The following is a 57,671-nucleotide window of genomic DNA, read 5'->3' on the forward strand; positions in this document are numbered from 1 at the left end:
ACCATGGCCGACAATCACCACCTGATCGCGCAGGTAGTCCTGTGAGACCTCATCTGGAAGCATGGCTAATGGGTCACCGCTGCGTTCCAGCAAGCGGGCCAAATTCGAGCGCTCACGGATCCATTTCTGAATTGGTTCGACGGCTGAAAATACAAAAGAGTTCAGTGTGATTGAAATCAGCGCGCCAGCTAAAATCAAATTTTGCCCATCAATCGACAGTAAATTCAGCGAAACCCCGAGCGCCGCTAAAATGAAGGAGAACTCGCCAATTTGCGCCAGGCTTGCGCCGACGGTCAGCGCAGTATTGATCGGATAGCGGAAAAACAGCACCAATGCCATGGCCGCGATGGTTTTGCCTATCATAATGATGGCAACGACCGCCAGGACATGCAGCGGCTGCTCGATCAAAATGCGCGGATCAAACAGCATGCCGACAGAAACAAAGAACAAAATGGCAAAAATTTCACGCAAAGGCAGGGTTTCTTCTTCTGCGCGATGGCTGAAGTCAGACTCTTTCACCACCATGCCCGCAAAGAATGCGCCCAAAGCCATGGATACGCCGAAAATTTTGTATGCGCCAAAGGCAATCGACACTGCGGCGGCGACCACGGTCAGCGTAAACAGCTCGCGTGAACCTAAGCGCGCGACAATCTGCATAATCATCGGTACGAGGCGTTTGCCGATAATCAGCATAAAGGCAATAAAGCCGGCGACTTTCAGCAGCGTCGTGCCGAGTGTCAGCCAGATATTGTCATCGCTGCCGGCGCCTTCCAGCGCCTGTCCGCCTAAAAGCACAGCCGTTGCGGGCAGAAGCACTAAAGCTAAAACCATCACCAAGTCTTCAACCAGCAGCCAGCCGACAGCAATTTTGCCGTTGACGGAATTCAATAGCCCCCGGTCGCCTAAAGCTTTCAGTAAGACCACAGTGCTGGCGCAGGATAAGCTCAGGCCAAAAACCAGCGCGGAGCCGAAACTCCAGCCCCACATCATGGACACGCCCATTCCCAGCAGCGTGGCGACGGCAATTTGCAGGATTGCGCCCGGCAGGGCAATCCTGCGGACTTGCATCAAATCATTTAAAGAAAAATGCATGCCGACGCCAAACATCAAAAACATTACGCCGAGTTCAGCCAGCTGATTGGCAAGATGAATGTCTGCTTCAATCCCTGGGGTATTCGGGCTGATAATGATGCCGGCGATTAAATAGCCGATCAGGGGAGGAAGCCGCAAACGGGCGGCGCCATAGCCAAAAACTAAAGCCAAGCCAAAGCCGACGGCAAGCAATATTATGAGTTCTACATCATGAGGCACTAAAAACTCCTTAAGCCAAAGTTAAGGGCAATCAAAATAAGCACAAAAAATGCCAAAATATAAGAAAGTGTAGCAAGCGGAACAAAAAGAATGCAAAAAAAAACGGCCTGAATAGGCCGTTTTTTTCAAGAAGCTAAAATTATTTAATTTTAGCTTCTTTGAAGATTACGTGTTGACGGATTTTTGGATCAAATTTTTTGATTTCCATTTTTTCCGGCATAGTACGTTTGTTCTTAGTTGTGGTATAGAAATAACCTGTACCAGCAGTAGAAACTAGGCGAATTTTATCACGCATGGTTCAGACTCCTTAGATCTTTTGACCTTGAGCACGCAGGTCAGCAACAACCTTCTCAATGCCCAATTTGTCGATAATACGCATACCTTTTGTAGTTAGACGAAGACGTACGAAACGTTTTTCGCTTTCTAACCAGAAACGGTGGTGATGCAGGTTCGGCTCGAACCGGCGTTTGGTTTTGTTATTGGCGTGCGAGACGTTGTTGCCAACGACTGGACGCTTGCCGGTAACTTGGCAAACCTTAGACATGGTGAACTCCATTGCTAGACAGCACCGATTGTGCGGCTAGTTATTAAGTAAACGGATGAAATCATTCAAGGGGCGTTTTATACCAAAAATGCGCTTAAAAGACAAGCGATTTTCATTAAAACTAGGCATGAACCCGTGCGATAGGTCATGCCTTGATCATTTAGCGAAGAAGGGTCTTTGAAATCAACTTGTGAATTGGCTTGTTAAACGGCGGAAGAATGAATTTCAAGCTGTATAACTTGGGATTCGACATCACTGACCGTTCATGCGACAAACTGAAGAAACCTTCTGGACCATGATATTTCCCCATGCCAGATGCACCAACGCCACCAAATGGTAAATCGTCTTGCGTGACATGGGTCAAAACCGTGTTTTGTCCGAAATGCCCTGAATGAGTACGCTGTGCGACATAATCTGCACGCGCCTGATCAAAGTCGAAGTAGTATAAAGCAAGTGGACGCGGACGGCTATTAATAAACTCAATAACATCGTCTATTTGATCATATTCCATGATTGGAAGGATCGGCCCGAAGATTTCATGCTGCATGATCTGCATATCCGGACGGATGCCTGTCAGCAGCGTTGGCGCAATTTTGCGCACAGCGGCCATATCTTCATGCTGAGGATTAACTTCAATGATCTGCGCGCCCTGTTCGCGGGCATCATCTAAATAGCTTTGCAGGCGGTTATACTGCTTATCATTAATAATCGAGGTATAGTCCTGATTGTCAGCAAAGCGCGGGTACATGCTTTCAGCGCAAGCTTTAAAGCGGTCTATAAATTCTGCAGTTTTGCCGCGCGGCAAAAACAGGTAATCTGGCGCGACGCAGGTTTGGCCCGCATTCCACAGTTTCCCGACAGCCAAGCGTTCGGCAACATCCTGCAAGTCAATGGATGGATGCACCAGAACCGGCGATTTTCCGCCCAGTTCCAAAATCACCGGAACCAGATTTTCAGAAGCGGCCGCCATCACGGTTTTGCCGACATTGGTTGAACCGGTGAAAATCATTTTGTCAAACGCCAGATGGCTGAATGCATCTGAAATGGCGCCGCCGCCATTCACAACAGCAACCAGTTCGAGCGGGAATGCCTCAGCCAAGGCTTTTTCCAGCACTGCGCCAAAGGCGGCCGATGAGCTGGAAATTTTAATCATGGCGTGGTTGCCGGCAGCCAAAGCGCAAATCAATGGGCCGATAGACAGCAGCAAAGGATAGTTCCACGGTGTGATAATGCCGACAACGCCCAGAGGCTGATACTGCACCCATGCTTTTGCAGGCTGATGAATAATGCCGACATGGCGTTTGGATGGCTTCATCCAGCCAGTTAAATGCTTGCTGTAATATTTGATGTGTTCCAGGCAGGTCAGCAGTTCACCAATTTTAGTTTCACTGATGGAGCGGTTACCGTAATCTTGATTAATTGCTTCAGCAAATTGATCTTGGTACTTAACTAAGATACGCTTAAGCCTTGCTAAACGGTCAATGCGCTCTTTTGCTGTTGGCAGAGGGTAGCGCAAATAAGCGTGCTTTTGCTGTTCCAGCACTTCATTCAAGTGCTGAATTTCAAATGAATGTGGTGTCATGGAAGTTGTTTTTGTTTGACTGTTCATACCGCGCTGCCATTTTTAAATAAGCGATTAAATTATTTTTAGAGTAAATGCTCTAAATAGTCAAGTTACTTTATGTGTTCGTTATATAACACATTGAACTCATGGTTATTTTAGGATGTCCCAGACTAAGACGCTGAAAACAAAAGAACGTATTTTGCAGCTCAGCCTGCTGCTGTTTAATGAGCGCGGCGAGCGTTCTGTTACGACCAATCATATTGCAGCTGAATTGGGGATGAGCCCTGGGAATCTGTATTATCATTTTCGAAATAAAAGCGAAATTATCAAAGAGCTGATGGAGCAGTACCAAAAGGAAACTTTGGAAATGCTCGCGCTGCCGGATGACCGCCCGCTGGATGCCAATGACAAAATCCGTTATTTTCAAGTCCTGAGCAGCCAGCTGTGGGCTTACCGCTTTTTGCACCGCGACGTCTATCATTTGGTGGAAAATAATGTTGATTTCCGCAAGATGTATCCGCGCTTTGCCGGCCAGGTGATGCAGCAGGGCCAGAAAATTTACAGAGCTTTCGTTGAAGCCGGCCTCATGGAAATGACGGATTCTGAAATTGAAGCCTTGGTTATTAACTTGTGGATTGTGCTGACCAACTGGACCAACTTTCTGTATATGTCGGGCCATATTACCGATTCCAATCATTTGGAAGAAAAATGGGTCTGGCAGGCGCTGCGTCAGATGGTGTTTTTGGAAGGCGCCTATTTGCGCGGTGAAAGCCGTCAAACGTATGAGCATTTGCTGGAAACGATGGGGGAGTCAGAACTGTTTGCCAGCCTGTCTTCACATAAATCATCGGAGAGCGAATAAGCTTTTTTTCAGCAGGCTGAACTTCCTGCATTCGCAAAATACTGCTCCTAAAAAGGGGCGGTATTTTTTATGCCTTGGGCATTCGGACGCAGAAAGACAGGCTGTGCCGAATTTATGACTAAAGGCATTTAGGCCGGCAGCTGAAATGAATGTTTTGCAGCTCCTATTTAGTCTGGCTCTAAAACGGGTTAGAATACTCGGCTTATTTTTTATTAATTATATTTAGCGATACACATCAAAATGAATATGTCGACTGCAAATACTGCACGCTTGCTCATTACCTGCGAAGATAAGCCGGGTATTGTGCAAGCTGTATCGAGCTTTTTGTATCATCATGGAGCAAATATTACCGCACTTGATCAATACGCGACTGAAGCTCAGGGCGGGCGCTATTTCATGCGTGTTGAGTTCGAATTAGACAGTCTGCAAAGCCGCAAAGACAATTTGCTGCAGACCTTTGAAAATAATGTCGCTGCCCGTTACGCCATGCACTGGCGCTTAGCGCTGGTCAGTGATGTGAAAAAAGTCGGCATTTTAGTCTCTAAAGTGGACCATGCGCTGCTTGAGCTGTTATGGCGTCATTCGCGCGGCGGCCTGCCATGCGAAATTACCAAAGTGGTCTCTAACCATGAAACGCTGCGTGAAGCGGTAGAAAACTTCGGCATTCCCTTTGAAGTTGTGCCCGTGACCAAAGAAAATAAGCGCGAAGCCTATGCGCAAATTGATGACATGATGCAAGGCAATGACTTGCTGGTTTTAGCGCGCTACATGCAGATTCTGGATGAAGAGTTTGTGCGCAAATGGGAAATGAAAATCATCAATATTCACCATTCATTCCTGCCGGCTTTTGTGGGCGCGAACCCCTATAAGCAGGCGCATGAGAAAGGCGTGAAACTGATTGGCGCAACAGCGCATTATGTGACTGCAGAGCTGGACCAAGGTCCAATCATTGAACAGGATGTAGAGCGCGTCAGCCATGACTTTACGGTTGAGCAGCTGCGGGAACTGGGTCAGGACGTTGAACGCAATGTCTTGGCGCGCGCTGTGAAATGGCATTTGGAAGACCGCATCATTGTCGATGGCAATAAAACAGTCGTATTCCAATAAGGCATTGAATTTTGGATTGAAAAAGGCATACTCAAAGTATGCCTTTTTTTATGGCGCAATGTGCATTCGAAAAAGCCATAAAAATAGGCAAATTAATAGTTGCAAATGAAAACACTTCTCATTTATCATTGTGCCACTTTATTGCGCTATCCAATGAGCTGAATTGCAAATTGGAATGCACAGCGCACTGCTTCTTCAAGGTAACTGATTTTAATGAGTCAATCTTCTGCTCCCATGATGCCAGCTCCGAATCCAATGAAAAAGAAAGTGATTACTGCACTGGCAGCGGTCGTGATTGGACATGCCGGTGTACTGTGGGGGGTCAGCCATATGAAGACTCCTGAACTTAAGCCTGTCGAAAAAGACCCGATTCAAGTCCGTTTCGTCAAATTGGAAGAAGCGCCTAAGCCATTGCCTCCGAAGCCGAAGCCGCCGGAACCGAAGAAAGAGCCGCCGAAGCCGAAAGAGGTCAAAATCGTAGACAAGCCTTTGCCGCCGCCTAAAAAAGTGGAAAAAGTGCAGCAGGTGAAAAAAGCGGATGCGCCAAAACCGGCAGTTAAGCCAGTAGAAACGCCTAAGCCAAGTCCAGTGGTATCCGCAACAGTTTCAGAAACTAAACGCCCTGTGCCAGAGCCGGCGCCTGTAGTGAAATCTGCGCCGCCAGTTCCGCCGGCGCCTGCAGCCCCGCCAGCGTCTAAAAGCGTCTCACTGGGCGGCGGCGTATCTTGGCTGAAAGCGCCAAGCGTGCGGTTTTCCCCAGGCGAGCTGAAATCATCATGCTCAATGATGGTGGCGATCTCAGCCAATGAAGATGGTAAAGTGATTGCAGTAACGGCGAAGAATTCCAGCTGCGGCGCAGCAGTGGACCGTAAAGTAACGGCTGCTGTAAAACGCGCGCAGCTGACCAAATATATTGAAAATGGGGTGGCCTATCCAACAAAAGTGGAACAGCCATTTGATTTTCAGCTTAAATAACCGGCTAACCCTTTAGGAGTTCGAGTATGAACTTTTCAGTTTATTGGCAGCATGCCGATGCAGTCAGCAAAACACTGTATTTTGTCCTGCTGGCGATGTCGATTGTGACGTGGACTATTTTTGCCTTGCGCATTATGGGCACGCGCCAATTGAAGCAAGTGGCGTATAACCGCCTTTCAGATGCAGTGAATGCATTAAAAGCGAAATTGTCGCCATTGAGCTTTGAACAGCGTAAAGCTGTGGCTGAGCAGGCGCTGCTGCGTCAAATTGCAGCTGAAAAAGCCAATGCTGAAAAAGGCATATCTGTTCTCGGAACAATTGCGTCATTAGCGCCGTTTGTGGGCTTGTTCGGCACCGTATGGGGCATTTTCCATGCCTTGGTTGCCGTAGGCAAGAGCGGCCAGGCCGGCTTAGCGCAAGTAGCTACACCGGTCGGTGAAGCGCTGATTATGACTGGCTTGGGTTTGGCTGTAGCGATTCCAGCGGTATTGGCTTACAACATTGCAGTGCGCTTTAACCGCACGCTGACCAATGAATTGCAAGACCAAGCGCATGGCTTGCTGATTGATACCATGCTGCAGCAGGAATCTGCAAAAAAAGCTGAAGTGAAAGCAGTTCAGGAAGGTTTAGTTGGAGGTCAAGCTTAATGGCTTTTCAATTGGGTGAAGACAACGATGCAGGCATGAATGAGATGAACCTCATTCCGCTCATCGATATTATGCTGGTATTGATGATCATCTTTTTGGTGACAGCGACCGTTGCCAACCCATCAATTCCATTAACCTTGCCAAAAACCACTGCGGATATTGTGGATTTGCCGCCGCAAAAGGTGCAAGTCAGCATCAATGCGAACGGTGATGTCGCTTGGGATGATCAGGTGATTACACTGGCAGAGCTGGAACAGCGCTTTGCAGAAGCGGGTAAAGCGCCGCGTCAGCCGACAGTGATTTTAAAAGCAGACAAAGAAGCACGCTATGACACTGTAGCGCAAGTGATGTCCCGCGCGAGCGAAGCCGGCCTCAGCGATATTGCATTTGCAACAGATAATTGATTGATTCAGAAATAAAAAAAGTGGCCATTGAGCCACTTTTTTTTATTTCTTAATATGACAGGCCGCTTATTCCTCTTTCAGCAAGTCTTGGAACTTGCTGCGCAGCTTCATCAGTTTCGGCGGAATGGCAAAATTGCAGTAGCCTTGTGATGGATTGCGGGCAAAGAAATTCTGATGATAGTCTTCAGCAGGATAGAAAACCGGTGCAGGGCTCAGCTCTGTGACAATGTTCAAGCCGTCCGCTTTCAGGGCATCTATCCTCTGCCGCGCCTGCACGCGCTGCTCTTCATTCAAATAATAAATTACGGAGCGGTACTGCGTGCCGACATCATTGCCTTGGCGGTTGAGCGTGGTTGGATCATGGGTTGCAAAGAAGACATCCAGCAGCTGCGTGAAGCTGATCTGGGCTTCATCATAGTCAATCATAATCACTTCGGCATGCTGGGTATCGCCATTGCAGATCTGTTCATAGGTCGGCTGCTGAACGTGTCCGCCCGCATAGCCGCTGGTGACAGCGCTGACGCCTTTCAGCTGCAGGAACACAGCTTCCGTGCACCAGAAACAGCCGCCGCCAAATAATGCATGCTGCATAATCATTTCCTATCTTAATATTAATGAATATATAAGGGCATTTTGTTCAGCTGCAATGCTGGCTGCATGCCGGGCAAAGAAAAAGCCTGCATAAGCAGGCTTTGATTCGGATCAGCGGGGCTGCACTGCGCTTTCAAACTGAATCAGCAGGTTGCCGTGGCGGTCCAGCAGTTTCAATGTTTTGCCAAACACTTGGTAATGCGTCACTTTAGACAGCGCTTCATTGTATTTCTGGTCAATATTGCCGTTGTTGATGCATGCCATGCGGGTGCTTGCCAGCTGGCTGAGCAGCAGCGTGTCATTGCCAGCCGTGTACGCGCCCATAATGCGGTTGCAGCCGTCAGAGCCTGAAACACGCTTAGAGGCTTCATCAAACTGAATGCTTGGAATATTTCGGGCATTCGGCGCTGTTTTAATGGCAGTGCCGCCAATTTGTGTAGCGATCCATGTTTTATTTTGCAGAAGCTGCAGATTTTCGGTCATATGCGGAGAAGTCTGCATGCTTTCACATCCAGTAAAGGCGGCCGCTGAACCGAGCGCCGCCACTAAAAGAAGATTTTTTAACATTATGGGATTCTCTTGTTTTAAGTAGGCATAGTTGTATATAAACAAATATTTAGTTAAAGCTCCAGCCGTATTTGTATCTTTATTTTAATTTGGCATTCAGCGCTTATTCTGCTGGATGCGGTAAGCCTTTGCGGATCAAATATGAGTAATCTGCACTGCTGATGTGCTGATATCCGCTGACTCGAGGATTGATATGCGCGCGCTGATACCATGTATGCAGATCCCATTGCGGTGAAATGGCATGCAAATCGTAAAGATAATTGGGCAGATAGCCGGAAGCGAGTAAGCGGTAATCGGCAGGGAGCTCTTGCGGCGACACCGCCTGTACCATATCAAAGACCAGCGTTGTGCAGTTGCTGGTTAAGGTATTGTACCATTTCGGATGTTTGGCCAGCTCGTCTGCCTTATGCAGATACTCTTCAAAAAGCGCCATGCGTGCAGCTTTGGGCATATTCACTGGGAAAAAGTAGACCTGCTCACCGCGGATATTGCTGCGGGTATAAATCAGATCCTTTTCATCTGAGGCAACTAGGCTGAGTTCGTATTTACGGAAAAAACCGCCAATGGCAGAAAATTTCTCATCTTTTTCTTTGCGGATTTCGATCGAGAACGTCAGCGTCCGGCTATTGGCAAAATCAAAACTGACCAAGGTGTGGGCAATTTTGGGCCCCATCCAGTACGAGGTAATGATGTTGACCCCAGTAATCTGATTCAGGTCAAATTGGCGGGTTTCCCAGTGCTCTGTGTAGCTGCCGTCAGGATGCCAGTCGAAATTGCGGACATTATGCAGGGTAATGAGATCGCCCTGCTGTTCATAATGCAGCATTTTAGCCACTTCAGGCGCCCATTCCCGGTCTTGCTGAGCCTCCAGCCCAAAATACCAAAGCAGGCTGCACAGAAAGCCTAAAATATAAATGATAGCGTCTTTTTTGCGGCTGAAAAAAGGCTGGGCGGCGTAGAGGCCAAGGATGCTGAGCGCAAAGGCAATCCAAGCGCCAATCAGTATTCGGCTCCAAAGCCAGCTGAGGGGCTCTTGAATCCACAGCGCCATGCACAGCCAAATGGAAGACAGAATCACAAATAAGCTGAAGAGGGCGTGCAGTGCGCCGACTCCCAAAGCCCTGATGAATTCTGTTTTGCCAATGTTGTGCATATTCAGCTGTTTCTAATGAATTATTGTTTATTTTCGGTAGGTTGCAAACTCAAATGCAATCCCTGTTTTGTCGTCAATATGCTGCTCTGCCTGAACTTTTTTAAAGCTGTCCGGAATTTCAGGATAGTGCGCATCGCCCTGCACATCCAGTTCGACATGCGTTAATTCCAAACGGTCTGCAATATCAAGGGTTTGCTTGAAAATTTCACCGCCGCCGATAATAAAAATGCTTTTCGGTTTTTCCGAGGCTTTGACATCTTGCGCAGACAGGGCTAACGCTTCTTCAATGCTGTGCGCCACTTTTGCGCCTGCATAAGACCAGTCCGCATCGCGGGTAATCACCCAGTTCACACGCTTTGGCAGCGTGCGGCCCATCGACTCTAAAGTCTTGCGGCCCATAACCACTACACCGCCTTGGGTGATTTCTTTAAAATGCTTCAGGTCTGCTGAAATGTGCCAAGGCAGGTCATTGCCTTTGCCAATGCAATGCTGCTGATCCATAGCGACGACGTGTACAACTTCTAAATTTTGGAACGCCATAGCGCAGTACTCAAAAACGGTAAAAATTGCCTCTATTAAAATGCAAAATCCCGCTTTTCGCAAAGCGGGATTTTATTTTTTTGGCAATGCGGTGTAATTAAACAGCTACAGGCGCTTTAATGCCGGGATGTGATTCATAACCTGCAATTTCAATATCTTCAAATTTAAAATCGAACAGGTCGTGAATTTCAGGATTCAATTTCAATTGGCACAGCGCCATCGGTTCACGGCTGAGCTGCAGCTTGGCCTGTTCAAAATGGTTGGTGTATAAATGCGTATCGCCGCCTGTCCAGACAAAATCACCGACGCCCAGGCCGCAGACCTGCGCAATCATATGCGTCAGCAGGGCATAGCTGGCAATATTGAACGGTACGCCGAGGAACACATCTGCGCTGCGCTGATACAGCTGGCAAGACAATTTGCCATTCTGCACAAAAAATTGGAATAAGGTGTGGCAGGGCGGCAAGGCCACGTTCCCGGCTTCATTCGGGTTCCAGCCGGAAACAATTAAGCGGCGGGAATTGGGATTGGCTTTAATTTCATTGACCAGCCACTGAATCTGGTCAAAACCGTCTTGATTGAATGAGCCGTCTGCATTTTTGGTTGCGCCGAAATTACGCCATTGATGGCCGTAAACAGGCCCTAATTCGCCTTCGGGGCGGCCAAAGCGCGCGGTTTGCTCTGCTGTAGACCATTCATCCCAAATCGTAACTTTATTGTCCTGCAAATATTTAACATGGGTGTCTCCTTTTAGAAACCACAGCAGTTCAATCGCAATAGAGCGGAAGTGGACTTTTTTGGTGGTGAGCAAAGGAAAGCCTTTGGAAAGGTCAAAGCGCATTTGGTGACCAAATACAGAGCGGGTTCCCGTACCGGTACGGTCACCTTTGTCACCGCCGTTGTCAAGAATGTGCTGTAAAAGGTCTAAATATTGGCGCATATCACTCTCATGAAAATTGTTTTGCTGGCCGCACATATTAGCTGTTTTTGGCTGCAGATAAAACTGTTAAGCATTGTCAATCGAGCGTCAGCGGATTTGGCTGCATGCATAAAATAGGGCTTGCCTATACAGCGGGCTTACCGGATGCAGCAAATAACAGGTTGCAAAAAATTCGCCTTGCCAAGACGTTTCAAAGAATGGATTACATTTATATAAAGAAGTTTTAAGTTTGGTTTTTTAGTATCTAATCCGTCCAAAGCGCTGCTGCCGGAGCGCACGGCAGAACATTCTTTACAGGGAATTAGAGGAACACGCATGCTTGTAGATCTGCATCACACTGAAATTCATCAAACTATTCACTCTGCACCCGTGCAGATCGCACTGCGGAGTCAGAACAGCCATAAATATCCTCCAAGCCGTGTCCGTTTAGATCCCGATGTGATGCAACCCAGCCCAACAGCAAGCTTAAATACAGAGGATAAGGAGGAAAGCTTTACAGGGGATTTTAATTCAGATTCAGACCATGCTTCCGTCATTCACTTAGATAAATTTGTTCAAACGCTGGACAGCATTAAGGCGCATGTCAGCTCAAAACGCTGCGCGCGCAGCATCCGCATGGCGCTGCAAAGTGCTGGCGCCGTGTTTGGCAGCCATCCAGTGGCAGCCTCAGATTGGGGAGACACGCTGACGAAAATTGGCTATAAGCAAATTCAGCCTGAATTTGACAATCCGCAGGAAGGGGATATTTATATTATCCGGCGCACGAACAAGCATGTGTATGGCCATATCGCTGGATTTAGCGGTTCTGAATGGGTCTCTGACTTTAAGCAGAAAAGTTACGATGTGTATAAAGAGACCGGATTAAAGTATGAATATTACCGTTTAGGCTTATGATGCAGCATTTAATTTTCGCCGGCGCAGACGGTAAATTTTCCTGAAAATTGATATAAAAATAAGCATTTGAAGCATCAATGCTGAGTTTGATAAAATTTTATTACATTTTTTCTATGAAATTATTCTCATCTAGGCGTACCATCCCCTACGGTTAAAATATGTAAACGTAATCAATTTTGATTGCAGAGGAGGTTGTTGTAAGAATGGTTTATGATCAAAGCGTGGACATGCAGAACGCGCATAGCCCAGTGAAAGCAGAAATCGTGATCCGTTCACAGCACGGCAAAAATGTTAAGAAAGTGTCTGATCAAGCCTCTAGCCGCAATGCCAAGCCGAAAAGCGTGTTTGGCGCGAATAACGGCCAGCGTATTGATATTGATAAGTTTGCACAGCGGTTGCGTGGCGTTACTGCGCAAACCAGCAGTCAGAAATGCGCGAAGAGCGTGCGCCTGGCTTTGGAGTCAGCGGGCGCCAAATTTAACAGCCACCCAGTGGCGGCTGCGGATTGGGGCGGCACTTTAAGAAAAATCGGCTACCAAAAAATCAATCAGGCTTTTGACCGTCCGCAAAAAGGCGATATTTATATCATTGACCGTACGCATAATCATGTCTATGGGCATATTGCCGCGTATAACGGCTCAAATTGGGTATCCGATTTCCAGCAGCGCACACATGCCGTGTATAAGGACCCCAATGTGCATTATGAATACTACCGTTTAGGCCAGTAAGGCTCCGCGCTTGCAGCGCGCTGGCAAAATAAAAAGACTTAAAAACCGCGCCGCGCTATTCAAAGCGTTTGGCGCGGTTTTCGTAGATAGAGACTAAAAATAGGCCAATGGCGCAAAAGCCGATGCACTGCAGAATCTGCATCAGCATCTCTGTCCAGCTGCCGGTTCTTGGCAGGCAGGAAAACAAAAGGATCAGCAGCAGATAGGGAATTTTTTGCGCGAAATGCCGCCATTTCTGTATGCCCGTGCCGGCTTTCACTGGCATCGCGCTGTACAGCACATGCATCAGCAAGCCAATGCCGAGGCTGATGCCGGTAAATGCGGGGCTAAGCTTGAAAATCTGGCTGCTGAAGGTGATGATCAGGCAGGCGGCGATGACGGCAATCAATTTCATTTGCCGCGTGCAGCGTTCGGAATACCAGAAATCCAGCATTACTCTGCGTCATTCTTGGGCTGATGCTGATTCAGCAGCGCCAGCGGTGAAAATATGCAGATCGACAGCGCCATAAAGCCGATGCCTTGCGCCCCAGGTATTAAAATTTCGCCTTCTTGCATATGCATGAAAATCAGCGCCAGCAGCAAGGCAATGGGAATCCACGTCAGCAGGCGGTACAGCAGTCCTGTCGGTTTGCTATAGGCGAAATGGATTTTGCAGTAGCGGCAAATCAGGAAAATAATGCCCGTGCCCAGAAACATTAAAATGGCGTCCGGTTTCAGCGGCTCCATCCAATACAGCGCCGCTGTAGCCGCAGCAATCACGGCAAAGATCATTATTTTTTTCAGGACAGAAATTTTAGGATTGAACCAAAACTCAAGCATGCGCGTCGCGGTCTGTAATTTGAATGCTGAAACTGTAGCACAGAACAGCGGGAAAAATGCAGTGCAAAAAAAGCGGGGCATTTGCCCCGCGTCAATTTCGCATTCATCTTTATGCGGTTGTTGGCATCAGCTGTTTTTGAGCGGGCCCCAGTCGTAAATTTTTTTCTGATAGGCGTACCACATCATCCACAGGCCAATCAGAATCATCGGCACAGTGAGGAATTGGCCCTTGCTCATCCAGCCGATAAACAGCAGGCCATTGTCGGGTTCACGGAAGAATTCCACCACAAAGCGCGCAATGCCGTAGCCGATTAAGAACAGGGCAGACACTGCATAGCGCGGGCGCGGTTTCGAGCTGAACCACCACAGCACAATAAATAAAATCAAGCCTTCGCACAGCGCCTGATAGATTTGCGATGGATGGCGCACCAGCTGCAGCGGGTCGGTCGGGAAAATCATGCCGAATGCAAAGTTGGGGTCCGCCACAGGACGGCCATACAGTTCTCCGCCAATAAAGTTGCCGATCCGGCCAAACATTAAGCCCGTCGGTACGCAGGGCGCAATAAAGTCCAAGGTCTGGAACCAGGTCATCTTGTATTTTTTACACCACAGCAGCATGGCAATCATGACACCCAAGAAGCCGCCGTGGAAACTCATGCCGCCTGTCCAGACTTGGAACAGCCATAAAGGATTGGCCAGGAACTGGTCAAATCCGTAAAAGAACACATAGCCGACACGTCCGCCCACCACGACACCCAGCGCACCGTAGAAAATCAGGTCAGAGACCATCTCCGAGTTCCAGCCGTCGCGCTGCTTGGCGCGGTGAGTGGCGAGGCCCCAAGCAAATAAAAAGGCCAATAAGTACATCAGTCCGTACCAGTGGACTTGCAGCGGCCCCAGCGATACCGCGACGGGGTCAATATTCGGGTAGGTCAGCATTGCTGCTCCTTGTCATTATGTTTTGCACAGATTTTAGCTGAATGTGATGAAAAATGTTGTACATTCAATGTGTAAAGATATCGAGTGACATTTATGTGCATTGTGGCATTTGCTTGGCAAGTCTTGGAAGATACACCGTTATGCCTGATTTCCAACCGTGATGAGTTTTATCAGCGCCCGTCCGCAGCCTTGAAGCAATGGGATGCCAGTCCAATTTTGGCCGGGCAGGACTTGCAGTCTGGCGGCACATGGATGGGGGTGACGAAGGCCGGGCGCTGGGCGATTATCACCAATTTCCGCGACGGTGCTGATAAAAGCGAATATCCCACTTCGCGCGGGCATTTAATTCAAGCCTTTTTGGAATCAGATCAAACGCCTATCCGTTTTGCGCAAGCACTGGAGCAGCGTCAATGCGATTACGCAGGCTTTAATTTATTTATGGGCAATCAGCATCAGGCCGTATATATGAGCAACCGGGGAGAGGCGCCGCAGGTGCTGGCCAAAGGGGTTTATGTAGCATCAAATGGATTAATGACGGAGCATTGGGAAAAGACCAGACATCTGCGCAAGCGGTTTAGCCAAGAGTTTTTGCCGATGCTGCAGCAGGCGCATACGCCAGAAGGCGGTTTAGAGTCTGCAGTCTGGGATATTTTGGAAGATGAGCGCAAAGTCATTCCAGACTTGCTGCCCAATACAGGCATTCATGCAGAGATGGAAGAACTGCTGTCTTCCACATTTATTCAAAGTCCAGTTTACGGCACCCGCTGTTCCAATTTTCTTAGAATGAAAGGCCGGCAGTGGCTGTGGCAGGAAAAGTCACAGCAAGGCACAACACAGGGCGAAGTGGTTTCTGTCCAGCTGGATATCTCATCCTCATAAGCTGGGGATGCGCGGTTCAATGATTTGGATTGGATAAAAAATGCCAGCATGACGCTGGCATTTTTTCGCGGTTTTGGATTGTGTCCAAAAGGCTATTTTGAGAATGCCGGCTTTGTTGCTGACGGCATAATATCGGCCGTGATATAGCCGACAGATGCGGCATAGCCATTGTTGTAGTTGGCTAAAGTGGCCGCTTTAAGGTCTGCAGAAAGGCTGCTCATGTCGCCTGCATGCTGGAAGTTGCTCATGATATAGGTCCAGCCATTAATGGAATCGACGGCATGCAGGCCAGTGGATTCTGCACCGGCAGGCGTCGACAGCAAGCGCACAGGATCTGCTTTGGTATTGACGTTGTAGGCCCAAAGGAAATTGTTAGGATGGTTGCCGCTATCTTCACCAATGAACAGTGTGCGCAGCTGTTCCGAGAACTTTAAGTTGTCCGGGCTGGCAATCTTGTTCGGATTTGCCGTATTGCCCAGCGCGTCCACAGAGATATCTTCGCCTGAAAGCAGCAGTTTGGATTGGTGCGGCACCCAGTCACTGCTGATCGGCATGCCTGCTTGAGTCGATTGGCCGCCTGCCAAATCATGCGCCAAAATGCCGCCGGCTTGAATCTTTGTGAATTTCACATTGTGCGCGGCATTGTAGCTGGAGGTGCCTTCAACCATGGAATCAACAATATTGGCCAAAGCTGAATACGCCACTTTGTCTTTGATATTGACCGTCGTGCCTTCCATCTTGGTAAAGGCCATACTTGCGCCTTTGAGTGCTGCATAACGGTGGGTTTCTAAGAACGCCGCCGCTTTTTCCATGCCTGGCTTTACTTTGACCCACAGCTTTTTCTTCGCCAGCATAATTTCAGTAAATGACGCATCATTTGGATTCACGTTAACGCTTTCCATAATGTCGCTTGGCTGAATATTGCTGACATTCACTAAATCTTCAATTTCTTTGCTGGTTGCATGGCCCAGCTCAATCCACTGGATTTGGCCCGTCGTGTTATTGCTCAATAACGATGTATATTTTGCAACATACAGTGTTCCTGCAGATAAGTCTTTTGCCTGATCGGCAATAAACATGAAGAAGCCGCCATTGGTATAGTCATCGCCCATGATCACCGTGCGGTTATCTGGCATGACATGCACCAGTTCATGAGAAATACGGCCCATGCAGTAGTGTTTGACAATCTTGCCGCTGCCGTCTTTATTCACAATCACTTCCGGCAAGTGGCCATAGTTGTACGGTTTAGCCGCATTGGCATCGCCAAAGAAATTTTTACCCAGACCGCTCGGGCTTGGGCCGCCGATTCCCTGATTGAAGGCATCCGGCTCATATTCCTCACTCGACAAATGCGTATTCCACGGTGACAAGCTTGCGCCGCAGGTAATCCATAAGCCATGCACAGCAGAGGTGTCGACATTGAAGTATTTTTTCAACTCAAGATGGCCTGTGCTTTGGTTCTGATCCAGGGTCAAAATCGCAATCGGCGATGGCAGGTTGCCGTATTCACTGGCGCCCGCTTGGTTCATGCTGGCATATTCAAACTGCACCACATGGAAGACCGGGTTTGCGACGCCATCGACTTTGGCATTCTCCAGCTTGAGTAAAGAGGAGCCATCTGGACAGTCTGAGAAAAATTGACGCGCTGGAAGCGTTGCCGATGAGGTATCCATAATCGGCTGGCCTTTGGCATCAAAATAGCCGCCTGCCACAATTTCACCGCCGCCCCATTTAGGCACTTTAGTGCCCGTTTCAAAGAAGCTCTTATAGCCCAGCTGATATTCGGTACTGGTTGAATCATCCCATTCAATTTTCAGTTTTGAACTCACTGACGTTTTTGCGCGGTCTGCTGTCGCCGTCGGCGCATCCATTTTAATAAAGGTTGCAGACTTTAAGTTGGCTGGCTTTACTGCAGGTGGAATGACGGCATCATCACTGCTGTCGTTGCAGCCCGCCAGCGTTGCTGCTGTGCCCATTGCGCCTAAAGGTAAAAAAGGAATGCCTGCAAACCATTTAAGCAGGTCACGGCGGCTTGGCTGAGTAGAAGTGGCTGTCATAAGAAATCCGTACGTTAATTGTTTTTAAGTCGCTAATGATTCTATGAAGCAGAAATGACAGATTCTTTACACTTTTTAGACAGTTTGACGACAAAGGCTGTTTGCCGAGATCAATAAAAAAGCCCTGAAACTCAGGGCTTTTTGAAAGCGGATGTATTTTTAAGCAGCTCTGTCTTCCGTTTTAGATTTGCGCTTTTCCAGCAGCTTGCCAAGCAGCAGGCCGACTTCAAACAGCATCCACATCGGCACAGCCAGCATGATCATCGAAAGCGCATCGGGCGGCGTAGCAAACATGGCGACAAAGAAACATCCCACCACAATAAAGCGCCGTTTTTCCACCAGGCTTTGTGTGCTGACCGCGCCGATTAAAATCAGCACCAGCGTAATGATGGGGATTTCAAACGTTAAGCCAAACACCAAAAACAGCTTGAGGCAGAAACTGAGATAGCTGTTTATGTCGGTCATCGGCGCAACGGTTTCAGGCGAGACACTGATAAAGAAATGCAAAATTGCCGGCAGGGTAATAAAGTAGGCAAAGGCGATGCCGAGATAAAACAGCGCGATGCTGCCCGCCAATAACGGAATGGCTAAAAAACGCTCTTTTTCATACAGCGCAGGCCGTATAAAAGACCACAGCTGATAAATAATAAAGGGCATCGCCAGCATCAAGGCGACAAATAAATTCAGTTTAAATGGCGCCATAAAGGTGGCGGTGACATCCGTTGCAATCATGGATGATGTTGCAGGCAGCTGCTGCCTAAGCGGGTCTGACAGCAATTGATAGGTATAATTGCGGAACGGCAGCAGGCAGAAAAACAGCGCAATGGTCACGCCGACAATTTTAAAAAGGTATTGGCGCAGCACGATCAGATGCTGCATGACGGGCATTTGCTCCAGCTGTTCAGCTTCTGTTTTGACAGAAACGGCAGGCAGTTCATTCATACAGCAATCTTCAATTTAACAGGGGAAAGTTGAGACTCCTGCATATTCAGCAAATGGGGGAGGTTTTGCTGAATATGGCTGCAGGAATAGGGAAAAAGCGCAGGTGCGCCTAAAGGCTGATAATGACTGTGCGATGCAGCGCTGAATGTCTGCTGCGCTGGCTCGGAGGGCGGGCTGCGCAAGGCATCAATTTGCTGCTGCATGCGCCGTTCCAGTTCGGTCATGCGTTCAATTTCTTTTTGTACTTCTGCTCGAAACTCAGATAAGCGCAGTTCACGGTCCACTTCATTTTGAACACTGCTGATCAGGCGCTTAAATTTGCCATACCACTTGGCTGCAAACCGCGCGCCTTCGGGCAGTTTTTCTGGGCCAAGCACCAGCAGGGCGATAATGGCAAAGCACAGCAGTTCAGTCATTCCAATGTTCAGCATGAATCAGCACTCACATTTAGCTTTTAACGGAGCTTTCAGCGCTTTTGACTTGGGCATCAATGGTGCGCGGTTCTTTTAAGGCCGCTTGTTCAGCGTCTTCATCACGCACCGATTTCTTAAAGTCTTTGACTGCGCCGCCCACATCTTTGCCCAGGTTTTTTAATTTGGATGTGCCAAACAATAAAATCACCACAATTGCAAAAATCAGCACATGCCAAATCGATAGTCCTGCCATGAGATCTTCCTCTATTTATTTTTAGATGATTTCAACAGCTCTGAGTGACACGCATGTGACATCTATGTTGCAGTTTTAAGACAACTGCCTTTGTCCAAGGAAGTAAAGCGTTCTTGGCTTGCCCGCACTAAGGGGAGAGTGTGTTAGCATCTAGCTTTTCTGCCCAATGCAATTGCGATAGCCATGGCGCTGATACTCCCGCTTATTTCTTTTCTTATCGGTTTTTTTGGTGCCGAGGCGCTGAAGCCATGCAGATCCTTTTTGGCCTCTTTGCTGGCGCGGCTGCTGATTCCTGCCGTGATTGTTTACAACATGGTGTTTTATCAGCAGGGCAGTTTATGGCTGATCGGCTTCAGTTTCGCCGCCTCGCTGATTTTCTACAGCCTGTTCTACTGCTTCAGTAAAGACAAGCTCCGTGCATTGTGCTTCAGCTATTTAAATGGCGCTTGGCTGGGTTTTCCCTTTGCTTTGGCGGTGTTTGGCCCCAAAGCCAGCGCGACCATTGTTGCGCTGTATATCGGCGGCTCACTTTTTGGCAATATTTGCGCCGTAATGGCGGTCAGCACGGCGAAACAGGATGTCCGTTTCATTATCAAAAATGTGCTGCTGTCGCCGCCAGTGATTGCTTTGAGCCTAGCCGCTGTTTTATCAATGTGGGATTTCAGCGCTTTTGAACATCACCCTGCCGTACAGTGGGCCTATGCCTTGAATAAAGTGCTGGTGACTTTTTCAGGCATGTGCGTCTTGGGCATGTGGCTGAGCAAAGTGCGCATTGGCTGGCAGGATTTAAGGCGCAGCTTGATGCTGATTTGCAGCCGCATGCTGCTGGCGGCAGGATTATGTGTGGGGGCGTATGTGCTGCTGCCGATTCCGCATGTGCAGCTGACGTATGCAGTGATTTTTATGTTTTTCTGCCTGCCGCCTGCAGCCAATATTGTGGCGCTGGAAACGCATTATCAAGGTACGGGGCATTCGGCCAAATATATCGCTTCGGGGACCATTGCCAGCGCTATGATTATTTCAATCTATGGCTTGTTGCTGCATTTTTTTATGCAATTTTAACTGCCCAGCGCTATCAAAATCACGATTAGCAAAGCCAGTGTTGCGGCGCATTTAGTTGAAGCTGAGCTCTTTGCGGATCTGCCAATCGCGGAATAAGGCATAACAGATTGCGATACCAATGATGCCTGGGAAACCCATTTGACCTTGCAAAAGGCTGGCAAGCAGTATCAAGATCATTAATATGAATAAAACCCGATAGCTTGTGCGAAAGCCAGATGTTAAGGGGAAGGTCATTTTTTCTTGGCATGAAGGACAGCTGATTTTTTGAAATCCCAAGAAGGATCGAGTCGGTGTTTCTGTAAATGTATGCTGACATTCGGGGCAAGTGACTCTGAGCGGGGACAGCGCCATATCATTCTCTTTTTATTATTAAAGTAATTAGATTTAAGTAGTGAGGAGGTAATCACTAAAAATATATTACCTCCTGCAGCGCTTATTTCAAGCTGTCTTTAAACAGTTTCATCGCCTGGCCGCGGTGGCTGATTTTATTTTTTTCTTCTTTAGACAATTCCGCGCTGGAGACATTCAGTTCCGGCAGCCAGAACAGCGGGTCATAGCCAAAACCATTTTCACCTTTGGCTTGTTCTAAAATTTCGCCTTGCCAAATGCCTTGGAAAATTTGCGGCAGTGGGTCTTCTGCATGTTGCACTAAGGCCAGTACACATACAAACATGCCTTCAATGGCTTCACCGTTTTTACGCAGCGGTTTCAGCTTGTGCAGCAGTTTTTCATTGTTGGCCGCATCATTGCCATGTTCGCCTGCAAAGCGTGCAGAATAAATGCCTGGCGCACCGCCTAATACAGGCACGCAAATGCCTGAGTCATCAGCAATCGCAGGCTTGCCGGAAATTTTAGAAGCATGGCGGGCTTTAATAATGGCATTTTCGACAAAGCTGAGGCCGTCTTCGATAGCGTCTTCAATATTCAGTTTGCCTTGAGGAATCACTTCAACAGGAAGCTTCAGTTCTGCAAACATTTTTTCAAATTCGGCAATTTTGCCTTTGTTGTTGCTGGCAAGAACGAGGGTGCCTTGGGATAGCCAATCTGTTGAAGACATTGTATTGTGCCTATGCTTGGTAAAAGAATGCTGTATTTTAACTTATTTTTGATTGGGCGGATGCGCTTAATCTGCAAGGCCGCTGCGCGTAATCTGGAAAATAATCCGGGAACTTGAAAAGAAGAATGCCTAAAATGATCCGTCATGCCAAGATTGAAGATGCCGCTGCCATAGCGTTGCTGATAGAACCCTATATTGATGACTTTGCGGTTAATCAATCGGGGCGGGAGAAATTGAATCAGGAGGCAATAGAAAAGCTGCTGCACACTGAATTCATCCATTATTATGTCTATACGCAGCATCAGCAAATCTGTGCGGTGATCGCTTATAAAGAATCAGGCCATCTCATTCACTTTTTTACTGCGCGCCCTATGCAGAAACAGGGCATCGGCAGAAAATTGTGGAATTTTATTGAAGCGGAGCTTCATCAGAGTGGAACATCCTGCATCACTGTCAATTCCAGCTGCTCTGCCCAGCCCGTGTATGAAAAATTAGGCTTTCACAGCGTTTCAGCAGTCATTGAGGCGAACGGTTTGCGTTTCATTCAAATGCGGAAAGCTCTCACTGCGTAGATAAGCATGCAAAAGGCGCAATCACAGACAATAAAAAAGCGCCCGAAGGCGCTTTTTAGAATCAGGCAGAATTACTGCGCTTGAATCCATTTGTCAGCACGGTCACGCGCCTGACGGATCTGGTCCTGCGTTAAGTTGGCGGCCAAAGCGGTTTTCTTGCCTTCAGACAAGCTAATCACTTTATTGTCCAGCATGCCGTCACGGGTAGACAGCTCATACCATTGGTAAGCGCCAACAAAGTTTTTCTTCTGCTCTTCCATCATCGCCAAATTGAAGCTGGCGCGGTTGTCGCCGCGGCTGGCCGCTTTTTCAAAGTATTGGCGGGCAAGCGTTTCGTCTTTTTTCGTACCCATGCCGTCTGCCAGCATGCGGCCAACGTTCAGCTGAGCGGCGGAAAGGCCTTGATCAGCTGCCGCTTTAAACCAAGCGAAGGCTTGACGTTCATCTTTAGCAACGTCTTTGCCGTATTGATATTTTGTGCCTAAATAGAATTGCGCGCCTGCTTGGCCTGCCTTAGCCGCTTTGGTCAGGCTGTTAATGTCCATCACAGAATACTGCGCAGCTTGGCTCGCAACAGATGGCGCTGGAGCAACATAGTCTGCATGGGCCTGAACACAAAACAGTCCAGCCAGCAATGTTGAACCTAATAATAATTTTTTCATAAAGCGCTCACTCGATAAATTGCGACTTCACCAAACAGATTCGGGATATGTTTACTGAGTAAACTGCCTTGCTGATCCCCATTCACGGCAAGTCGGTTAATAATCCGGATATTATTCTCTGCGCACAGCGCTTCAAAATCACGGAATGTACATAAATGAATATTCGGGGTGTTATACCACATATAGGGCAAAGCTTCTGAAACAGGCATTTTTCCTTTTAACGCCAAGAAAGAGCGGGTCTTCCAATACGCGAAGTTCGGAAAAGTAATAATCGCCTGTTTCCCCACACGCACCATGTCTCTTAATAAGACGTCAGGCGCATCTACAGCTTGCAAAGCTTGCGCCATCACTACATAGTCAAAAGACTGGTCGGCAAAACGGCTTAAACCTAAATTTAAGTCCTGCTGAATAATATTTAACCCGCGACTGATGGCAATTGCAATCTTTTCTTGATCAAGCTCTAAGCCGTAAGCGCGGATGTTATGCTTTTGGCTCATATGCGCCAGCAGTTCGCCGTCGCCGCAGCCCAAGTCTAAAACCTTAGAATCGGGCTTGATCCATTTCTCAGCCAGTTGATGATCGATACGCATTAAACAGCCTCCTTCGGTGTCGCTTTGAGGTGTTCTTCACCGCCTAAAAATGCACGTAAGGATTTGACATATAAAGGAATAGGGAACAAGAATGAATCGTGGCCCTGTTCTGCGTTAATGTCTAAATAACTGACAGGCTTATGGCTGCTGATCAGGGCATCCACAATCTCCTGAGAGCGTTGCGGCGTGAAGCGCCAATCCGTCGTAAATGAAACGACTAAGAACTTGCATTTGGTATTGTCCATCGCTTTTTTCAATGACTGCTGATACTCGCGGGAGGGATCAAAATAGTCCAAAGCTTTGGTCATAATTAAATAAGTGTTGGCGTCAAAGTTGCGGCTGAACTGCTCGCCTTGATAGCGCAAATAGCTTTCGACCTGAAATTCGACATCAAAACCATACATGAATTTGCCCGATTTTAGGTCGCGGCCAAATTTCTGCTTCATGGCTTCTTCAGATAAGTACGTAATATGGCCGACCATGCGCGCCAAAATCAGCCCGCGTTTGGGGTAGCTGTCATTTTCTAAATAGCGGCCGTTGTGAAAGTCCGGATCAGACAAAATGGACTGGCGCGCCACTTCGTTAAAGGCAATATTCTGCGCAGACAATTTTGGCGCGCTGGCGATAATCACGCATTTTTTTAAACGGTCAGGATAATCCACTGACCACTGCAGCGCCTGCATGCCGCCCAAAGAGCCGCCAATCACGGCATACCATTGCGCAATGCCCATCCGGTCGGACAGCATGGCTTGAGTTTTAACCCAATCCCGCACTGTGACCAATGGGAAATCTGGGCCATAAGGCCGGTTGTCATTTTCAGGGTTGGGAGAGGTTGGCCCCGTAGAACCGCTGCAGCCGCCAATATTATTCAGCGCAACGACAAAGAATTTTGAGGTATCAATGGCTTTGCCTGGGCCAATGCAGGCATCCCACCAGCCCGGTTTTTTATCATCTTCTTGATGATAGCCCGCTGCGTGATGATGGCCAGACAGCGCATGGCAAATCAAAATAGCATTCGACTTATCGGCATTCAGCTCGCCGTAAGTTTCCACCATCAGTTCAAAGCGCGGAAGAATCCGATCGCATTCGAGCTCTAACGGCTCTTCAAAAGAAAACTTTTGCGGGGTAACTAAGCCCACTGAGTCAGCTGGAAAAGACACAGGAAATATTCGCCTTAAATCTTTGGGATTAATAAACAAAAGGATACCACTTGGGGTACCCTTTCTAAAGTTTTTTATCAGATAAGATTTGATCTGATTAAATTAAACTGCCGCGGCCATCACTTGTTCAGTGCTTAACACGCCTTGTTCAATTAAGCGGTTGGTGCTGGCAATAATCGCTTCAATCGATGAGGTGACAATGTTGTCATGCACGCCGGCGCCGAATGCCGATTTGCCTGTGCCTTTCACTTGAAGCTCAATCAAGGCCAAGGCTTTGGCATGCGCGCCAGAGCTGATGCTGCGCTCTTCATAATTCAAGACATCAATCGGCAATTGCAAGGCGTTCAAGATGGCAGAAATCGGGCCATTGCCTTCACCGCGCAAGCGCTGAGTTTCACCGTTGATTTCCACATCAAGCTCAATTACCTGATTGCCGTTGTCATCTGACAATCTGTAGTTTTTCGCTGAGTAATGAGTATCTTTAGCCGCCACATAGGTATCTTTGAACAAGGTCCAAATTTGCTGCGCGGAAACTTCAACGCCTTCTTCATCCGCCACTTGCTGCACAATTTGCGAGAACTCAATTTGGATGCGGCGCGGCAACACCACGTTGTAGTTTGATTCCAATAAGTAGGCGATGCCGCCTTTGCCAGACTGCGAGTTCACGCGAATCACTGCATCATAGTCGCGGCCCAAATCTTTCGGGTCGATCGGCAAGTAAGGCATATCCCAAATTTCTTGATCTTTTTGGAATTCAAAGCCTTTTTTAATGGCGTCCTGATGCGAACCGGAGAAAGCGGTGAAGACCAAGTCGCCTGCATAAGGATGGCGCGGGTGTATCGGCAAGCCTGTGCATTCTTCAACAGTGGCAATGATTTCATTGATGTTGGAGAAGTCCAAGTTAGGCGCCACGCCTTGGGTGTACATGTTCAAGGCAATGGCTGCCACGTCCACGTTGCCGGTGCGTTCGCCGTTGCCGAAGACACAGCCTTCTACACGGTCTGCGCCAGCCATAATGGCCAATTCAGAGGCTGCAATGCCGCAGCCGCGGTCGTTATGGCAGTGCACTGAAATGATGACGCCATCACGGCGCTGAATGTTGCGGTGCATCCATTCAATCTGGTCGGCATAGATGTGCGGGCCAGAGACTTCAACGGTTGCAGGCAAGTTCAAAATGACTTTGTTGTCTGGCGAAGCTTCCCAAATTTCAGTCACTGCATCGCAGACATCTTTAGCCACTTCCAATTCAGTGGCCGAGAAGCACTCCGGGCTGTACTGAAAAATGAATTCAGTTTCAGGCTGCTTGGCCGCATATTCTTTCACTTTTTGCGCGGCGTTGATGGCCAGCTGTTTCGCGCCGGCCACATCGACATTCAAGACTTTTTGGCGGAATGTCGGAGAATTCGAGTTATAGATATGCACAATGGCGCGCTTAGCGCCCTGCAAAGATTCAAAAGTGCGCTGAATCAAATGATCGCGCGCCTGCACCAAGACTTCGATGTAGACGTCATCTGGAATGTGGCCGCCTTCAATCAATAAGCGGGTGAAATCAAAGTCGATTTGCGATGCGGAAGGGAAGCCGATTTCAATATGCTTAAAGCCGATTTTCACCAGCATTTGGAACATTTTGAATTTTTGCTCAATGTTCATCGGTTCAAAAATAGCTTGGTTGCCGTCACGAAGGTCGGTGCTCATCCAAATTGGCGCTTGATTGATTTCGTTATTTGGCCATTGGCGGTCAGGTAAGTCGACGCGCTGGTACATACGGCGGTATTTTTTGCTTGGATCAGCCAACATCATGAGGGAACTCCTTGTGCAGCATCGATTGTGTCAGGTCGTGAAAACAGCAACGGCTACTAGTATAGATTGTGTCTATTGTATCCATTTACAAGTCTGAATTCGGAGGGCTTAGCCTAAAGCATTAAAAAAACCTTTTGGGATTCTAGAGGCTTAGCTGTGCCGCAGCTCTTGCAAATCTATAACTAAATCTTAAGGCACTTATTCCGGAAATAATTTCCTATTTTTGCGCTATAAGGATAAATGAAGAAAAAATTTTCCTGTGATTTGGTTATTTTTGAAAAATATATTCTTCATTAATTTGATTTACGGCTGCTGTTCCCATCAGCGCCATCGTAATTTCAAATTCTTCTTTCAATATTTTAATGACATGCGCGACGCCCAATGCGCCGGCGCTGGCCAAGCCGTAAATGGCTGGACGGCCAATCAGCACCGCAGAAGCGCCCAAAGCAATGGCTTTAAACACATCTGAGCCGCGGCGGATGCCGCCGTCATACAGCAGCGGGAAATCGGCCGGCACGGCTTTTTTGATCAGCTGCAAAGCGGTCAGCGGGGGGATGCCGGTATCTAAAACCCGCCCGCCGTGATTGGAGACAATGATGCCCTGCGCCCCGTGCTGAATCGCCAGTTTTGCGTCCTGCGGATGCAGAATGCCTTTTAAAATGACGGGCAATGAGGTCTGCTGCGCCAGCCAAGCAATGTCATCCCAGGTCGGCGCGATTTTCATCAGGCCCTTAAAAACAGGATGATCGCCTTGCTTGAGTGCGGGCAGGGGAATGTGCGCAGGCGTATGCGGATGCTGCATGCCTTCAGGCAGATGGAAAAAGACGCTGCGTTCACGGTCGCGGATGCCGGTGTGCGGTGAATCTACTGTTACCACAATGGCTTTAAAATTCTGCGCTTCCGCCAGCTGGACCAAGGCCCGTGATTTTTCCCGGTCACCTTGCCAATACAGCTGAAACCATTTGTAAGGGTTTTCAGCTTTCAGCGCGCGCATATCGGTATTGCTGAAATTGCTCAGCACCATATTGCTGCCCAGCACTTCAGCGGCCAGCGCGCAAGCTGCTTCTGCATCGGGATGGAACTGCTGCTGATGGCCAATCGGCGCTAAAAAAATTGGATGCGGGAAGGTTTGCCCTAGAATTTTGCATTCCGTGCCGCCTTGCGTTAAGTCTCGCAGCATGCGCGGCCATAAATGGATATGCGCAAATTGATCTAAGTTATTGCGCACACTGGCTTCATTCATTGCACCGCCTTGCAGATACTGCCAGACCATCTCCGGCAAATGTTTCTGCGCTTCCTGTTCATAGTCGGCAATGGTTTGCAGGTAGGGCGGAATTTGAGTCAGCGGCGGGAGAATGGCAGTCTGGTTCATAGCTCAGCCCATTGGCGCAATAAGTTATGATAATGGCTGGTCAAATTGACGGTTTCTTCGCAGTCGCCCAATTTTTGACGCAGCTGGATAATGGTCATATCTAAATTAAACAGCATGGAGCGCTGCCAGTCATCTTTCACCATGCTTTGAATCCAAGTAAATGATGCGATGCGCGCGCCTTGCGTGACCGGTTCAACGCGGTGCAGGCTGGTGGCTGGGTAAACAATGGCATCGCCGGCATCCAGCTTGACTTCATGCGCGCCGTAAGTGTCTTCAATCACCAGTTCTCCGCCTTCGTATTCATCGGGTTCCGACAGGAAGATGGTCATGGAGACATCGGTCCGAACGGCTTTATTTTTTTCTGCATAGAAGTGAACGGCATTGTCGACATGATTGCCGTAATGCCCTGTGTCCTGATAGCAGTTGAAAAGCGGCGGCAGGATGTCCTTGGGCAAGGCAAAGGATTGAATCAGGGCGCTGTGCTTAATCTGCTGCAGGACAAACTGATTCAGTTCCTGATACAGCGGGCTGTCTAAATTGATCTGCAGGTTATTCTTAATCTGCTGCGCCTGGCCGCCGGCGGTCTTTTTGCCGGATACCCACTGGTTATCCTGTTCCATGGCTTGGCGGATAGATTGGACTTGTTCTTTGCTGAGGACATTCGGAACATGGAGCAGCATGGCAGTGGCCTGATCGGTAAATTGCGGGTAGATACAAGCATAAATAAAAAAAGCCCTAATACAAGATTAAGGCCTTTTTTATTCTTCTTGACTTAGAATTTAAAGTTGAACGTTAAGCGGTAATTGCGTTCAGCGCCAGCAATATAGCGCAAGCCGCCGCGGTTAATGCTGGAAATGTAGTCTTCATCAAACAGGTTGTTGATGTTCAGCTGGATGCCGACATTTGGGGTGGCTTGATAACCGATCATTGAATCAAAAACCCAGTAGTCTGGAATCACTGAAGGCCCAACCGCATTGCCGTCTTTACTTTTGGTCATTTCGCCGTTATAGCGCGCGCCGCTGCCAATGCTCCATTTGTCCATGCTGTAGGTTGTCCACATTGTGAATGCATCAGATGGGGTAAATGGCATATTGCTTGAACCATCTGCAGAAACCAATTGGCTGCTGGCCGCTTGAGTGACGTTTTTGATGTCTGTTTTTTGATGGGTATAGCCGGCAGTGACTTGCCAATGGTCATTTAAGCTGCCGATCACGCCGAGTTCAACGCCTTTAACGGTCTTTTCACCGGTCTGGTAATAGAGTTCGCCGTCTTTTTCCAGTTCATTCGTCAGCTCAGTTTGGAAAAGCGCACCCGTTAACAGCAAGCGGCTATCCAAGAACTCCCATTTTGCGCCCACTTCGACAGTATTGATTTCTTGCGGATCGAGTTCTAAGTTGTTATTGCTGCTGGCCGATCCTGACGGCGCAAAAACGTTTGCATTGCCAATACCGTCACCGCCGGTAATTGTGCCAGGGGCTTGCTGCTGGACTGCATAGTTGGCATACAGGCTGCCATTCGGCGTTGGCTTGTAAAGCGCGCCGACTTTCCAGTTGAATAGATTGCCGTCATCTTTTAGGTTAACCGCTTCATATTTTGCCGGCTGGCCTGATGCCGCTGTATTCACAAAAGAATCAGAATCAAGCTTATAGCGGTCTAAGCGGATGCCGCCATTTACTGAAAATTTCGGTGAAAGTGCAATGGTGTCGAAGGCAAAAATAGAATAAGTATCCATCTGGCCTTCAGAATCACCATTGCCGTTGGTGTTGCGCACTAGCGCCGTATGTACGGTGCCTTGCGGGTTATACAGTGAGTTTGTTCCAGTGACAGTCGCCGTCCAGCCTCGGGTTTTCATTTCTTCACGAGTAAATTCAACCCCTGTGCTGACATCATGTTTGAGCCGCCCCGTATTGAAGCTTGTGACTAAGCTGGTTTGGTTCGTGATGATTTCATTTTCAGTATCGCCGTTGTTTGCGCTGCCTGAAACACGCATGGCGGATGCATCATTCGGATTGGCTGGATTGGTCGTGGTGTACGCATTGCCTGAGAAGGTGCTTAGGTACTGGTGCTCAGTTTTACCCCAGCGCGCGGTATTGGCCAGCTTGGTTTTTTCAGAGATATCGTATTCAATACGGGCGGTTGCCATATCTGCGGAAACATCATCAAAGTCTTCCGGAGCGCCATAGTAATTGGACGTATCCACTTTATGGCTGTTCAGATAATTGGCTAAACTTTTAATCGCCGCATTGGTGCTTTTATTGGCATCAAAACCGGGCAGGCCCACAGTCGGGATGCCGCCATCCAGTTTGTTATCCTGTTCCGTATGTAAATAATCTAAAAATACCCGCAAGTCTGTGCCTAAGCCAAAGCCCAAAGAAGACGCGATGGCCCATTTTTTATTTTCCACGCCGTCACGGCCAATGCCGTCTGCGTTTTCCCCCATCGCATTCAAGCGGATGGCCGTGGTTTCATTAATTTTTTTATTCAGGTCTGCCGTTGCACGGTAGTAATCATCTGAACCGAAGCCTAGAGTTGCACTGTTTGAATCTTCAAGATTTGCATGCTTGGTGGAAAGGTTGATTGAACCGGATGCAGCCGTACGGCCATTATCGGTGCCGGCCGGGCCTTTAAATACTTCGATTTGCTCATAGTTGAACATATCCCGCGTCACGTTGCCCAGATCACGCACGCCGTCAATAAAAATACTGTTGGCTGTGTCAAAACCGCGCATAGTGACGGCATCACCCGTATTCATTCGGCCATTTTCTCCCAAAGAAAAAGTGCCTACACCGGGAACGTTGCGCAATGCTTCGGTCAGGGTGGTGGCATTTTGTTCTTTTAAGACTTTTTCAGGAATAATGGCAACAGTTTGCGTCGTATTCAGAACAGGCTGAGTGAACTTAGCCGAGCTTAACGTATCTTTTTTATAAGCGTTCTCAGCGGCAGCTTCCACCTGAATGGTCGGAAGGCGCGTTGACTGCTGTTCTGAGTCAGCGGCATGCGCAGTCAGCGGCAATGTTGCTGCCAGAGCAACGAGAGATACTGTTTTACTGTGTTTGCGGCTTTTAATCTGTGCCATGGTGAAGTCCTGAAATCGTAAGGAAAGAACCATTGCTGCATCGATGTTCACAACTCCATGAAGCAACAATGGATGAATTGTTATGGCCTGTAACAATTGTGAGTGAATTCTATTGATAATAGTTATCATTAACAATATTAAAATCATTTATTTTTATTCGAAAAAAATGTTTAAACAAAGAAAGGCTATTTGTAAAAACAATTAAAAAAATGCATGTTTGGTGATGATTTTTATCGGTTTTTTACTAAAAGATAAAATTTGTTTGAAAGTGTTTGGCTTTCTTGGAAAGCAGAAGGGAGGATTTTTTTATTTTTTCGCACCGTTTTTTCCGGCAAGCTAGAGCTTTAAAGCTGCACAGCAAAAACGCTGCGCATAAAAATAGCCTCGATGAAGAGGCTATTTAAAATAACTCCCATAATTAATTATGGGAGCCAGCTTTGATTAGTATTTGAAGTTCACAGACAATACTGCGTTGCGGCCTTCAGCTTCAGTTGCATAGTGAGATGCATAAGCTTTAGTAAAGTAGCGCTCATCAGATAAGTTGTTCACATTTAATTGTAAATCAACATTCTTATTCACGTTATAGCGCGCCATAGCATCGTAGCGAACATAGCCTGGCACCCATTTGGTATTGGCTAAATCACCATAGACTTTATCCATGGCAATCGCGCCAGCGCCCAACGTTAATTGAGGCATTACTTGATACGTTGTCCACAGTGTTGCAGAGTTTTTCGCAACGTTTGGCATTACATTGCCGTTATAAACAGTTTGGTCTGTACATGTTGTACCGCGGCAGCTGACACCGTTTTTAGTGGATTCGCTGTCAAGGTAGGTATAGCCTGCAGAAACTGCCCATTTGTCAGTAATGTTGCCGTTTAAGCCCAGTTCAAAACCGTCAACTTTGCTGGCGCCGCCATTGGTTGTAGTGTTTGCATCCAGTGAGATGCGGGTATTTTGCTTTTCTGTACGGAAAATCGCTGCGGTTAAGTTTAATTTGTCGTTAAACAAATCCCACTTTGTACCAATCTCAAATGTACGGCTTTCTTCAGGATCTAGATCCTTGTTGACAGCAGTAACAGCTGTTTCAGAACCATCGCCAGCATCGACACCTACTGGATTTGCAGAAGTTGCGAAACTTGCATAAATGCTGCCATTTTCTGCCGGTTTAAAGGTTAAGCCAGCCTGATAAGAGAAAAAGTCAGTATCGCTTTCAATTTTAGCGCCTGTGGCATTGGTTTTTAATTCTGTTTCGAACTTATCCCAACGCAGTCCTAAATCTAATAGCCATTGCGGATTAAATTCAATGCTGTCTAATAGATAAACTGAAGTAGTTTGAGCAGTGGTCGTTGTTATCGCCTTGTTTGCTGCAATACTGCCTAGCCATTTGTCTTTTGAATTTGGATTTGTAGAAGAAGTACACCATGCATCATTTATAGCACAGTTGCTATTGAAGCCTGTTGTGCTAGTGCCTGCATAGCCTGGGTATGAAATGTTATAGCTGCCTTTATCAGATTCTTGATCTGAATATTCAGCACCTGCATTAAAGCTGTGTTTGATTGAACCTGTATTAAATTTGCCCGTTAAAGCCAATTGGTCAGTAAAGGTATTGGTATCGGTAATACGTGAGTTCACACGGCGCCAGACTTTATCTTTTGCAATATTGCCTTTTGAGTCGTCTGGCTGCGTCCATAGATAGTCATTTTTAGAATTACTGTAAACCGCAGTATTACTGATGGTTAAGTTGTCAGCAAGATCATGTTCAAGCTTGATTGTGCCAATTTGGTTTTCCTGCTTTTGGAAATCACGGTCTAACAAACCATAATAAACGCCTTGTTTCACATCCAGCGGTTTACCGGCAGCTTTACCGTCTGTCCAATAAGGAACACCTGAATCAGGGGTATCGTCAGATTTAAGGTAGTAGTAGCTTAAAGTTGCGCGGGTCGGAGTGTCTAGACCAAAAGTAATGCTTGGCGCAATACCAACGCGGGCATATTCAGCACCGTCAGCTTGGCCGGCTTTTTCATTGTGGTGGCCCATGACTGCAACACGGGCAGCAATGCCGTTGCCAAAATCTTTGTTGCCGTCTAGCGTAATGCGCTGATAGTTATCTGTGCCTGCGCCAACAGAGCCTTCCAAGAAGTCGCCTTTTTTAGCGACTTTAGAAATCATGTTGATACTGCCGCCAGCACTACCAGCACCGCCTAAAGCAGAAGCAGAGCCTTTGGTGACTTCAACTTGCTCTACTGCAAACATTTCACGGTTTTGCGAAGATGCACTGCGGATACCGTCCACATACATTGAGCTTTCAGAGCTGTAGCCGCGGATAAATGGACGGTCGCCATTCGGGTTGCCGCCTTCACCTGCGCCCAGGGTAATGCCCGGCACAGTACGTAAAGCATCGCTCAAAGTCGTGACTTGAGTATCTTCAATCAGCTGCTTAGAAATCACCGAAACAGATTTTGGCGTATCCAATAAAGGAGCAACATATTTTGCGTTTGCAGATTTGTCTACTTTTAAGCTTTGTTGTTGTTCAGCTGCAACTTCTTGATTAATTGTCGGAAGCTGAGTGACTTGTTCCTGAGCGAATGCATTGACTGCAATCATAGACAGTGATGAAGCAATTGCAGAGGATACAATTTTCTTACGTGTTTTGATGAAGGCCATTTCAAACCTGAGGATGCGTTGTGAATTTGTATGCGAATAATAATAATTCTTATTATGTATTGCATCTTTATGGCATTGTAATTGTCAATCAATTTGTTGATATTAAATGTTAAAATTAATGATTATAACGATGGAAAAACAATAAATATCTGTTTTTGTTTGAAATATTTTATTTAAAAGGAGGCGCTGCGCTAAAAAGTATTCAGCATTTAATCCGATAGTCGTAAGGATTGTGCAGGGTTGATGGATCATTTGTTTCGCTTTGCTGGTGATTGCCGGCGGCAGCGGCAATACAGAACAGGCAAAATCAGAATTTCAGCGCCGCCATTTGATGCGCCGTTTTAAAACTCCAAACAAGATGAATAAGATGAGCCGCAGCGCAGTCCGCGTATGAATTTCAAGGCTTGTGCCGGTGCAGAAAAAATATAAGAAAAATAGGTGCTATAATGCTATTTTGTATATCTTTAAATGTTGTCATATAATATGGCACTTTTTTTAAAACTGTTTATTAACAAAATATCGAGGAAGCCATGCAAGTAACTTCTGAAGCGGTTTCGGGCGTTGCCCGTCGTTTAAATGTATCTGTACCGACGAGCCGTATTAACGAGCAATTTGAAGCTCGTTTGAAACGCACTGCCAAAACTGCGAAGATCAACGGCTTCCGTCCAGGCAAAGTGCCTGTAAACGTTGTCCGCCGTGAATACGGTGCGGGCATCTATCAAGAAGTTGTCAACGACATCATCCGCGACACAGTATTCGAAGCAATTCAGCAAGAAAAAATCAATGCTGTCGGCATGCCGAACATTGACTCAACTGAAATGAAAGATGATGCTTTAGTTTATCAAGCAACTGTTGAAGTTTATCCAGAAGTTGACGTTAAATTCGAAGGCTTGGAAGTTGAACGCAAATCGGCTGAAGTGAACGACAAAGACGTTGATCAAATGATCGAAAACCTTCAAAAGCAGCGCGCTTCTTGGGCTGAAACAAAAGGCATGGCTAAAAAAGACATGCAGGTAACTTTTGATTTTGAAGGTTCTGTTGACGGCGAAAAATTTGAAGGCGGTTCTGCAGAAGACTTTAAACTTGTTTTAGGTTCTGGCCGCATGATCCCGGGCTTCGAAGACGGCATCGTTGGCATGAAGAAAGGCGAAGAGAAGGTTATTGATGTAACTTTCCCTGAAGATTACCAAGCTGAAAACTTGGCGGGTAAATCTGCGCAATTCAAAATTACTGTGAAGCTTGTTGAAAAACAAAAACTTCCAGAAATTGATGCTGAATTCTTAAAAGTTTTCGGTTTGACTGAAGAAGAAGGCATCGAAAAATTAAAAGCTGACGTTCGCAAAAACATGGAACGTGAAGTGAAAAACGGCCTGCGCAATCAAGTGAAAGGCGCTGCTTTCGATGCGCTTGTTGCTGCAAACGAAGTTGAACTTCCAGAAGCAATGCTGGCTCAAGAAATTGACCGTCAGCGTCAGCAAATGATTCAGCAGTTCACGCAGCAGTTTGGTGCTCAAGGCGCTAAAGCATTTGACAGCAGCATGCTTCCAGATGACCTGTTCAAAGAACAAGCTGAAAAATCAGTTAAGCTAGGCGTATTGGTCAGCAAAGTATTGGCTGATGCTAAACTTGAAGTTGATCAGGCGCGTGTTGATGCGTATATCGAAGACATGGCGTCTTCTTACGAAGATCCTCAAGAAGTTATTGAATACTTCAACAACGATAAACAGCAGCGCGCTCAAATCGAATCAGTCATTTTAGAAGACCAGGTTGTAGATCATATCTTGGCGTCTGCTAAAGTAACTGACACTACTGTTAGCTATGAAGACTTATTGAAAGAGCAGCAAGCTCGTCAGCAAGGCTAATCCTTAGCTCAGTAAAAAAAGGCGCTTTCGGCGCCTTTTTTTATCGGTGCGGCATAATAAAAAATTGTCCTGAATTCACAAAGCTTATGCAAAAAATATCTGTTATTTACTTGGGAACCTTTTGCAATTTCAGCAAATATCCCTCATATTGTGAATTATGGGTTGAGTCACAAAAAATTTAGGAATAAATAAACGTATGTATGTTCCAACAATTGAAAACGCGCTAGTGCCGATGGTGGTAGAGCAATCTTCTCGCGGCGAGCGTTCTTTTGATATTTATTCACGCCTTTTGCGTGAACGCGTCATTTTCTTAACCGGTGAAGTTGAAGACAACATGGCGAACTTAATTGTTGCGCAAATGCTGTTTTTAGAAGCCGAAAACCCAGATAAAGATATTCATCTCTATATCAACTCACCAGGCGGTTCAGTGACTGCCGGTATGGCAATTTACGATACCATGCAGTTTATTAAGCCAGATGTTGTGACTTACTGCATGGGCCAAGCGGCATCTATGGGCGCTTTCCTGCTGAATGCCGGCGCGAAAGGCAAGCGCTATTGCCTTGAAAATGCCCGCGTGATGATTCACCAGCCTTTGGGCGGTTTCCGCGGCCAGGCATCGGATATTGAAATCCATGCGCGCGAAATCCTGTTCATTAAAGAGCGCTTAAACCGCTTAATGGCGGAACACAGCGGTCAAGACTTTGAACGTGTGGCAAAAGATACCGACCGTGACAACTTTATGACTGCGCAGCAGGCAAAAGATTACGGTCTTGTGGACGAAGTTTTATCTAAACGTCCATAAGTTTTAAAGATTTATATATTGGAGTGAATATGTCCGAACATCCTCAAGGACAAAAGCATTGTTCATTTTGCGGTAAAACGCAGTCTGAAGTCGGGAAACTGATTGCAGGTGAGGACGCGTACATCTGTAATGAATGTGTGGACGTATGCCTAGACTTGGTGCAAACCAGCCAGCAAGTTGAATCCAGCGACTGGGCAACCCGTCCATTGCCAAAACCGCATGAAATCCGCGCGGCGCTTGACCAGTATGTGATTGGCCAAGATGTTGCGAAGAAAACGCTTTCGGTTGCGGTCTATAACCATTACAAGCGTTTAAAAGTCAGTACCAGCGGTAAAAAGCCGGAAGACGGTGTTGAGATTTCAAAAAGCAACATCATGCTGGTGGGGCCGACAGGTTCGGGTAAAACTTTGCTGGCTCAAACACTTGCGCGTCTTTTAGATGTTCCATTCGCCATGGCGGATGCAACTACGCTTACCGAAGCGGGCTATGTGGGTGAAGATGTTGAGAACATTGTTCAAAAACTCCTTCAAAAAGCGGATTACGATGTAGAAAAAGCGCAAAAGGGCATTATCTATATCGATGAAATTGACAAAATTACCCGCAAATCAGAAAACCCGTCGATTACCCGTGATGTATCGGGTGAAGGCGTGCAGCAAGCTTTGCTGAAAATGATTGAAGGCACGGTTGCATCAATTCCGCCGCAGGGCGGCCGCAAGCATCCGCAGCAGGAATTCATTCAAATTGATACGTCTAATATCCTGTTCATCTGCGGCGGCGCATTCTCTGGCCTAGAGAAAATTGTGCAGCAGCGTCAGGAAAAAGGCGGTATTGGCTTTACTGCTGAAGTGCGCAAGAAAGACGAAACGAAAAAACTGTCTGACTTGTTCCGTCAGGTCGAAGCGACTGATTTGGTGAAATTTGGCTTAATTCCAGAGTTCATTGGCCGTTTGCCGGTGATTGCAACCTTGGATGAGCTGGATGAAGATGCTTTGATGCAGATTCTGACTGAACCGAAAAATGCGTTAACCCGTCAGTACGAATATCTGTTCAGCATGGAAAATGTGGACTTGGTCTTTGAAAAAGATGCTTTGCGCGCAGTCGCGAAGAAAGCGCTGGACCGCAATACGGGTGCACGCGGCTTACGGTCTATTTTAGAAAATTCACTGCTGGAAACCATGTACGATTTACCTAGCCGTACAGATGTCGGTACAGTTGTTGTGACTGAAGCGGCGATTAATGGTGAAGCGAAACCTGAGTTTAAAGCAGAGCGCCAGCCTAAAGAACAAAATGAAGAAACCGCGTCAAAAGCAGATTTGAAAGTGATTGATTCAAAATCTGCATAAAACCGCATTTCGTCAGAAACGCGCGCAAATCTAAGATTTGCGCGCGTTTTTTATTTCCAAAAATAAAGCTGAATGTTAATCTCAGCTAGATGGCTGGGATGGCCAGCAGTTTGAAATTTAAAACAATGATTGAAAATAAGAAAAGACGCAGTGAGGGATAGTCATGCGTGGTGTATGTATTGCAATATTGAGCAGCATGATGCTGCTGGGCTGTCATGGAAAATCAGCACTTGAACAAGAGCCGCATTTGGCTTCGACCTTAAAAGATGTCAATTTTGAGCATGAACCTAGTGTAATGGAACAATACCGTCTAGGTGTTTTTACCATTGGCGGCTGGGTTAATCAAACACAAGGTGCACATTTTCAGCCAGTTAAGCCGCAGCATGATCAAGCTGCAGTTGTCTATTTGTATCGTCCAGACAGTAAATGGAATAGGCAAGAAATTGTTGCCAGCAGCTTGTTTTTAAACAGTGAACGCATTCCAAGCTTATTGAATAATCACTATTATTGGGTAGAACTCCCAGCGGGTAAATATCGATTGTCCAGCAGCCGTCCGCTGGGAATCAATCATTTTCAAAAACCAAAGGTTTTGGATTTTACCGTAGAAGCCGGGCAGTCATATTTTATTAAATATGATGAAGAAAATTTAGCAACGCGCCGTGCGGTATCTGGTCCGCTGATGCTGATGCCGGATGCAGCCGGCAGAAATGAAATTGCATTTACTGAGATGAAATCCGTCAGCTATAACTTTGTTGCGGAAAATCAGAAGAATGGAAAAATGCGCGGAAGCGCTCAGAAAATCAAGCGCAGCAAGTACGACCCAGCAATGGATGTACAGCTGGTGAAGCCTTTTAAGCTTTGGAATCCGCTGACGTGGTGAATTTGATTAGGCAAGAAAATATCAATTGCTGAGCAGCAGTGGCTGCAGGATGCTGGCAAGCTTGTCATTAAAGCTTTGCTGGCGCTTTGAATCATTCATGATGGCAGTGCTGATGTTCAGGCTTTCTTGCAGGATATTATTCATCAAGCCAGCACTTTTTTGATTAATGGCTTGGCCCATCGGTGTGCTGAGAAAAGCAATATAGGCCTGCGCCTCTTCTTCTGTAAACGCTTGTCGAAAATTATTGCGGATCATGCTTAAAAATTGCGGATCACTGACAATGTCTTCGTTGGTGATTTGAAGTAATTGACTGATTTGTACAGCTGCTTTTTTCTGCTGCGAATTTAATGCTGTAATGCCCAAATTCATTTTTAAAATTTCTTCAGCTTGTGTATCAAACATCGGGCGCATGTCACGGCTGGATTTTAAAATCAGGCCGCTTAAATTTGATAAATCAATGAGCTGATTCAGCGTTTTTTCCTGTACGGGCTGTGCATAGATTGCTGTACAGCAGCAGAGGCAGCAGGAAAGAAAGAATGAATGCCGCCATAGATTTATTTTTTTCATGATGATGTGCGCTTTAGTTATTTTTGGCGTAATTTTTTATTCAGCGAAAAATATTAACAGCTCTTTAAATCGAGAAAAAGCATTAAGCGATGTAATGAAAAAAGCACCCAGTTGGGTGCTTTTTTCAGTTTTGGCAATTAGCCTGCAGCAGCGTCAACTACTGGGATTTTACCAATTTTTGCTTGCCAGATTTTAGGCGCAGTTGCGTGTACAGAAGTACCATTCACGTCTACAGCAACAGAAACAGGCATGTCTTTTACAACAAACTTGTAGATTGCTTCCATGCCTAAGTCAGCAAAAGCGACCACTTCAGCTTCACGGATCGCTTTAGACACAAGGTACGCCGCGCCGCCTACAGCCATCAGGTAAGTTGCTTTGTTGTCTTTAATGGCTTCAACAGCAGCAGGGCCACGGTCAGCTTTACCGATCATGCCGTAAAGGCCAGTCGCTTCAAGCACTTGGCGTGTGAATTTATCCATACGCGTTGCAGTAGTTGGGCCTGCTGGGCCAACCACCTCATCACCCACTGGATCGACAGGGCCAACGTAGTAAATGAACTTGCCTTTCAGATCGACAGGAAGCTCTTCGCCTTTGTTCAGCATGTCGACCATGCGTTTATGCGCAGCGTCACGGCCAGTATAAATTGTACCGTTCAGAAGCAGAGTATCGCCTGGCTGCCAAGCGTTCATTTCTTCCTGAGTGAGGCTGTCTAGGTCAACACGTTTAGATGTTGAAGAATCCCAAGTCACTTCCGGGTAGTCTTCAAGCTTTGGCGCCTGAATATGCGCTACACCTGAACCATCTAATTGGAAATGCGCGTGACGGGTTGCGGCGCAGTTTGGAATCATACCGACTGGCTTGCCGGCAGCATGGCAAGGGTAGTCTTTGATTTTGATGTCTAGAACGGTAGTTAAACCGCCTAGGCCTTGCGCGCCAATACCAAGCGCATTTACTTTTTCGAAGATTTCGATACGGAGTTCTTCAAGTTTGCTTTGCGGGCCGCGGCGAAGAAGTTCGTCCATGTCCAGCTCTTCCATCAATGCTTCTTTTGCAAGCATCATGGCTTTTTCTGCAGTACCGCCAATACCGATACCCAGCATGCCTGGAGGACACCAGCCTGCACCCATTGTTGGAACAGTTTTCAGTACCCAGTCCACAATCGAGTCAGATGGATTGAGCATGGCCAGTTTGGATTTGTTTTCTGAACCGCCGCCCTTAGCCGCTACAGTGATGTCTACTTTGTTGCCTGGAACAAGTTTATGGTAGATCACAGCAGGCGTGTTGTCTTTGGTATTTTTACGGCCAAAAGCGGGGTCTGCAAGTACAGATGCGCGCAGGATATTTGAGTTTTCTAAGTAGCCTTGGCGTACACCTTCGTTAATCGCGTCGTCTAAGCTCATCGTTAAATCAAATTTAACGTCCATGCCCACTTCAACGAATACGTTGACGATACCGGTATCTTGACAGATCGGACGGTGTCCTTCTGCACACATACGCGAGTTAATTAAGATTTGCGCAATCGCATCTTTTGCGGCTTTGTTTTCTTCACGGTCATACGCGCGGCTCATCGCTTGGATGAAGTCTTGCGGGTGATAGTAAGAAATAAACTGAAGCGCATCTTTTACCGATGTGATCAAGTCATCTTGCTTGATAATAGTTGTCATACAAATATCTCTTGAGCGGGCTGATAGCTAGCGGGCTAAATTATAAGGCAAAATGCGAAGGTTGTGGGCGTTTTGCGCGGGCTTTGGGCGAAAGTTTAATATCTGTGCAGCCCTATGGCGGCGCAGCGGCAGCAACTGCGTCAAATACGGCACTTCATAGTCATTTTTCATAAAACCTAAGCTGCAAACTCGCAGGGAATAATATGTTTTTATTTTGTAAGTAATTAATATTTAATATGATTTTGAATTTAAGAAATATTTTATATTTGTCATATAAGTGTCATAAAACTTTCGCATAATTGTTACAACTCAAACAGCAGGTCATTCAGATGACAATAAGCAGTGTGTTGATGGTTGTCGGCTTTTCAATTTATATCGCCGCAACGTGGATGTACGGACAGAAAGAAGATCAGGCATAACGCTTTATCTTCTTTTTTTATGCCTGAAATTTTTTAATTTTAACAATAAAAAATCCCTTTTCTCTTTTTCCTGTCTTTATACTGATTTTAAACATGCATAGATCCTTGATATGGACAATCAGTCACATCTTGCCAGCAATATTATTGAAATTTATAAAAAACATGGCCGTGCATGGACAGCATTGCGCGGGCAACATCTATACGAAAAAGGCTGGCTGGATCAGTTTTTAGCATTGCTGCCGCAACAGGCAGAAATTTTAGATTTGGGCTGCGGTTCAGGCAAACCGATTGCGGATTATTTGATTCAGCAAGGGCATTGCATTGTGGGGGTGGACAGCTCAGAGGTGATGATTGAGATGGCGCAGCAGAACTTTCCTGCGCATACATGGCATTTGGCGGATATGCGTGCTGTGCAACTGGATCGGGCATTTCAGGGCATTTTGGCATGGGACAGCTTTTTTCATTTAACGCCTGATGATCAGCGTCAGATGTTCGCGCAATTTGCAGAATGTTCTGCCACAGGAACTGTGCTGATGTTTACGAGTGGCCCGGCAGCCGGCGAAGCCATTGGCGAGATGTTTGGAGATGCTTTATACCATGCCAGTTTGTCTCAGGACGAGTATCGGGACTTATTGGCAGCGCATGGCTTTGAAGTGCTGAAGATGGCGGCGGAAGATGCTGATTGTGCTGGGCATACGGTGTGGCTGGCGCAAAAGTTATGATTAAGTCAGGCTAAATAATAATGTGGAACAATGATTGAATATTAAGCGTGGAACATGATTGTTTGTATCAGAAAGCCTAACTGGCATGAGCTAGACTTTCTAATAGTGACTAAGTGATTGATTTTTATAAAATAAATAAAGGTAATTTCGTATAGCGTGTATTATGTTAATTTTAGGAAATCTTATAAACGAATAAACATTTAATATTCTAGTGTTTGGATCCATTGCAAGCTTCCGCTCATAGATATTTCGACCCCTAAATTTGCTATATCTAAATGTTCTTTTGGAATATAAGAGAATAATCTATCGTCAATATAAGCAATCCAAAATTCTGGAGGCGGACAATCACACTCATCGAAGAACCCATTGGTTTCTTCATATGCCAAACAGTCATACATAGAGCATGAAATATCAAACTCTAATATTCTTCCAGTGGACTCAAGTGAGCATGTCTGTTCTTTTACTTTATATTTAGAAAAAACAGATTGAATTATTTCAGGATAGTTTTTGTTAGCAACATCACTAAAATTTCTATTACACATACTCCAAAGTTTTTCTATTTTTATCGTGGGAGAGTTTTTGAAAATATCTTTATTTCCCTCAAAAAAGATTGGATTTTGGTTTAAAAGAAAACCTTTTATTTTCATAAGACTAAATCCTATATCTAATATGCATCTATTAATTTAGATATTAAATCCTAATGGCTAGTTTCGATAGCCTAAAAAACTCCATTTAACATAATGGCTGTTATACGAAATTTAATATTTTATTTATTATCAAATAGATAAATTGTTACACAGTATGAAAGATAGTGTGTTGTTTCACTAATAAATATATCTTTGATGATAGCTCATCAATTCCAGAATTATTTATTCCAATTTCATCTAGTCGTCTAAAACCATTGTATAAATTTCTTCTAATTTTCTTAAACCCATCGATATCTTTATTCAATAATGTTCCCTTAACTTTTTTAAGCTCAGAGGGAGTTTGTATGTTGATATTACTTAGCTGTTTATCAATTTCAATCAATAACAAAAGTACTTGATTAACAATATCACTGTCTTCCTTAGAGTCCAGATATCACCTTATTTTGAATTAAAGCTCTTTCTCTATAATGTTCTATTTAACATAAAATCTCTTATACGAAATCCACATAAAAAAACCATCTAATTTTTCAATCAGATGGTTTGGAAAACTTAGAATTAAGGATTATTGGGCTGCTTGCTGTTCAGACTGAATAGCCGTCAATGCAATGGTAAATACAATATCATCGACCAATGCGCCGCGCGACAAGTCATTTACTGGCTTATTCAAGCCTTGCAGCATTGGGCCAACACTCACCACATCGGCAGAGCGCTGAACGGCTTTGTATGTGGTATTGCCGGTATTCAAGTCTGGGAAAATAAATACATTGGCGCGGCCAGCCACTTTTGAATCCGGCGCTTTTGAACGGCCGACACTTTCTACTGAAGCGGCATCGTACTGCAATGGGCCGTCAATCAATAAGTCAGGACGGCGTTCTTGCGCAATGCGGGTGGCTTCCGCCACTTTTTCCACATCTGCCCCAGCGCCTGATGTGCCAGTTGAGTAGGAAATCATGGCAATGCGCGGATCAATGCCAAAGGCTTTGGCAGAGTCTGCTGACTGAATGGCGATTTCTGCCAGCTCTTCTGCGGACGGATCTGGATTGATTGCGCAGTCGCCGTACACATACACTTCATCCGGCAGCAGCATGAAGAATACTGAAGAGACCAATGAATATTCAGGTGCAGTTTTAATCAGCTGGAATGCGGGGCGGACCGTATTGGCAGTAGTATGCACAGCGCCTGATACCAAGCCGTCCACTTGATCCAGCGCCAGCATCATGGTGCCGAGCACAACTGTATCCTGCAGCTGCTCACGCGCCTGCAGTTCATTGATTTTGCCTTTGCGCAGTTCAACCATTTTTGCGACATAGTTGTCGCGGATCAGGTCAGGATCAATAATTTCCAAGTCATACGGCAGTTCAATGCCGCGCGCTTTCGCGACCTCAACGACAGCTTCCGGTTTTGCCAGCAGAATGCACTGCGCAATGCCGCGTGACTGGCAAATGGCCGCTGCCTGAATAGTGCGCGGTTCATCGCCTTCCGGCAGGACAATGCGTTTTTTGGCCGCTATGGATTTTTGCACCAGTTCGTGACGGAAGGCAGAAGGCGATAAGCGCGGCTTGTATGAGCCATTGATCAGCTGGGTAATCCATTCAGGATTGAGATGGCTGGAAACAAAACGGGTCACTTGTTCTGCGCGTTCGGTATCATCCACTGGAATTTCATTGCTGAGATTCGCCAGCTCCTGAGCTGTTTCAAAGGTGCTGAGCGGTGTGTGGATAATCGGCAGGCCTTGCTTGATCGCTGTTTGGCAGAAGTTCAGCACATGCTCATTCGGCTGGTGGTGTTCAGTTAAAACTAAGCCCGCCAGCGGAATGCCGTTGCTGCTGGCCAAGCTGCTGGCCAGCAATACATCAATACGGTCAGAGGCGCTGATGATCAGTTCGCCTGCAATAAATTTATGCAGCTCATGCTCAATGTTTGATGCAATCAGGCTGCTGTGCAGGACGCGGCGCTGTTTCGCATCGCCTTCATTGATCCAGTGCGCAGAGATGTGCGCCGCTAAATCGGACATGCGCGGTACGCTCAGCGTATTGCTGAACGGCACTAAGCCAATCACGGGGAAATTTTCAGAACCAATGCTGGCATTGTGCTTTTGCAGCTGTGCGGAAAATTGAGCGGTGTCACTGATCAAGCGCAGGCTTGGGTCAATGGTCACAGGCACTTGCGCAGAATCTTCGGGCAAGCCTTTGGTCCGCATGAACAAGACACCTGCTGTGCGGTCATTGCTGGCCCCGCCGAAATTGCGGACCTGCGCCTCAATTTTGTCTGCTGTCGCTTCAGGATTGCGGATATCCGCTGTGCTGACAATGACCACTTTGGCATCCAGCGCTTTCGCCAGATCAGCATTCAATTCAGAGGCAAAAGCATCGCGGCTGGTTGGCACCAGCCCTTCAACAATAATCAGGTCATGCTTTTTAGCAATTTCACGGTGCAGGCGGACAGCATCTTCAAGCAGTTCGTCATTTTCGTCTTGGCTCAAGCGGCGGCAAACGGCGGCATGGCTGATCGGCTCAACGGTTTCATTGTTGAATAAATGGCGGTACAGCGCCGTGGTGCGGTCTGCTGCGGAATGAGTTTCTTGAGAAAACGGTTTTAAAAAACCGGCTTTAATGCCTTGGCATTCCAATGCATAAATTAAGCCTAAGCATGCAGAGGTTAAACCGACGCTTTCTCCAGTTGGCACGAGTAAAATTGTTTTCATAAGCTATCTAAACTAAAAAATAAAAAATTAAACGCGACAGCGTGCTGGAGGCTGCTGCTTAAGCAACAGCCTCTTCCTCCGCTTCAGACTTTTTTGCAGAGGCAGCCTCATGTTCTACAACGTGCTGCGTTTCTTTGGCAATGCGGCCTTCTTCATCCGTTGGAACAACCCAAATTTGCGGGCCAGCGCCGGCATCGATGCGGCCTTCAGTACCGCGTTTCAAGCTGTCATTTTTGTCTTTGCTTAGGTTAAAGCCGAAGTGCGGCAAATACGCTAAAGTTTTTTCACGGATCAGCGCTGAGTTTTCGCCAATGCCGCCAGTGAAGAACAGGCCGTCAATGCGCGGCAGGCCGCAGCTGAGGGCTGCTAAAGATTTGGCTAAGCGGTAGCAGAATACTTCAATCGCCAGCGCGGCATCTTCATTGCCCTGATCAGACGCTTCGATCAGAGTGCGCATGTCATTGGACAGGTCTGACAGGCCCAGCAGGCCAGACTGGCTGTTCAGCATTTTATCAATTTTATAAATATCCCAGCCTAAGTTCGAGGCTAAGAAACTGTGAATGCTTGGATCGACATCGCCGCTGCGGGTGCCCATCACAACGCCTTCCAGCGGTGTTAAGCCCATCGAGGTATCTACGGACTGGCCGTTCCAAATTGCGCAAGTCGAGCTGCCGTTGCCTAAATGCGCTGTCAGCCAGCCGCCTTGCTTAAAGCTGCCCGCCAGTTCAGAGCCGCGTTCTGAAACATAGGCATGGCTGGTGCCGTGGAAACCGTAACGGCGCACATTGTGCATAGTGTATAAGAATTTAGGCAGCGCATAGCGGTAAGCGTGCGAAGGCATAGTTTGATGGAATGCGGTATCAAAAACGGCAACTTGCGGCAGCTGCGGGAACAGGCGCATGGTGGCGTCAATACCGACTAAATGCGCCGGGTTGTGCAGCGGGGCAAGCGGCGTTGCTTCGCGGATGCGTTCAATAATTTCAGGCGTCAATAATTCCGCTTTAGTCAATGTGCCGCCGTGAACCACACGGTGGCCAATGGCTTGCGGGTTGTGATGCGATAAGCGTTCTAAAATAATTTCCAGCGCTTTTTCATGGTCGGCATTTGGAATAGACAGCTCAAGTTCAGCACCGCCAGTGGTAATGCCTTTAATTCGGGCTTCAGCTGAGCCTAAGTTCTCAGCCAAGCCAAAGATACGGTCTTCACGACGTTCAGAAACCAACGCATATTTAATTGAAGATGAACCGCAGTTAATTACTAATACTGATGTAGACACGTTTTTTTACCCGAATTCTAATTAAAGTACTTATCCATGCTGTGATCTGAACGCAGTGCTTTTTTGGTGCAATTTAGATCAGTAATAATGTTTTAACACGGGTTGTTTTTCTGTCCTAGATAGACTTTAGGAGATTAGACTTAAGCACTATCGACCCATTTGCTAATAATAATTAAAATTTATCAGTTCATAGTTTTCATTTATTAATGAAATAGTCCTATAAGATCAAATGCTTTGAACTGCGAATAAATACCATAACATACCGATCTGCTGTATTAATAAAAACCATACAAAAAATATGGTTTTTATGATTAATTTGTAATCAATGTCAATCACATAGGCAATCAGCGCGAATATAAAGAAAATGGACAGCATTCATGCCAAGCCCTGCAACGTTTTAATCACTGTGCAGTCAGTTTCCAGTACCGAGCGCTCTTGAATCCGTTCAATCATACTTTTTTTATCACTGCCTGCATTGCTGAGCGGCGGGCGTAATAGACTCTCTATATCTTAAATACGGATGCCTGAATAGGTTCCTGCCGCCATAATGGAAAATAGGGTGTATTTGGCCCATGCTTCATGAATCAGCGTGCATGAGATGCCAAGAGTCAGGACAAAGCTGCTGACATTAAGCAATCAAACAGAGCAAATCCTGAATTATTCTTCTAATTTTAATGGCAGCAGATGTTTGCCGATGTTTCTGCAGCCATGATGTTTTGCCAGAGGACGGCTGTTTGAGAAAAAATAAAGCCCCGCAAGCGGGGCTTGTATTGATATTTTATTCAGGATCAAAATCGGCGCTTAATGGCGGATTTGACCATCGCCAAACACGATCCATTTCTGAGAGGTGAGGCCTTCTAGCCCTACAGGGCCGCGGGCATGGATTTTGTCTGTAGAAATCCCGATTTCAGCGCCTAGGCCGTATTCAAAACCGTCCGCAAAGCGGGTAGAGGCGTTGATCATGACTGAACTTGAGTCTACAGTTGTCAGGAACTTGCGCGCTAAGCTGTAGTTTTCAGTGATGATGGCATCGGTATGGTGCGAGCCGTATTTGTTGATATGATCGATGGCTTCATCTATGCCGCTGACGACTTTAATCGCTAAAATTGGCCCCAAATATTCGGTATACCAATCCTCTTCCGTAGCCGTAACCACATGTCCGCCTAAAATGCGTCGGGTTTCAGCGCAGCCGCGCAGCTCAACCTGTTTTTCAGCGTACAGCTCGGCAATGCTCGGCAGGAATTCTTCAGCGACTTTTTCATCAACCAATAGGGTTTCCATGGCATTGCACACGCCATAGCGGTGCGTTTTGGCATTCAGCGCAATCGGCAGCGCCTTCTGCAAATCCGCCTGCGCCTCGACATACACATGGCAGTTGCCGTCTAGATGTTTAATCACCGGCACACGCGCTTCTTCGGTAATGCGTTCAATCAGGCCTTTGCCGCCGCGAGGCACAATCACATCCACATATTCAGGCATGGTGATCAGCTGGCCGACTGCAGCGCGGTCTGCGGTATTAATCACCTGAACTGAATTTTCAGGCAAGCCGGATGCTTTTAAGCCATGCTGAATAGCGGCGGCAATCGCTTGGTTGGATTCCAGCGCTTCTGATCCGCCGCGCAGAATAATGGCATTGCCGGATTTCAGCGCCAGCGATGCCGCTTCTAAAGTCACGTTTGGTCGCGACTCGTAAATCATGCCGACCACGCCTAAAGGCACGCGCATTTTGCCCAGCTGAATGCCAGTGGGGCGGTATGCCATATCGGTAATTTCGCCAATGGGGTCTTTGAGGCCGATCACATCTTTCAAGCCCTGCAGCATGCCTTTAAAGCGTGCGGGGGTCAGTTCTAAGCGATCAAGCAGGGCGCTGTCCAAATGATTGCTGTGCGCTTTCGCCATATCCATCTGGTTGGCTGCCAAAATGGCCGCTTCGCTGTTTTGCAAAGCCGTATAAATAGCGGAAAGCGCATTGTTTTTGGATTCAGTAGAAGCACTGGCTAACACGCGAGATGCTTGGCGTGCCTGTTGTCCTACCGTTTGCATGTATTGTTCAATAGACTGTTGCATAGCGGTTTGATCACTTAGAAATTTCCATTTGATATTAACAGCCTCTCACTGGACAATGAAGCGTTTGCGCTGATATTTAGAGCTTATTTAAAAAGCGCATTCACATTTTGCAATTGTTTTCATGCAGAAAGCGGATGAGTGGCGGCAATAGCAGTTGCGTGTAAAATCATCTCCTGTATAGAATGAAACGATACTGACATTGACGTCATACAAATAAAGACAAAAGAGCAGGATGCTTGCTGCAGGCAGCTCTGATTATTTTTTCTTGCACAATAAAAATAAGGCAAGGATGGAGGAGGGAATATGAATTCCATTATCCAAATGGATCAGGAAGTACACGGCGGAAACACCCAGTACAGTTTTTTTGACCTGTATGATCGAGACAGCTTTAAACAGCCGGCTCGAACGACATGGATCAATGGCTGGAAAGTTGAATATATGGCAATCGCCCGGCCAGAAACCTTGCATATGACCCCAATGGTGATTATTGGCGGGGCATTTCAAAATTTCAATTCCTATAAATATTGTGTTGAACAGCTCTTCGCTGCCGGGCCGATTGTTCTCATTGACTTGCCGTCTATGGGCGCCAATCAGCAAATCAGCAATGTCGACAGCGGTGTTTCAGCAGGCGTTTTAGAGCTGGAAGATTTAGCCGGCATGCTGGGCACTTGGCTGGATCTGGTCGGCCTGCAGAAAGTTGCAGTTTTAGGCATGTCTTTGGGGTCGGTGGTGGCATCCTGTTTAGCGCATCAGCGTCCAGAATTGGTTGAGCGCATGATTTTGATGGGCGTGATGCAGAAAACCCGCAAAAGCTGGCGCATGCTGCTGGAAGAATCATTATATTTAATGAAAGAGCAGCGCATGGACGAATTCGGCCAGGCAGTGATTCTGTATCTGGTCAATCATGCCAAAATGGATATGACCCGCATGTCGCCGACGGCCAAGCGTTTATTCTTCCGCCAGATGGCTGAGTTTACCGCGACAGAGCAGGAGCGCTATGACATCAACTGCAACCGCCTGCTACGCCTGACCAATGTGCCGATTCCAGCGTGCGATGTGCTGGTTGCCTGCGGCCAGTATGACAGCTTTACGCTGCCGCATGAAAATGCCAATTTTGCGCTGCAGTGCCCGAATATGCAGTTTGCGATGATTGCCAATGCAGACCATGTGCCGCAGCTGCAGCGCCGCAAAGAAACCATGAATTTATTCGCCACCTATTTGCGCGGCGAGTCCATTCAAAATCTGGATGGCATTCTGCCCATGAGCCGTGAGCAGATGGCAAATATAGAACGGCGCGGAGAAGAGCGCATTGAAGTACGGGATGCCTCTACGCAATTAAGCCACCGCCATTCCGATTTAAGCATGAGTGCTGAAATTTTAGACTTGAACTATTTTGGCGTGCTGTTAAGTGTTGAGAATGATGCAGCCGCAGCACAGGCGGCGCAATATCCGCGGGATTTGGCGCTGCATTTGCGGGATCAGGACGGTGAATTTAAGATTGAATGCCTGATTTTTGAAAGCGCGGGAGCGCAATTGCGCGCTTTATTCAAGCATGGCAGTTTTGATGTTGCAGAGCGCCTGCTGCGCTTTGTGCAGTGGCAAAAAGAACAGATGCACTTACTGGAAGCGGTTTAAATCTTCCTTATCTATATAAAGTCAAAAAAACAGCGTTATGAACGCTGTTTTTTTACGGCTGCATGAATGACCCAGACTAAATCACCGCCGTGTTCCTCTGGGTTTTGGAATGAAATCAGATTGCTGTCAGCAGCATTTTGAAAAAATGCAGTCGGCTGAATCACATCGACGAGGCTGAATCCGGCATTGCCAAAAAAGGTTTGGATTTCTGAAGGGTTGATAAAATGAAAAGTAAATGAGCTGCGTGACATGACTTTCAGTAGCTTGCTGCTGGTCCAAATAAAATTCGCCAATTTATTTTTGACGGGTTCTGGGTAAATATCGGTCAGGTAATGCAGCTCTGTAAAGTCCTGTCCATATTCGGTAATGCCCTGCAGCAGTTTATTCAGCATGGATTTGTCAAAATAATTGATCAGCCCCTCGCTGATAATCGCCAGCGGGCGGCTGGTGTCAAAGCCTAGAAAAATTTTTTCAAAATCCTGCGTGAAAATGTCAGCAGTCAGTACTTCCGGCGCTTGAGCATCCAACTGCTGCAGCGCGCGGGTTTTAATTTTTGCCATTTCGGGCAAATCCAGTTCGCGGTAGTGAATATTGGGAAATTTTTGCCGGAAGTTCCAGCTGCGCGGCGATAAGCCGCTGGCGATTTCTAAAATTTGCACATCCGGGCGCTGTTGTATTAAATCGGTCAGCTGCCGATCAATGATGCTGTGGCGCTGTTTGAGCGTGGTGCGCATGCTGCCGCCGACATGTTTTTCGGCCCAGCTTTCCAGCGGATGCAGGATTTTGGCCAAAAACTTGCCCTTGCCCGTGGCAAATACAGGATGGGAAATGCCCATGCTGTACCAAATATAGCCGGTATAATGTGCGGTAAATGAAATGTGCCGGTGTTCAGATAAGTTTTGCGCCATAACCATTAAGCCTTAGATATTCTTTTAATCCTTTGGATTTTTTTAATTTTCATTGTGCTGCAGTATGCCTGCTGTTTTGATCATCATAATCAAAAAGGAACACGATGTCGTGTTCCTTTTAATGAATTTTAACGCGCTGCCGCTTTAAGCGCTGAACTGGCCTTTGAACTCTAAAATGCGGTCACGGGTTCGCGCCCAATCTTGACCTAAGTCCAGCTGCTGGCCAACGTTCAATGCAGGAATTTGACCGCGCATGCGCTCCAGTCGCTGCTGATTCGGCATTGGCAGATTGGCAATGCCTTCTAAGGCGGTGCAGGCGGATTCACGGTTATTGCACACCAAGCCCATGTCACAGCCCGCATTTAATGCCGCTTGGATGCGGGCATCTGCGCCGCCGGCTACACAGGCCGCCTGCATGCTGAGATCATCAGAGAACAAGACGCCATCAAATTTTAATTCGCTGCGCAGTACCTGCTGAATCCAATACGGGGAAAATCCTGCTGGATTGGGATCAATCTGATCGTAAATAACATGCGCAGGCATCAGGGCATCCAGCTGCGGCATCAGCTGAATAAAGCTTTGCATGTCTTTTTGGTAAATTTCATCATAGCTGCGCGAGTCGATGGCAGCGGCCACATGCGAATCCGCTTTGACTGAGCCGTGTCCGGGGAAATGCTTGCCGGTGGATGCCATGCCCGCGCGTTTCATGCCTTTCAGGAAAGCGCTGGCCAGAGGAATAATATCCTGCATATTTTTGGCAAAGCTGCGGTCGCCAATTACATCGCTGATGTCATTCAGATCTAGAACTGGAGCAAAACTGAAATCAATGCCGACCGCTAAAACTTCAGCAGCCATCAGCCAGCCGCATTGCTCTGCCAGTTCAACTGCTTTTTCAGGCTGGCTTAAGTAAAGTTCGCCAAACTTGCCCATAGCAGGCAGCAGAGTAAAGCCGTTTTTTAAGCGCTGTACGCGTCCGCCTTCCTGATCAACTGCGATTAATATATCAGGACGGATTTGGCGCATATGATCGGTTAAAGCGCGCACTTGTTCTGGCGATTCGATATTTCGGCCAAATAAAATCATGCCGCCGACTTGCGGAGCCTGCAATAGTTCAATATCTTCTTGATTAAGTTCTGTGCCAGCAATGTCGAGCATTAATGCGCCAATCATATTTGGGCTCCGTGTTGGAATTTTTAGGGAAAAACAATACCTGAATTCTGCAATGTTTTGCTACACTTTGTCAGCACAGATTATGATAAAACTACACGACATAAACAGATTAAGTCATTTAAGATTTTGAAAATATTCAGCTCAAGTCAAAAAATGACACGGCAATTTGGTTAGAAGACCAAGGAAGTACGACATATTTATGAAACTTCAAAGTATCGCTTGCGCCGTTGCCCTAGCAACGGGCGGTTTATTTTTCACTCATGTTGTAAATGAGGCAATTGCTGCGGAAACTGCGGCAACCGCTGCTTCAAATACAATTCAGCCTTCACAAGAGCAAGCTTTGGTTTCCCGTCAACTGGCAACCTTGGTGGACCGTCAGCATTATCTGAATCAGCGTTTGGATGCCAATACCTCCAGCCGGATTTTAGACTTTTATATCGACAGCCTCGATCCTGAACATACGCTGTTTTTAGCTTCGGAAGTGGCAGATTATAAAAAGCGTTTCGGTGCAAATTTTGGCGCAAATTTAAAAGCAGGCGATTTGTCCGGCCCATATGAAATTCACGCGCAGTACCGTGCGCGTTTAAAGCAGTTTTATAGCCATATGCTGGCGGAACTGAAAAAACCGCAGAATCTGAATCAGCCGAATGCATTTATTGAAACGGACCGCGAAAAAGCCCCGTTCTTTAAATCTGAAGCAGAGCAGCGCGCGCATTGGAATAAAATGCTGGTGTCGCAGCTGATCAATTTAAACATCAGCAAACAGGAAGAGCAGGCGAAGCAAAAAGCGCTGAAAGATGATCCTGGATTAGCCAATGGGCAGGATTTGACTGGTCCAGAAGATTTAACGCCGGTTCAAACACTGACTAAGCGCTTTACCCGCCAGCTGGAGCGCGTCAGCCGCTTGAAGAGTGACGATGTGCTGGATAAAACGCTGAATGCCATGATGCTGACTTATGATCCGCACAGCAATTATTTCCCGCCCGTGGACGCCATGGAGCTGAACCGTCAAACCACGCTGCAGCTGGAAGGCGTTGGGGTATCTATCCGTCCGGACCGCGGCAATGAAGACTACACCAAAATTGAAACCATTGTAGAGGGCGGTCCAGCCAGCAAGTCAGGCCAGGTGAAAGCGGGTGACCGCATCATTGGTGTGGCGCAGGATGGCGACAAGATGGTGGATGTCATTGGTTGGCCGAGCAATGAAATTGTTGGCTTAATCCGCGGCAAGCGCGGCACTAAAGTCACTCTGCGCTTACTTGGAGCCGGCGCATCAATGAGCCAGGCGCGCAATGTGACCATTGTTCGGGATGTGATTCAAGAAGAAGACGCCGGTGTGCGCTCACGGATTGTGGAAATTGAACGTGACGGCAAAAAATATAAATTCGGCGTTTTGGAAATTCCATCCTTCTATCTGAATTACCGTGCGCGCCGCGCAGGCGCGGAATACCGCTCAGTTTCGGAAGATACCAACAAAGCGCTGAAATCACTGGCGGCGCAAAATGTGGAAGGGATTATTGTGGACTTGCGCAATAACCCTGGCGGTTCGCTGGATGAAGTGGTGCGCATGCTGGGGCAAGTGATTAAATCCGGCCCGGCAGTTCAGATACGTGATGGGAACGGCACGGTCAGTGTCTTGGAAGATGATGACGGCGGCGCGCAAACTTATGCTGGCCCGCTGGCGGTATTGATTAACTTGGCATCGGCGTCGGCCAGTGAAATTTATTCTGCGGCGATTCAGGATTATGAGCGCGGCATTGTCATTGGCAGCACCACGACGGGTAAAGGAACAGCGCAAGTGCAGCTGGATAGCTTGGCTTATGGGCAGGCGACATTGACGCAGCGTAAATTCTACCGCGTCACAGGCGGCAGCACGCAAAATAAAGGCGTGGTGCCGGACATTAAGCTGGTGGATATCTACAATGACGAATTTGGCGAACGGAAATCGAAAAATGCCTTGAAATGGGATACGATTCCGACAGCGCCGTTTAAGCGCGAAGGCTCGATTCAGAATTATGTGCCGGATTTGGTGAAATCATCGCAGCAGCGCGTCAGCCTAAATCCTCAGTTTAAGTATCTGGAGCAGCGGACGGCGCTGGCGAAAAAAGCTGATGAGCAGAAGCAGGTCGTGCTGGATCTGCAAAAGCGCAAAGCGGAATTGCTGGACATGGAGCAAAAAACGCTGGCATCAGAAAATGAACGCCGTAAAGCAACAGGCCTAAAACCGTTCAGCAATTGGGAAAGCTATCAGGCTTCAATGGATGCGCTGGTGGAAACCCGCGCGAAAATGAAGGCAAATCAGCGTCCTGCATTGCCGGAAGATGAGGCTTTTGTGAATGAAGCGGCGAGTGTGCTTTTGGACTATGCCAAGCTTCAAGGCGCGGCAAAAGCAGCGCCTTAATGCCATCTTTGGATTTTTTGAAAACCAGCAAGCTTTGGCGAGCTGGTTTTTTTATGCCGGCGTTATTTTTGAGCAAAAAAATCAGCTCAGGATAGGGCAGATAAATCGGGAATATGGCTGCGTTTTTTTGTGTTTTAGTGATTGATATAGAAGTTTTTTTATAAAACTGACCAGCCTCTGCAAAACATGGAAGAAATACTTGACCTAAGCATGAGAGTATAAGATTCTAGGTTAATTATTTTTGCCGATAACTTTTTTTAAAATTTTTTAAGGCAATCAACCTAAAAATACCGGTCATTTAAATTGAACAAAATAACAGCAAAGGCTTGTGCGGAATCTTCTTTATGACGCATGTACATTATGATTACAGTCTTGTATTGGTCTCGGCTATCGTTGCATTGCTGGCATGTTATTTTGCTGTTTCTGTAGAACAGACATTATTCCGCGGCTCCCGGCCTAAATATGAATGGCTGATTTTAATTTGCAGCGGCGCGCTTTTGGGGGCAGCGATTTGGTGCATGCATTTTGTGGCCATCATGGCAAGCCAAATGCCCGGCATGCAATCTTTTCATTTAGGCTTAAGCCTCGTTTCGTATTTAATCGCCTTTGCCGCATCGGTTTTTGCTATTTGGCTGACCACCCGGTATACCCTGCCGTTATTCCGTTTGACTTTAGGCGCTGTATTGATGGGGCTGGGCATTTCAGGCATGCACTATACGGGCATGCTGGCTTTGAATATACAAGGTTATGAAGTCCGCTATGAACCTGTCTTGGCCATTTGTTCAATACTGATCGCGATAGGCGGTTCATGGATTGCCTTTTTACTGGCTTTCCGCAATAAGCATGCACGCCACTTTAGAATGGCATTGAAGTTCGCAATCGCATTTACTTTAACGATGACCATTGTTGTTATGCATTATACCGGCATGGCTGCCATGAGTTTTATTCCCGTGAATCCTGCTGCGCATGTAGAGCAGGCAACAGGCTTTGATCTGCAGCTGTTGACCGTTATCTTTATGACCTGTCTGATTTTAGGCGTTGCATTTTGCGTGGCGATGCTGGAGCGCCGCTTAGAAGAGCGCAGCAGGCAGCTGACCAAAGCCAATCGGGAGCTGGCCAATTTAGCTGTCCAGGATAATTTAACTAAACTGCCAAACCGGCTGTTTCTTGCTGAGTATGCGCACTTTTTGTTTACCGATCAGCGCTATCAAAAGGATCAGATTGCTTTTCTTTATATCGATTTAGACCGCTTTAAGGCGGTGAATGATGTATTTGGGCATCATGTGGGAGACCAGCTGCTGATTCAGCTGGCCAATCGTTTGCACCGCCTTTTAGATGAGCATTCAAAGCTTTTGCGTATTGGCGGTGATGAATTTTTGATGGTGCTGGAAAGCGCGACCTCGGAGAAGGCATCTGCAGTTGCAGAGAAAATTTTGGAATTGATACAGGACAGTTTTTTAATTGCGGGCAAAGAAATTAATGTATCCGGCAGCATCGGCATTGCCATGTACCCTGAGCATGGCAGCAATTTGCAGGATCTGCTGATCAATGCGGATGCCGCTATGCTGACATCCAAAGATCAGGGGCGGAATACCTTTTCCTTATTTTGCTACAGTTCAGATCAAAATGAAGCCAAGAGCCAAACGAAGCTGATTAATGACCTGTATAAAGCGGTAGAAGATCAGCAATTTGTGCTGTTTTATCAGCCAAAATTTAAGGCCTGCGAACGCGGAATTTGCGGCGTAGAGGCGCTGATCCGCTGGAAGCATCCGAGCCTCGGCATGCTGACGCCGAATATGTTTATCCGCGGGGCGGAAAAGACCGGGCTGATTATCCGGATGGGCTATTGGGCGCTGGAAGAAGCGTGCAAGCAAATTAAAGCCTGGGAACATACGCATCCGCATTTTTTACCGATTTCCGTCAATTTATCCGCCATTCAGTTTGAGCATAAATACCTGTTTGCAACCTTGGAAGCCCTGCTGAGCAAGTATAAAGTCGACTCCAGCTATTTGATGATTGAAATTACAGAATCGACGGCAATGCATCATATTGAAAATAGCATCCGGACCTTGGAGCGCTTGCGTCAAATGGGGATCAAGCTGGCAATTGATGATTTTGGCACGGGGCATTCCAGCTTTTTATATCTGAAGAATTTGCCAGTGGACGAACTGAAAATTGATAAAGAATTTATTTATGATTTAACGCCAAACTCTAAGGAAGAAATGATTTTGGAAAGCATTATTCAGCTGGCGATTAAGCTTGGGCTGGTGGTGACTGCAGAGGGCGTTGAAACCCCGCTGCAAGCTGAGATTTTGACCCGTTTGGGCTGTCAGCAGCTGCAGGGCTATCTTTTGGGGCTGCCTGTGGGAGTCGTGCGCTTAGAGGCATCTGAATACCTTTAAATGCCGAAAAAAGAAGCAAGCTGCGGATTTGATGGCTAAAGAAGGCGGGAGCGTGATGAACGTCTTCTGTACGAAAACCGCAGGCCCAGTGTAGTACAGCGGTGATCGGCTGCAATCGAAAAAAATGCGGCAGTATCCTGATTTTTGATATTGATCAGATGTTGGTTCGGCTATTCTGCTGCAGGCGTCTGTTCATAAGTTTTAAATAAGCACAGCCTCAATTTTGTGATTATTTCTCAGCTCGACTGCTTTAGCATGTTTTATTCAAATACATATATCTATTAATATGCATCTTTTTTGCCTCTTGCCTTTGTTTGCCCTTTTTTAATTTGTAATGGCTAAATTTCTTTCAGCAGTCATTTTCAATCAATATTTTTGAGTGATGGAATTTTCCTCTTCTGTTTTAAGGAGCATGTTTTATTGCAAAATCCCCCTATTCTATTGTGGAGCATACTTCTTATCCCAAAGGGAAAAGGATTTTCCAATTTACTTCATTGTTTCTTAATGGTTGCTTTTTAGATTTATGAGCAGGCTCTAAGGTGTACCTATGGACGTGTTTTAGTGTCCCTGAAAATTTTGCATTCAGACATAAAAGAGCGGAATCTGGAGCCAGGTTGGGAGAGGTACTCTATTTATGTTTCCTCAAAAGGGGGAGTGTTTTCGAGATGCAGGCAAGCACGTGTGTAGATTTGGTTCGTATCCATATGGCATTGCTGCGGGCGAATACAGAAAATTAAAAGGGGCACTGCGTATAAGTTTTCAGCCGCGGCTTATGCATGCCATTGCTGGAAAATAGACGGGCAGAATTCTATTTTTTAAGCCGGCGCAGTGGCTGGATGCATACTGCAGTTAAGAAAAGACAGAATTAGGCTGGCCCTGCACAGGATCAGCCGTTTAAGTTCAGCATCTGAATGTTTGCAGAGCAAAGTCTGGCTAAGATTGAAGCGGTGTGCGGTTTCTTTCTGGTAAAAATAAAGAAGTATCTTCGGCTGCGCTGTTGGGGATTGCTGAACCTCTTTTCACATCATTAAAAATTAGATTCAATCTTCTTATACTGG

The 57,671-nt window shown here is 46.8% G+C and carries 52 protein-coding genes (1 of these 52 cut by a window edge); 19 read left to right on the top strand and 33 right to left on the bottom strand.

Annotated elements, in window-relative coordinates:
* The 4 genes from JZ784_RS11290 to JZ784_RS11305 form a co-directional block, all read right to left on the bottom strand.
* Positions 1 to 1,311, bottom strand: partial view of a cation:proton antiporter gene (locus tag JZ784_RS11290; RefSeq protein ID WP_219190160.1) — the 5' portion only. The gene continues 408 nt to the left of window position 1, outside the view; only the first 1,311 of its 1,719 coding nucleotides appear in the window; the start codon lies at positions 1,309 to 1,311; the stop codon falls past the left edge of the window.
* Between the two features lie 139 nt (positions 1,312 to 1,450).
* On the bottom strand, positions 1,451 to 1,606 hold the full coding sequence (rpmG, locus tag JZ784_RS11295) for a 50S ribosomal protein L33 (protein ID WP_003654787.1): 156 nt from the start codon (positions 1,604 to 1,606) through the stop codon (positions 1,451 to 1,453).
* Between the two features lie 12 nt (positions 1,607 to 1,618).
* Positions 1,619 to 1,855 carry a 50S ribosomal protein L28 gene (gene rpmB, locus JZ784_RS11300; RefSeq protein ID WP_000048256.1) on the bottom strand — a complete coding sequence of 79 codons (237 nt, stop codon included), beginning with the start codon at positions 1,853 to 1,855 and terminating at the stop codon, positions 1,619 to 1,621.
* Between the two features lie 160 nt (positions 1,856 to 2,015).
* Positions 2,016 to 3,464 carry a coniferyl aldehyde dehydrogenase gene (locus tag JZ784_RS11305; protein ID WP_346314935.1) on the bottom strand — a complete coding sequence of 483 codons (1,449 nt, stop codon included), beginning with the start codon at positions 3,462 to 3,464 and terminating at the stop codon, positions 2,016 to 2,018.
* A gap of 115 nt (positions 3,465 to 3,579) precedes the next feature.
* Between JZ784_RS11305 and JZ784_RS11310 the strand changes: the two genes are divergently transcribed.
* The 5 genes from JZ784_RS11310 (at position 3,580) to JZ784_RS11330 (ending at position 7,414) form a co-directional block, all read left to right on the top strand.
* The gene (locus JZ784_RS11310; protein WP_346314936.1) at positions 3,580 to 4,281 is read left to right on the top strand and encodes a TetR/AcrR family transcriptional regulator; all 702 of its coding nucleotides are present in this window, start codon (positions 3,580 to 3,582) and stop codon (positions 4,279 to 4,281) included.
* Between the two features lie 240 nt (positions 4,282 to 4,521).
* Complete coding sequence (gene purU, locus JZ784_RS11315; protein WP_130143725.1) at positions 4,522 to 5,388, top strand: formyltetrahydrofolate deformylase; 867 nt, start codon at positions 4,522 to 4,524, stop codon at positions 5,386 to 5,388.
* A 213-nt stretch (positions 5,389 to 5,601) separates the two neighbouring features.
* Complete coding sequence (locus tag JZ784_RS11320; protein ID WP_346314937.1) at positions 5,602 to 6,363, top strand: TonB family protein; 762 nt, start codon at positions 5,602 to 5,604, stop codon at positions 6,361 to 6,363.
* A 26-nt stretch (positions 6,364 to 6,389) separates the two neighbouring features.
* Entirely contained in the window at positions 6,390 to 7,010 is a 621-nt protein-coding gene (locus JZ784_RS11325) for a MotA/TolQ/ExbB proton channel family protein (protein ID WP_005007297.1), read from the top strand.
* Complete coding sequence (locus JZ784_RS11330) at positions 7,010 to 7,414, top strand: biopolymer transporter ExbD (RefSeq protein ID WP_005007298.1); 405 nt, start codon at positions 7,010 to 7,012, stop codon at positions 7,412 to 7,414. The genes JZ784_RS11325 and JZ784_RS11330 overlap by 1 nt, the downstream gene beginning before the upstream one ends.
* A gap of 66 nt (positions 7,415 to 7,480) precedes the next feature.
* Here JZ784_RS11330 and msrA read toward each other — a convergent pair whose 3' ends face one another.
* The 5 genes from msrA to thyA form a co-directional block, all read right to left on the bottom strand.
* The gene (gene msrA / locus JZ784_RS11335; RefSeq protein WP_346314938.1) at positions 7,481 to 8,005 is read right to left on the bottom strand and encodes a peptide-methionine (S)-S-oxide reductase MsrA; all 525 of its coding nucleotides are present in this window, start codon (positions 8,003 to 8,005) and stop codon (positions 7,481 to 7,483) included.
* Positions 8,006 to 8,116: 111 nt separating this feature from the next.
* A complete protein-coding gene (locus tag JZ784_RS11340; RefSeq protein ID WP_005007302.1) occupies positions 8,117 to 8,572 on the bottom strand; it encodes an META domain-containing protein in 456 nt (151 codons plus the stop codon).
* A gap of 103 nt (positions 8,573 to 8,675) precedes the next feature.
* Positions 8,676 to 9,725 carry a DUF4105 domain-containing protein gene (locus JZ784_RS11345; protein WP_346314939.1) on the bottom strand — a complete coding sequence of 350 codons (1,050 nt, stop codon included), beginning with the start codon at positions 9,723 to 9,725 and terminating at the stop codon, positions 8,676 to 8,678.
* 27 nt (positions 9,726 to 9,752) lie between these two features.
* Positions 9,753 to 10,265: a dihydrofolate reductase gene (locus JZ784_RS11350; RefSeq protein ID WP_346314940.1), complete on the bottom strand. Its 513-nt coding sequence runs from the start codon at positions 10,263 to 10,265 to the stop codon at positions 9,753 to 9,755.
* A 97-nt stretch (positions 10,266 to 10,362) separates the two neighbouring features.
* Positions 10,363 to 11,205 (bottom strand): thymidylate synthase, encoded by an 843-nt coding sequence (thyA, locus tag JZ784_RS11355; protein ID WP_346314941.1) that lies wholly within the window; start codon positions 11,203 to 11,205, stop codon positions 10,363 to 10,365.
* A gap of 315 nt (positions 11,206 to 11,520) precedes the next feature.
* Between thyA and JZ784_RS11360 the strand changes: the two genes are divergently transcribed.
* Together JZ784_RS11360 and JZ784_RS11365 are read left to right on the top strand one after the other, a co-directional pair.
* Positions 11,521 to 12,099: a peptidoglycan amidohydrolase family protein gene (locus JZ784_RS11360; protein ID WP_346314942.1), complete on the top strand. Its 579-nt coding sequence runs from the start codon at positions 11,521 to 11,523 to the stop codon at positions 12,097 to 12,099.
* Between the two features lie 203 nt (positions 12,100 to 12,302).
* A complete protein-coding gene (locus JZ784_RS11365; protein ID WP_219190144.1) occupies positions 12,303 to 12,827 on the top strand; it encodes a peptidoglycan amidohydrolase family protein in 525 nt (174 codons plus the stop codon).
* A 55-nt stretch (positions 12,828 to 12,882) separates the two neighbouring features.
* On the opposite strand, the gene JZ784_RS11370 is transcribed toward JZ784_RS11365, so the two are convergent.
* From JZ784_RS11370 to lgt, 3 genes are all read right to left on the bottom strand, one after another.
* Positions 12,883 to 13,260 (bottom strand): hypothetical protein, encoded by a 378-nt coding sequence (locus JZ784_RS11370; RefSeq protein WP_346314943.1) that lies wholly within the window; start codon positions 13,258 to 13,260, stop codon positions 12,883 to 12,885.
* Positions 13,260 to 13,646: a hypothetical protein gene (locus JZ784_RS11375; RefSeq protein ID WP_346314944.1), complete on the bottom strand. Its 387-nt coding sequence runs from the start codon at positions 13,644 to 13,646 to the stop codon at positions 13,260 to 13,262. The genes JZ784_RS11370 and JZ784_RS11375 overlap by 1 nt, the downstream gene beginning before the upstream one ends.
* A 126-nt stretch (positions 13,647 to 13,772) precedes the next feature.
* Positions 13,773 to 14,585 carry a prolipoprotein diacylglyceryl transferase gene (gene lgt, locus JZ784_RS11380; RefSeq protein WP_005007317.1) on the bottom strand — a complete coding sequence of 271 codons (813 nt, stop codon included), beginning with the start codon at positions 14,583 to 14,585 and terminating at the stop codon, positions 13,773 to 13,775.
* A gap of 93 nt (positions 14,586 to 14,678) precedes the next feature.
* Between lgt and JZ784_RS11385 the strand changes: the two genes are divergently transcribed.
* Complete coding sequence (locus JZ784_RS11385) at positions 14,679 to 15,464, top strand: NRDE family protein (protein WP_346315046.1); 786 nt, start codon at positions 14,679 to 14,681, stop codon at positions 15,462 to 15,464.
* Positions 15,465 to 15,556: 92 nt separating this feature from the next.
* Here the strand turns inward: JZ784_RS11385 and JZ784_RS11390 are convergent, their stop codons facing one another.
* From JZ784_RS11390 to tatA, 4 genes are all read right to left on the bottom strand, one after another.
* Positions 15,557 to 17,521, bottom strand: coding sequence for an alkaline phosphatase PhoX (locus JZ784_RS11390; protein ID WP_346314945.1), 1,965 nt, complete (start codon positions 17,519 to 17,521; stop codon positions 15,557 to 15,559).
* A gap of 159 nt (positions 17,522 to 17,680) precedes the next feature.
* Positions 17,681 to 18,463, bottom strand: coding sequence for a twin-arginine translocase subunit TatC (gene tatC, locus JZ784_RS11395; protein ID WP_005007323.1), 783 nt, complete (start codon positions 18,461 to 18,463; stop codon positions 17,681 to 17,683).
* Entirely contained in the window at positions 18,460 to 18,894 is a 435-nt protein-coding gene (gene tatB, locus JZ784_RS11400; RefSeq protein WP_005007325.1) for a Sec-independent protein translocase protein TatB, read from the bottom strand. The genes tatC and tatB overlap by 4 nt, the downstream gene beginning before the upstream one ends.
* Before the next feature lie 16 nt (positions 18,895 to 18,910).
* Positions 18,911 to 19,129: a Sec-independent protein translocase subunit TatA gene (gene tatA / locus JZ784_RS11405; RefSeq protein WP_005007330.1), complete on the bottom strand. Its 219-nt coding sequence runs from the start codon at positions 19,127 to 19,129 to the stop codon at positions 18,911 to 18,913.
* A gap of 183 nt (positions 19,130 to 19,312) precedes the next feature.
* Between tatA and JZ784_RS11410 the strand changes: the two genes are divergently transcribed.
* A complete protein-coding gene (locus tag JZ784_RS11410) occupies positions 19,313 to 20,191 on the top strand; it encodes a hypothetical protein (RefSeq protein WP_005007331.1) in 879 nt (292 codons plus the stop codon).
* A gap of 433 nt (positions 20,192 to 20,624) precedes the next feature.
* On the opposite strand, the gene rdgB is transcribed toward JZ784_RS11410, so the two are convergent.
* On the bottom strand, positions 20,625 to 21,248 hold the full coding sequence (gene rdgB, locus JZ784_RS11415) for an RdgB/HAM1 family non-canonical purine NTP pyrophosphatase (RefSeq protein ID WP_346314946.1): 624 nt from the start codon (positions 21,246 to 21,248) through the stop codon (positions 20,625 to 20,627).
* 134 nt (positions 21,249 to 21,382) lie between these two features.
* Here rdgB and JZ784_RS11420 point away from each other — a divergent pair, with 134 nt between their 5' ends.
* Positions 21,383 to 21,820 (top strand): GNAT family N-acetyltransferase, encoded by a 438-nt coding sequence (locus tag JZ784_RS11420; protein ID WP_346315047.1) that lies wholly within the window; start codon positions 21,383 to 21,385, stop codon positions 21,818 to 21,820.
* Between the two features lie 71 nt (positions 21,821 to 21,891).
* Here the strand turns inward: JZ784_RS11420 and JZ784_RS11425 are convergent, their stop codons facing one another.
* From JZ784_RS11425 to JZ784_RS11460, 8 genes are all read right to left on the bottom strand, one after another.
* Entirely contained in the window at positions 21,892 to 22,482 is a 591-nt protein-coding gene (locus JZ784_RS11425) for a tetratricopeptide repeat protein (protein WP_005007340.1), read from the bottom strand.
* Positions 22,479 to 23,072, bottom strand: coding sequence for a methionine biosynthesis protein MetW (metW, locus tag JZ784_RS11430; RefSeq protein WP_005007344.1), 594 nt, complete (start codon positions 23,070 to 23,072; stop codon positions 22,479 to 22,481). The genes JZ784_RS11425 and metW overlap by 4 nt, the downstream gene beginning before the upstream one ends.
* A complete protein-coding gene (locus JZ784_RS11435) occupies positions 23,072 to 24,232 on the bottom strand; it encodes a homoserine O-acetyltransferase (protein WP_005007345.1) in 1,161 nt (386 codons plus the stop codon). Before JZ784_RS11435 ends, metW begins: the two co-directional genes overlap by 1 nt.
* 102 nt (positions 24,233 to 24,334) lie before the next feature.
* Positions 24,335 to 26,032, bottom strand: a complete 1,698-nt coding sequence (leuA, locus tag JZ784_RS11440; RefSeq protein ID WP_005007347.1) for a 2-isopropylmalate synthase — start codon at positions 26,030 to 26,032, stop codon at positions 24,335 to 24,337.
* 268 nt (positions 26,033 to 26,300) lie between these two features.
* Positions 26,301 to 27,404, bottom strand: coding sequence for an alpha-hydroxy acid oxidase (locus JZ784_RS11445; RefSeq protein ID WP_346314947.1), 1,104 nt, complete (start codon positions 27,402 to 27,404; stop codon positions 26,301 to 26,303).
* Positions 27,401 to 28,084 (bottom strand): Fe2+-dependent dioxygenase, encoded by a 684-nt coding sequence (locus JZ784_RS11450; protein ID WP_005007350.1) that lies wholly within the window; start codon positions 28,082 to 28,084, stop codon positions 27,401 to 27,403. Before JZ784_RS11450 ends, JZ784_RS11445 begins: the two co-directional genes overlap by 4 nt.
* Before the next feature lie 92 nt (positions 28,085 to 28,176).
* Positions 28,177 to 30,480 carry a catecholate siderophore receptor Fiu gene (locus JZ784_RS11455; protein WP_346314948.1) on the bottom strand — a complete coding sequence of 768 codons (2,304 nt, stop codon included), beginning with the start codon at positions 30,478 to 30,480 and terminating at the stop codon, positions 28,177 to 28,179.
* A 441-nt stretch (positions 30,481 to 30,921) separates the two neighbouring features.
* Complete coding sequence (locus tag JZ784_RS11460; protein WP_346314949.1) at positions 30,922 to 33,144, bottom strand: TonB-dependent siderophore receptor; 2,223 nt, start codon at positions 33,142 to 33,144, stop codon at positions 30,922 to 30,924.
* A 262-nt stretch (positions 33,145 to 33,406) separates the two neighbouring features.
* Between JZ784_RS11460 and JZ784_RS11465 the strand changes: the two genes are divergently transcribed.
* The 5 genes from JZ784_RS11465 to JZ784_RS11485 all read left to right on the top strand — a co-directional run bounded on the left by JZ784_RS11465 (position 33,407) and on the right by JZ784_RS11485 (position 38,031).
* Positions 33,407 to 33,538, top strand: a complete 132-nt coding sequence (locus tag JZ784_RS11465; RefSeq protein WP_346314950.1) for a hypothetical protein — start codon at positions 33,407 to 33,409, stop codon at positions 33,536 to 33,538.
* 136 nt (positions 33,539 to 33,674) lie between these two features.
* Positions 33,675 to 35,006, top strand: coding sequence for a trigger factor (gene tig, locus JZ784_RS11470; RefSeq protein WP_005007358.1), 1,332 nt, complete (start codon positions 33,675 to 33,677; stop codon positions 35,004 to 35,006).
* A 196-nt stretch (positions 35,007 to 35,202) separates the two neighbouring features.
* Entirely contained in the window at positions 35,203 to 35,808 is a 606-nt protein-coding gene (gene clpP, locus JZ784_RS11475) for an ATP-dependent Clp endopeptidase proteolytic subunit ClpP (protein ID WP_005007362.1), read from the top strand.
* 29 nt (positions 35,809 to 35,837) lie between these two features.
* Entirely contained in the window at positions 35,838 to 37,151 is a 1,314-nt protein-coding gene (gene clpX / locus JZ784_RS11480; protein ID WP_005007363.1) for an ATP-dependent protease ATP-binding subunit ClpX, read from the top strand.
* 163 nt (positions 37,152 to 37,314) lie between these two features.
* Complete coding sequence (locus JZ784_RS11485; RefSeq protein ID WP_346314951.1) at positions 37,315 to 38,031, top strand: DUF2846 domain-containing protein; 717 nt, start codon at positions 37,315 to 37,317, stop codon at positions 38,029 to 38,031.
* Between the two features lie 21 nt (positions 38,032 to 38,052).
* On the opposite strand, the gene JZ784_RS11490 is transcribed toward JZ784_RS11485, so the two are convergent.
* Together JZ784_RS11490 and JZ784_RS11495 are read right to left on the bottom strand one after the other, a co-directional pair.
* The gene (locus JZ784_RS11490; protein ID WP_346314952.1) at positions 38,053 to 38,598 is read right to left on the bottom strand and encodes a DUF2059 domain-containing protein; all 546 of its coding nucleotides are present in this window, start codon (positions 38,596 to 38,598) and stop codon (positions 38,053 to 38,055) included.
* A gap of 137 nt (positions 38,599 to 38,735) precedes the next feature.
* On the bottom strand, positions 38,736 to 40,262 hold the full coding sequence (locus JZ784_RS11495; RefSeq protein ID WP_346314953.1) for a fumarate hydratase: 1,527 nt from the start codon (positions 40,260 to 40,262) through the stop codon (positions 38,736 to 38,738).
* A 529-nt stretch (positions 40,263 to 40,791) separates the two neighbouring features.
* Here JZ784_RS11495 and JZ784_RS11500 point away from each other — a divergent pair.
* Positions 40,792 to 41,403: a class I SAM-dependent methyltransferase gene (locus JZ784_RS11500; RefSeq protein ID WP_346314954.1), complete on the top strand. Its 612-nt coding sequence runs from the start codon at positions 40,792 to 40,794 to the stop codon at positions 41,401 to 41,403.
* Positions 41,404 to 41,603: 200 nt separating this feature from the next.
* On the opposite strand, the gene JZ784_RS11505 is transcribed toward JZ784_RS11500, so the two are convergent.
* The 4 genes from JZ784_RS11505 to JZ784_RS11520 form a co-directional block, all read right to left on the bottom strand.
* Positions 41,604 to 42,050 carry a hypothetical protein gene (locus JZ784_RS11505; RefSeq protein WP_346314955.1) on the bottom strand — a complete coding sequence of 149 codons (447 nt, stop codon included), beginning with the start codon at positions 42,048 to 42,050 and terminating at the stop codon, positions 41,604 to 41,606.
* Between the two features lie 562 nt (positions 42,051 to 42,612).
* Entirely contained in the window at positions 42,613 to 44,754 is a 2,142-nt protein-coding gene (gene pta, locus JZ784_RS11510; RefSeq protein WP_346314956.1) for a phosphate acetyltransferase, read from the bottom strand.
* 58 nt (positions 44,755 to 44,812) lie between these two features.
* Positions 44,813 to 46,030, bottom strand: a complete 1,218-nt coding sequence (locus tag JZ784_RS11515) for an acetate kinase (RefSeq protein ID WP_005007377.1) — start codon at positions 46,028 to 46,030, stop codon at positions 44,813 to 44,815.
* A gap of 801 nt (positions 46,031 to 46,831) precedes the next feature.
* Entirely contained in the window at positions 46,832 to 48,097 is a 1,266-nt protein-coding gene (locus tag JZ784_RS11520) for a glutamate-5-semialdehyde dehydrogenase (RefSeq protein ID WP_346314957.1), read from the bottom strand.
* Between the two features lie 303 nt (positions 48,098 to 48,400).
* Between JZ784_RS11520 and JZ784_RS11525 the strand changes: the two genes are divergently transcribed.
* Complete coding sequence (locus tag JZ784_RS11525) at positions 48,401 to 49,732, top strand: alpha/beta hydrolase (RefSeq protein ID WP_346314958.1); 1,332 nt, start codon at positions 48,401 to 48,403, stop codon at positions 49,730 to 49,732.
* Between the two features lie 35 nt (positions 49,733 to 49,767).
* Here the strand turns inward: JZ784_RS11525 and JZ784_RS11530 are convergent, their stop codons facing one another.
* Both JZ784_RS11530 and nagZ read right to left on the bottom strand, forming a co-directional pair.
* Positions 49,768 to 50,640: a class I SAM-dependent methyltransferase gene (locus tag JZ784_RS11530; protein ID WP_346314959.1), complete on the bottom strand. Its 873-nt coding sequence runs from the start codon at positions 50,638 to 50,640 to the stop codon at positions 49,768 to 49,770.
* Positions 50,641 to 50,784: 144 nt separating this feature from the next.
* A complete protein-coding gene (gene nagZ, locus JZ784_RS11535) occupies positions 50,785 to 51,810 on the bottom strand; it encodes a beta-N-acetylhexosaminidase (RefSeq protein WP_346314960.1) in 1,026 nt (341 codons plus the stop codon).
* A 199-nt stretch (positions 51,811 to 52,009) separates the two neighbouring features.
* On the opposite strand from nagZ, the gene JZ784_RS11540 reads away from it, so the two are divergent.
* Positions 52,010 to 54,211: a carboxy terminal-processing peptidase gene (locus JZ784_RS11540; protein ID WP_346314961.1), complete on the top strand. Its 2,202-nt coding sequence runs from the start codon at positions 52,010 to 52,012 to the stop codon at positions 54,209 to 54,211.
* A gap of 344 nt (positions 54,212 to 54,555) precedes the next feature.
* A complete protein-coding gene (locus tag JZ784_RS11545) occupies positions 54,556 to 56,613 on the top strand; it encodes an EAL domain-containing protein (protein WP_346314962.1) in 2,058 nt (685 codons plus the stop codon).
* The last annotated feature ends 1,058 nt before the right edge of the window (positions 56,614 to 57,671 follow it).

This window comes from Acinetobacter sp. CWB-B33 (assembly GCF_039655955.1).
Classification (GTDB): domain Bacteria; phylum Pseudomonadota; class Gammaproteobacteria; order Pseudomonadales; family Moraxellaceae; genus Acinetobacter; species Acinetobacter bouvetii.

Bases quoted from the DNA above. Each gene is read 5' to 3' on its own strand.
- JZ784_RS11445 (WP_346314947.1), bottom strand. From the start codon at position 27,404: ATGAACCAGACTGCCATTCTCCCGCCGCTGACTCAAATTCCGCCCTAC.
- JZ784_RS11370 (WP_346314943.1), bottom strand. From the start codon at position 13,260: ATGCTGGATTTCTGGTATTCCGAACGCTGCACGCGGCAAATGAAATTG.
- JZ784_RS11525 (WP_346314958.1), top strand. From the start codon at position 48,401: ATGAATTCCATTATCCAAATGGATCAGGAAGTACACGGCGGAAACACC.
- JZ784_RS11540 (WP_346314961.1), top strand. From the start codon at position 52,010: ATGAAACTTCAAAGTATCGCTTGCGCCGTTGCCCTAGCAACGGGCGGT.
- JZ784_RS11460 (WP_346314949.1), bottom strand. From the start codon at position 33,144: ATGGCCTTCATCAAAACACGTAAGAAAATTGTATCCTCTGCAATTGCT.
- JZ784_RS11375 (WP_346314944.1), bottom strand. From the start codon at position 13,646: ATGCTTGAGTTTTGGTTCAATCCTAAAATTTCTGTCCTGAAAAAAATA.
- JZ784_RS11385 (WP_346315046.1), top strand. From the start codon at position 14,679: ATGTGCATTGTGGCATTTGCTTGGCAAGTCTTGGAAGATACACCGTTA.
- nagZ (WP_346314960.1), bottom strand. From the start codon at position 51,810: ATGATTGGCGCATTAATGCTCGACATTGCTGGCACAGAACTTAATCAA.
- JZ784_RS11520 (WP_346314957.1), bottom strand. From the start codon at position 48,097: ATGCAACAGTCTATTGAACAATACATGCAAACGGTAGGACAACAGGCA.
- JZ784_RS11450 (WP_005007350.1), bottom strand. From the start codon at position 28,084: ATGCTGCTCCATGTTCCGAATGTCCTCAGCAAAGAACAAGTCCAATCT.
- clpP (WP_005007362.1), top strand. From the start codon at position 35,203: ATGTATGTTCCAACAATTGAAAACGCGCTAGTGCCGATGGTGGTAGAG.
- JZ784_RS11360 (WP_346314942.1), top strand. From the start codon at position 11,521: ATGCTTGTAGATCTGCATCACACTGAAATTCATCAAACTATTCACTCT.
- JZ784_RS11495 (WP_346314953.1), bottom strand. From the start codon at position 40,262: ATGACAACTATTATCAAGCAAGATGACTTGATCACATCGGTAAAAGAT.
- JZ784_RS11455 (WP_346314948.1), bottom strand. From the start codon at position 30,480: ATGGCACAGATTAAAAGCCGCAAACACAGTAAAACAGTATCTCTCGTT.
- JZ784_RS11425 (WP_005007340.1), bottom strand. From the start codon at position 22,482: ATGAAAAAATTATTATTAGGTTCAACATTGCTGGCTGGACTGTTTTGT.
- JZ784_RS11390 (WP_346314945.1), bottom strand. From the start codon at position 17,521: ATGACAGCCACTTCTACTCAGCCAAGCCGCCGTGACCTGCTTAAATGG.
- rpmG (WP_003654787.1), bottom strand. From the start codon at position 1,606: ATGCGTGATAAAATTCGCCTAGTTTCTACTGCTGGTACAGGTTATTTC.
- JZ784_RS11310 (WP_346314936.1), top strand. From the start codon at position 3,580: ATGTCCCAGACTAAGACGCTGAAAACAAAAGAACGTATTTTGCAGCTC.
- JZ784_RS11325 (WP_005007297.1), top strand. From the start codon at position 6,390: ATGAACTTTTCAGTTTATTGGCAGCATGCCGATGCAGTCAGCAAAACA.
- purU (WP_130143725.1), top strand. From the start codon at position 4,522: ATGAATATGTCGACTGCAAATACTGCACGCTTGCTCATTACCTGCGAA.
- tatB (WP_005007325.1), bottom strand. From the start codon at position 18,894: ATGCTGAACATTGGAATGACTGAACTGCTGTGCTTTGCCATTATCGCC.
- rpmB (WP_000048256.1), bottom strand. From the start codon at position 1,855: ATGTCTAAGGTTTGCCAAGTTACCGGCAAGCGTCCAGTCGTTGGCAAC.
- thyA (WP_346314941.1), bottom strand. From the start codon at position 11,205: ATGCGCCAATATTTAGACCTTTTACAGCACATTCTTGACAACGGCGGT.
- JZ784_RS11420 (WP_346315047.1), top strand. From the start codon at position 21,383: ATGATCCGTCATGCCAAGATTGAAGATGCCGCTGCCATAGCGTTGCTG.
- JZ784_RS11500 (WP_346314954.1), top strand. From the start codon at position 40,792: ATGGACAATCAGTCACATCTTGCCAGCAATATTATTGAAATTTATAAA.
- JZ784_RS11545 (WP_346314962.1), top strand. From the start codon at position 54,556: ATGACGCATGTACATTATGATTACAGTCTTGTATTGGTCTCGGCTATC.
- rdgB (WP_346314946.1), bottom strand. From the start codon at position 21,248: ATGTCTTCAACAGATTGGCTATCCCAAGGCACCCTCGTTCTTGCCAGC.
- pta (WP_346314956.1), bottom strand. From the start codon at position 44,754: ATGAAAACAATTTTACTCGTGCCAACTGGAGAAAGCGTCGGTTTAACC.
- JZ784_RS11365 (WP_219190144.1), top strand. From the start codon at position 12,303: ATGGTTTATGATCAAAGCGTGGACATGCAGAACGCGCATAGCCCAGTG.
- clpX (WP_005007363.1), top strand. From the start codon at position 35,838: ATGTCCGAACATCCTCAAGGACAAAAGCATTGTTCATTTTGCGGTAAA.
- tig (WP_005007358.1), top strand. From the start codon at position 33,675: ATGCAAGTAACTTCTGAAGCGGTTTCGGGCGTTGCCCGTCGTTTAAAT.
- msrA (WP_346314938.1), bottom strand. From the start codon at position 8,005: ATGCAGCATGCATTATTTGGCGGCGGCTGTTTCTGGTGCACGGAAGCT.
- JZ784_RS11320 (WP_346314937.1), top strand. From the start codon at position 5,602: ATGAGTCAATCTTCTGCTCCCATGATGCCAGCTCCGAATCCAATGAAA.
- metW (WP_005007344.1), bottom strand. From the start codon at position 23,072: ATGCGTATCGATCATCAACTGGCTGAGAAATGGATCAAGCCCGATTCT.
- JZ784_RS11330 (WP_005007298.1), top strand. From the start codon at position 7,010: ATGGCTTTTCAATTGGGTGAAGACAACGATGCAGGCATGAATGAGATG.
- JZ784_RS11485 (WP_346314951.1), top strand. From the start codon at position 37,315: ATGCGTGGTGTATGTATTGCAATATTGAGCAGCATGATGCTGCTGGGC.
- lgt (WP_005007317.1), bottom strand. From the start codon at position 14,585: ATGCTGACCTACCCGAATATTGACCCCGTCGCGGTATCGCTGGGGCCG.
- JZ784_RS11410 (WP_005007331.1), top strand. From the start codon at position 19,313: ATGGCGCTGATACTCCCGCTTATTTCTTTTCTTATCGGTTTTTTTGGT.
- leuA (WP_005007347.1), bottom strand. From the start codon at position 26,032: ATGATGTTGGCTGATCCAAGCAAAAAATACCGCCGTATGTACCAGCGC.
- JZ784_RS11345 (WP_346314939.1), bottom strand. From the start codon at position 9,725: ATGCACAACATTGGCAAAACAGAATTCATCAGGGCTTTGGGAGTCGGC.
- JZ784_RS11530 (WP_346314959.1), bottom strand. From the start codon at position 50,640: ATGGCGCAAAACTTATCTGAACACCGGCACATTTCATTTACCGCACAT.
- tatA (WP_005007330.1), bottom strand. From the start codon at position 19,129: ATGGCAGGACTATCGATTTGGCATGTGCTGATTTTTGCAATTGTGGTG.
- JZ784_RS11490 (WP_346314952.1), bottom strand. From the start codon at position 38,598: ATGAAAAAAATAAATCTATGGCGGCATTCATTCTTTCTTTCCTGCTGC.
- JZ784_RS11340 (WP_005007302.1), bottom strand. From the start codon at position 8,572: ATGTTAAAAAATCTTCTTTTAGTGGCGGCGCTCGGTTCAGCGGCCGCC.
- JZ784_RS11305 (WP_346314935.1), bottom strand. From the start codon at position 3,464: ATGAACAGTCAAACAAAAACAACTTCCATGACACCACATTCATTTGAA.
- JZ784_RS11350 (WP_346314940.1), bottom strand. From the start codon at position 10,265: ATGGCGTTCCAAAATTTAGAAGTTGTACACGTCGTCGCTATGGATCAG.
- tatC (WP_005007323.1), bottom strand. From the start codon at position 18,463: ATGAATGAACTGCCTGCCGTTTCTGTCAAAACAGAAGCTGAACAGCTG.
- JZ784_RS11505 (WP_346314955.1), bottom strand. From the start codon at position 42,050: ATGAAAATAAAAGGTTTTCTTTTAAACCAAAATCCAATCTTTTTTGAG.